This is a genomic window from Paenibacillus elgii NBRC 100335 (genome assembly GCF_004000865.1).
In the GTDB taxonomy this organism is placed as follows: Bacteria; Bacillota; Bacilli; order Paenibacillales; family NBRC-103111; genus Paenibacillus_G; species Paenibacillus_G elgii.
Genome location: NZ_BIMB01000003.1, coordinates 230686 through 271815, shown reverse-complemented (window position 1 = coordinate 271815; position 41130 = coordinate 230686). Strand labels below are relative to the sequence as shown.

The 41130-nt window shown below is 50.6% G+C and carries 32 protein-coding genes and 2 pseudogenes (1 of these 34 only partly in view); 27 read left to right on the top strand and 7 right to left on the bottom strand.

Translation table 11 applies throughout. The features are described from left to right. The 5 genes from PEL01S_RS03895 to PEL01S_RS03875 all read left to right on the top strand — a co-directional run. Positions 1-2669: non-ribosomal peptide synthetase (locus PEL01S_RS03895; RefSeq protein ID WP_127459344.1), on the top strand; the 2669-nt coding region annotated here is incomplete at its 5' end. Between the two features lie 99 nt (positions 2670-2768). Next, complete coding sequence (locus PEL01S_RS03890) at positions 2769-10604, top strand: non-ribosomal peptide synthetase (protein WP_255320069.1); 7836 nt, start codon at positions 2769-2771, stop codon at positions 10602-10604. A 135-nt stretch (positions 10605-10739) separates the two neighbouring features. After that, positions 10740-13481 (top strand): hypothetical protein, encoded by a 2742-nt coding sequence (locus tag PEL01S_RS03885; RefSeq protein WP_127459342.1) that lies wholly within the window; start codon positions 10740-10742, stop codon positions 13479-13481. An 85-nt stretch (positions 13482-13566) separates the two neighbouring features. Next, positions 13567-14085, top strand: a complete 519-nt coding sequence (locus PEL01S_RS03880; protein WP_063177900.1) for a GrpB family protein — start codon at positions 13567-13569, stop codon at positions 14083-14085. A 27-nt stretch (positions 14086-14112) separates the two neighbouring features. After that, a complete protein-coding gene (locus PEL01S_RS03875) occupies positions 14113-14715 on the top strand; it encodes an AbrB/MazE/SpoVT family DNA-binding domain-containing protein (RefSeq protein WP_063177898.1) in 603 nt (200 codons plus the stop codon). 65 nt (positions 14716-14780) lie between these two features. On the opposite strand, the gene PEL01S_RS03870 is transcribed toward PEL01S_RS03875, so the two are convergent. The 5 genes and pseudogenes from PEL01S_RS03870 to PEL01S_RS03850 all read right to left on the bottom strand — a co-directional run bounded on the left by PEL01S_RS03870 (position 14781) and on the right by PEL01S_RS03850 (position 19232). Continuing rightward, positions 14781-15869: a DUF418 domain-containing protein gene (locus PEL01S_RS03870; RefSeq protein WP_127459341.1), complete on the bottom strand. Its 1089-nt coding sequence runs from the start codon at positions 15867-15869 to the stop codon at positions 14781-14783. Further along, positions 15866-16522 carry a GNAT family N-acetyltransferase gene (locus PEL01S_RS03865; protein ID WP_063177896.1) on the bottom strand — a complete coding sequence of 219 codons (657 nt, stop codon included), beginning with the start codon at positions 16520-16522 and terminating at the stop codon, positions 15866-15868. Before PEL01S_RS03865 ends, PEL01S_RS03870 begins: the two co-directional genes overlap by 4 nt. Beyond that, positions 16519-17310, bottom strand: a complete 792-nt coding sequence (locus PEL01S_RS03860; RefSeq protein WP_127459340.1) for a MerR family transcriptional regulator — start codon at positions 17308-17310, stop codon at positions 16519-16521. Before PEL01S_RS03860 ends, PEL01S_RS03865 begins: the two co-directional genes overlap by 4 nt. A 395-nt stretch (positions 17311-17705) precedes the next feature. Beyond that, positions 17706-17888 (bottom strand): annotated as a pseudogene (locus tag PEL01S_RS35825) (IS4 family transposase); the annotation flags it as partial. Between the two features lie 177 nt (positions 17889-18065). After that, a complete protein-coding gene (locus tag PEL01S_RS03850) occupies positions 18066-19232 on the bottom strand; it encodes an FAD-dependent oxidoreductase (RefSeq protein WP_204343404.1) in 1167 nt (388 codons plus the stop codon). 447 nt (positions 19233-19679) lie between these two features. On the opposite strand from PEL01S_RS03850, the pseudogene PEL01S_RS03845 reads away from it, so the two are divergent. The 4 genes and pseudogenes from PEL01S_RS03845 to PEL01S_RS03830 all read left to right on the top strand — a co-directional run. Beyond that, positions 19680-19848, top strand: a pseudogene (locus tag PEL01S_RS03845) (group II intron reverse transcriptase/maturase); the annotation flags it as partial. A 293-nt stretch (positions 19849-20141) separates the two neighbouring features. Continuing rightward, positions 20142-20567: a GNAT family N-acetyltransferase gene (locus tag PEL01S_RS03840; protein ID WP_255320068.1), complete on the top strand. Its 426-nt coding sequence runs from the start codon at positions 20142-20144 to the stop codon at positions 20565-20567. A gap of 200 nt (positions 20568-20767) precedes the next feature. Then, the gene (locus tag PEL01S_RS03835) at positions 20768-21943 is read left to right on the top strand and encodes a DUF4272 domain-containing protein (protein WP_127459338.1); all 1176 of its coding nucleotides are present in this window, start codon (positions 20768-20770) and stop codon (positions 21941-21943) included. 89 nt (positions 21944-22032) lie between these two features. After that, positions 22033-22848 (top strand): N-acetyltransferase, encoded by an 816-nt coding sequence (locus tag PEL01S_RS03830; protein WP_127459337.1) that lies wholly within the window; start codon positions 22033-22035, stop codon positions 22846-22848. Between the two features lie 337 nt (positions 22849-23185). Here PEL01S_RS03830 and PEL01S_RS03825 read toward each other — a convergent pair whose 3' ends face one another. Beyond that, entirely contained in the window at positions 23186-23410 is a 225-nt protein-coding gene (locus PEL01S_RS03825) for a transcriptional regulator (RefSeq protein WP_063177991.1), read from the bottom strand. Between the two features lie 246 nt (positions 23411-23656). Between PEL01S_RS03825 and PEL01S_RS03820 the strand changes: the two genes are divergently transcribed. The 4 genes from PEL01S_RS03820 (at position 23657) to PEL01S_RS03805 (ending at position 26660) form a co-directional block, all read left to right on the top strand. Next, positions 23657-24217 carry a GNAT family N-acetyltransferase gene (locus tag PEL01S_RS03820; RefSeq protein WP_127459336.1) on the top strand — a complete coding sequence of 187 codons (561 nt, stop codon included), beginning with the start codon at positions 23657-23659 and terminating at the stop codon, positions 24215-24217. Positions 24218-24622: 405 nt separating this feature from the next. Then, entirely contained in the window at positions 24623-24853 is a 231-nt protein-coding gene (locus PEL01S_RS03815; protein ID WP_239551074.1) for a site-specific integrase, read from the top strand. Between the two features lie 82 nt (positions 24854-24935). After that, positions 24936-25379 (top strand): MarR family winged helix-turn-helix transcriptional regulator, encoded by a 444-nt coding sequence (locus tag PEL01S_RS03810; RefSeq protein WP_108533575.1) that lies wholly within the window; start codon positions 24936-24938, stop codon positions 25377-25379. A gap of 54 nt (positions 25380-25433) precedes the next feature. Next, entirely contained in the window at positions 25434-26660 is a 1227-nt protein-coding gene (locus PEL01S_RS03805; protein WP_127459335.1) for an epoxide hydrolase family protein, read from the top strand. A 34-nt stretch (positions 26661-26694) separates the two neighbouring features. Here the strand turns inward: PEL01S_RS03805 and PEL01S_RS03800 are convergent, their stop codons facing one another. After that, entirely contained in the window at positions 26695-27603 is a 909-nt protein-coding gene (locus tag PEL01S_RS03800) for a LysR family transcriptional regulator (RefSeq protein ID WP_127459334.1), read from the bottom strand. 176 nt (positions 27604-27779) lie between these two features. Here PEL01S_RS03800 and PEL01S_RS03795 point away from each other — a divergent pair, with 176 nt between their 5' ends. The 14 genes from PEL01S_RS03795 to PEL01S_RS03730 all read left to right on the top strand — a co-directional run. Next, positions 27780-30959 (top strand): bifunctional cytochrome P450/NADPH--P450 reductase, encoded by a 3180-nt coding sequence (locus PEL01S_RS03795; RefSeq protein WP_127459333.1) that lies wholly within the window; start codon positions 27780-27782, stop codon positions 30957-30959. 159 nt (positions 30960-31118) lie between these two features. After that, positions 31119-31841, top strand: a complete 723-nt coding sequence (locus PEL01S_RS03790; RefSeq protein ID WP_010492624.1) for a YebC/PmpR family DNA-binding transcriptional regulator — start codon at positions 31119-31121, stop codon at positions 31839-31841. Between the two features lie 341 nt (positions 31842-32182). After that, a complete protein-coding gene (fabG, locus tag PEL01S_RS03785; RefSeq protein WP_127459332.1) occupies positions 32183-32956 on the top strand; it encodes a 3-oxoacyl-ACP reductase FabG in 774 nt (257 codons plus the stop codon). A gap of 184 nt (positions 32957-33140) precedes the next feature. Further along, positions 33141-33965: a MerR family transcriptional regulator gene (locus tag PEL01S_RS03780; RefSeq protein ID WP_127459331.1), complete on the top strand. Its 825-nt coding sequence runs from the start codon at positions 33141-33143 to the stop codon at positions 33963-33965. Between the two features lie 13 nt (positions 33966-33978). Then, complete coding sequence (locus PEL01S_RS03775; RefSeq protein WP_127459330.1) at positions 33979-35001, top strand: serine hydrolase domain-containing protein; 1023 nt, start codon at positions 33979-33981, stop codon at positions 34999-35001. A gap of 94 nt (positions 35002-35095) precedes the next feature. Further along, positions 35096-35860 carry an SDR family oxidoreductase gene (locus PEL01S_RS03770; protein ID WP_127459329.1) on the top strand — a complete coding sequence of 255 codons (765 nt, stop codon included), beginning with the start codon at positions 35096-35098 and terminating at the stop codon, positions 35858-35860. 205 nt (positions 35861-36065) lie between these two features. After that, on the top strand, positions 36066-36191 hold the full coding sequence (locus PEL01S_RS35095; RefSeq protein ID WP_255320067.1) for a hypothetical protein: 126 nt from the start codon (positions 36066-36068) through the stop codon (positions 36189-36191). Positions 36192-36293: 102 nt separating this feature from the next. Further along, positions 36294-36704 carry a hypothetical protein gene (locus tag PEL01S_RS03765; RefSeq protein ID WP_108533566.1) on the top strand — a complete coding sequence of 137 codons (411 nt, stop codon included), beginning with the start codon at positions 36294-36296 and terminating at the stop codon, positions 36702-36704. 57 nt (positions 36705-36761) lie between these two features. After that, positions 36762-37184 (top strand): tetratricopeptide repeat protein, encoded by a 423-nt coding sequence (locus tag PEL01S_RS03760; protein WP_063177989.1) that lies wholly within the window; start codon positions 36762-36764, stop codon positions 37182-37184. A gap of 237 nt (positions 37185-37421) precedes the next feature. After that, positions 37422-38198, top strand: coding sequence for a class I SAM-dependent methyltransferase (locus PEL01S_RS03755; RefSeq protein ID WP_127459328.1), 777 nt, complete (start codon positions 37422-37424; stop codon positions 38196-38198). A 60-nt stretch (positions 38199-38258) separates the two neighbouring features. Beyond that, on the top strand, positions 38259-38489 hold the full coding sequence (locus PEL01S_RS35090; protein WP_063177865.1) for a hypothetical protein: 231 nt from the start codon (positions 38259-38261) through the stop codon (positions 38487-38489). 1175 nt (positions 38490-39664) lie between these two features. Then, the gene (locus PEL01S_RS03740) at positions 39665-40444 is read left to right on the top strand and encodes a hypothetical protein (RefSeq protein ID WP_127459327.1); all 780 of its coding nucleotides are present in this window, start codon (positions 39665-39667) and stop codon (positions 40442-40444) included. 54 nt (positions 40445-40498) lie between these two features. Continuing rightward, entirely contained in the window at positions 40499-40843 is a 345-nt protein-coding gene (locus PEL01S_RS03735; RefSeq protein ID WP_063177861.1) for a hypothetical protein, read from the top strand. Positions 40844-40923: 80 nt separating this feature from the next. Further along, a protein-coding gene (locus PEL01S_RS03730; RefSeq protein WP_127459352.1) for a non-ribosomal peptide synthetase/type I polyketide synthase crosses the window boundary here: on the top strand, positions 40924-41130 show its start. Its footprint extends 9480 nt past the window's final position; 207 of the gene's 9687 nt are visible here — the first part of the coding sequence; it begins with the start codon at positions 40924-40926; its stop codon lies beyond the right edge, outside the window.

Genomic DNA, 41130 nt, shown 5'->3' with positions numbered 1-41130 from the left:
ATTTGGCTTATATCATGTATACGTCCGGAACGACGGGCAAGCCGAAGGGGGTCATGGTCGAGCACCGTAATGTGGTTCGTCTGGTGAAAAACACGAATTTCGCTGACCTCGATGAAGAGACGCGCATTTTGCAGACGGGCGCGGTGGCGTTTGACGCCTCTACGTTTGAAATCTGGGGAGCGCTGCTGAACGGCGGAGAGCTTTATCTCACGAGCCAGGACGTCATTCTGAGCACGGCGAAGTTGAAACAGGCGATTCAGCAGTACGGCATCACGACCATGTGGCTGACTTCACCGCTTTTCAACCAGCTATCTCAGGAGGACAGCGGGCTGTTCGGGGGCTTGAAGACGCTGCTTGTCGGCGGGGACGCGCTGTCGGTGCCGCATATTAACCGGGTGCTGCGGGATCATCCGGGACTTTGCATCGTGAATGGCTATGGCCCGACGGAAAATACGACGTTCTCTACAACCTTCGCGATTACCGGCGAGCAGACGGATACGGTGCCGATCGGCCGTCCGATCCGGAACTCGACCGCTTACGTGGTAGACAGCGCATTAAAGCTGCAGCCAGTCGGCGCTTGGGGCGAGCTGATCGTCGGCGGAGACGGCGTGGCGCGGGGGTACTTGAATCGGCCGGAGCTGACGGCGGAGAAATTTATCGCCAGCCCGGTGCGGGCGGGGGAGCGCTGCTATCGGACGGGAGATCTGGTCCGCTGGCGTGCCGACGGCACGTTGGAATACAAAGGCCGGATGGACGGGCAGGTAAAAATCCGCGGTTACCGCATCGAGCTCGGCGAGGTGGAGGCCCGTCTTCTGAAGGTCCCATCCGTTGAAGCTGCGCTAGTCACCGTGCACGAGGACGAAGCCGGACAGAAGCTGTTGTGCGCCTACTATACCGCGGAGTGTCCTCTGTCCGCGGGCGAGCTGAGAAGTGCGCTGGCCGCCGTACTGCCCGGCTATATGATTCCGTCGTACTTCGTCCAGCTGGAGCAAATGCCGCTCACCCTGAACGGCAAGGTGGACCGCAACGCTTTACCGGCCCCGGCAGAGGCGGGAGGCCAGTCCGCGGCATTGCTTGAAGCGCCGCGCACGGTGGCGGAAGCCCAACTGCTGCGGATCTGGCAGGACGTGCTCGGCGCTCGAAGCATCGGCATCCATGACAACTTCTTTGAAATTGGAGGCCACTCTTTGCGGGCGACAACTTTGGCCGCCAAAATTCACAAAGAGCTGAATTGGAATATATCGCTGAGGGACATTTTCCAGTCGCCTACGATTGAAGGATTGGCGAAGGTGATCGAAGCGATGGAGCAGCAGGAGTTCGCCGCCATTCCGGTGGCGGAGAAGAAACCGTATTACCCCGTTTCTTCCGCGCAAAAGCGGCTGTATCTTATTCAGCAAATGGAAGGAACGGAACTTATTTTCAATTTGCCGGGAATAATGAGCCTCGAAGGACCGCTGGAGCTGAAGCGTCTGGAAGAAGCCTTTCAAGCGCTGATCGCCCGGCATGAGACGCTTCGTACCGGCTTCGGCCTGGAACGCGGTGAACCGGTTCAGCGGGTATATTCCGAAGTGCCGTTCAGCGTGGAATACCGGCAGGCTAACGAGAAGGAAGCCGATGAGATCGTTCGCAGCTTCGTAAGGCCGTTCGATCTGGCCCAGCCGCCGCTTCTGCGCGTAGGACTGATCGAGCTTGAACCGGAGCGCCACATCTTGCTGCTCGACATGCATCACATGATCTCGGACGGAGCCGCGATGGGCGTATTGGCGGATGAATTTTTCCGTTTATACAAAGGAGAAGAACTCCAGCCGCTTCGCATTCAATACAAGGACTATGCGGTGTGGCAGCAATCCGAAGAGCAAATGCGGCGAAGAAAAGAGCAAGAAGCCTACTGGCTTCACGCATTGAGCGGAGACCTGCCCGTATTGGCGATGCCGACGAAATACGCAAGGCCGGCTGTCCGCAGTCATGAGGGGGAACTGTTCGAATTTGTCATTGACGAGCACACAAGCGAAAGCCTGCGCCAACTGGCGACGGCAGCGGGATCGACGCTCTATATGGTGCTGATGGCCGCTTATACGGTCTTATTGCACAAATACACGGGGCAGGGGGACATCGTTGTAGGTACGCCGATTGCGGGAAGAGTTCACGCGGACCTCGAACCGCTGATCGGAATGTTCGTAAACATGCTTCCCATTCGCAGTTATCCCGCAGGCGGCAAGTCCTTCCGGGACTATTTGGAAGAAGTCAGGGAAACGACCTTGATGGCGTTTGAGAACCAGAGCTATCCATTCGAGGAGATGGTGGAAAAGCTCCAGGTTCCGTACGATCCGAGCCGCAGCCCTTTATTCGATACGATGTTTGTCATGCAGAATACGGAAAAACGCGGCGTTCCGGATGAAGCTTTGCGGATTTTACCTTATGCCCGGCCTCATACGATGGCGAAGTACGATTTAACGCTGGAGGTCGTTTCGGCGGAAGCGGATATACGGTGCCGATTTGAGTACTGCACCAAGCTGTTTGCGAAGCAAATGATCGACAATTTAGCCCATGATTTCATGAAGGTCCTGGCGCACATTGGCGAGCAGCCTCAAATCCGGTTGGGAGATATCGCCCTGCTTGAGAATGAACCGACAGACGAGGATGCGGACGTGTTTGAATTTGTGTTCTGATTGAATCCTTGTCGGGAGTCGCGGTATGGCAATCCGTACCGGGCTCCCGCAAGGACGCCGTTGAACGGATTACAACCGAATGGGGTGGCGAAATTGAACGTGTTATATGAAAAGGAATCCGTTTTTTGGAAAGGACGATTGGATGTCGAAGATAGTCTTACCGTGCTGCCGTACAGCAACTCGTCAAACCATTTTTCCGAAAATCCGCAATCCTGCGATCGTCTGCTTTCCTCCGAAGTGTCTCAAAAAATCGATTCTATGGCGAAGGGTCTGCCAAGAGCCGTATTTATGATTTTGCTGGCCGGGGTAGAGTGTCTGCTTGCCAAATATACGAATTCGGAAACGATCATCATCGGCATGCCTATCGTCGTAAAAGCGAATCAAACGCGGCAGCCGGTCAGCGATATCGTGCTTTTAAAAGATCATATCGGTGCGGAAAGCACGTTTAAATCTTTGTTAAATCAGGTCAAAATGTCCTTGAACGACGCGATCCTGCATCAGGACATCCCGTTTCAGATCCTGGATGAGCATTTGCATTTACAGCACGATTCCGAGGGGCTGCCGGTTATTCATACGTTGATCTCGTTCCAGGAATTGCATGGGGACGAGACGGCTGGCATCGTCGTATCCGATCTCCACTTTCAATTTTTCAGGGAGCAGGATGCCATCGGATTGAAGCTGGTGTATAACGAATGCCGCTACACCCGGGAATTCATCGTTCAGATCGCTAGCCATTTGAACCGGATGTTGGCCGGAGCGTTACTCCAGCCCGACCTTCCTGTGCGGCACATCGACTTTTTATCCGAGTCCGAGAAAATGCGGCTGCTCACCGGATTCAACGATACACAAACGGACTATCCACGGGAAAAAACGATCCACGGGCTGTTCGAAGAGCAGACGGAGCGGACGCCGGAGCAGACGGCGGTGGTGTGCGGAGAAAGCGAGCTCACGTACAAGGAATTGAACGAGCGGGCGAACCGGCTGGCAAGGATGCTGCGTGCCGAAGGGGGGCAGCCGGAGCAATTGGTCGGTCTTATGGTCGATCGTTCCTTGGAAATGATTATCGGGATTCTCGGGATTTTAAAAGCGGGCGGTGCATATGTGCCGATCGATCCGGAGTATCCCGAGGAGCGCATCGGGTACATTTTGGAGGATTCGGGCGCAAAGCTGCTGCTAACGCAAAGCCATTTACGGGAGCGCGTCTCTTTTGCCGGCAAGCTCGTCGATCTGAACGATCCGCAAGCGTATGCCGAAGACGGTTCGAATCCGGGATGGCCCGTGCAGCCGAAGGACCTGGTCTATCTCATTTACACCTCGGGCACGACAGGGCTGCCGAAAGGAACCATGATTACGCAGCAAGGCCTGGTCAACTATATCTGGTGGGCCAAGGACGTGTATGTCGCCGGCGAAAAGCTCGACTTCCCGTTGTACTCGTCGATTTCCTTCGATTTGACGGTAACGTCGGTGTTCACTCCGTTAATTACGGGAAATACAATCCGCATTTACGACGGAGAGGACAAGGTGGCACTCATTCAGCGTATCGTCGAAGAAAATGAAGTGGATATCGTCAAGCTGACGCCGACGCATCTTAGCCTGATCAAAGAGATGAAGCTGCCCAGCGGATCAAGAATCCGGAAATTCATTGTGGGCGGCGAAAATCTCAGCACGAATCTGGCGAAAAGCATCATGGAGCAGTTTAACGGACAGGTGCAAATCTTCAACGAATACGGTCCGACCGAAACGGTCGTCGGCTGCATGATTTACTTGTACGATCCCGTGAGAGACACGCGCGAATCGGTGCCGATTGGCGTGCCTGCGGCCAATGTAAGCATTTATTTGCTCGACGAGCAGCGCAACCCTGTGCCGCCGGGCGTGCCGGGCGAAATGTACATAGCCGGGGACGGCGTGGCCCGAGGCTATTTGAACCGTCCCGAGCTGACGGCGGAGAAATTCGTGGACAATCCGTTCGAACCCGGAGAGCGGATGTACCGGACAGGCGACCTGGCTCGCTGGATGCCGGACGGGAATATCGAATACTTGGGCCGGATCGATCATCAGGTGAAAATCCGCGGTTACCGGATCGAGCTGGGAGAAGTGGAAGCCCAGCTTATGAAGACGGCCTCCGTCAAAGAAGCGGTAGTGATCGCGCGGGAGGACAAGAGCGGACAGAAGCAGCTCTGCGCCTACTTTACGGCAGACACGGAACTCGTACCGAGAGAACTGAGAGAAGCGTTTGCGGCAGAGCTGCCGGGCTACATGATCCCGTCGTATTTCGTGCAGCTGGAGCGGATGCCGCTATCGCCCAACGGCAAGATCGACCGCAAAGCGCTGCCTGCTCCGGAGGGAAGCCGTCAGTCGGAAGCGGCGTATGTGCCTCCCCGGACCCCGATAGAACAAGCCCTCGTCTCCGTTTGGGAGACGGTGCTGGGCACAAAACCGATCGGGACGCTGGATAGTTTTTTCAGCCTTGGCGGCGACTCCATTAAATCGATCCAAGTCTCTTCGAGAATGTACCAGGCCGGTTACCGACTTGAAATTAAAGATATATTTAAATACCCGACCGCGGCCGAATTGAGTCTGCATGTCCAACCGGTCAGCAGAACGGCCGATCAGGGCGAAGTGGAAGGCAGCTCGGGACTTACGCCCATTCAACACTGGTTTTTGGGGCAGGCGACGGCCGATCCGCATCATTATAATCAAGCGGTGATGCTGTTCCGGGAAGAAGGCTTCGATGAAACGGCGCTCCGGAGGACGATACGGGCAATTGTCGAGCATCATGACGCGCTCCGCATGGTCTTCAGGCGGACGGATGGCGGGTATAGCGCTTGGAACCGGGGAGTGGACGAAGGCGAATTGTACAGCCTGCAAGTTTACGATTTCAGGGAACGGACCGATTGCGCCGCCGCGGTCGAAGCCAAAGCGGGAGAGATTCAGGGCAGCATCGATCTGGAGAACGGCCCGTTGATGAAGCTCGGACTATTCCGCTGCCCGGACGGGGATCATCTGCTGATCGCCATTCACCATCTTGTGGTGGACGGGGTCTCTTGGCGGATCCTGTTCGAAGATATCGCGGCAGGCTACGATCAGGCTATGAACGGCCGGGCGGTCCGCCTTCCGTATAAGACGGATTCGTTTCGCACCTGGACGCAGCATTTGGCAGACTATGCGGCCAGCCCGGCCATGGAGAAGGAGCGGGAATATTGGGAGCGCGCCGCGCAAGCCGATTGCAAGCGGCTGCCTTTGGATCAAGAGCAAAGCCGCGCACAGATACGGGACAGCGAATCTATCAAGGTACGGTGGACCCGGGAGGAAACGGAGCTGCTGCAAAAATCGGCCCATCGCGCCTACAACACGGAAATGAACGACCTGCTGCTCACGGCACTTGGCACGGCGCTCCACCGCTGGGCCTCATTGGATCGTGTAGCGGTCAATCTGGAAGGGCACGGAAGGGAAGCGATCGTCCGGGACAACGATATTACCCGTACGGTAGGCTGGTTTACGAGCCAGTACCCCGTCATCCTGGAGATGGGAGAGGGAGAGACGCTGTCCAGCCGGATCAAACGGACAAAAGAAAATCTGCGCCGGATTCCCAACAAAGGGATCGGGTACGGCATCCTCCGTTATTTGTCCGGCTCGGAGAGCCTGGCCTTAAGCGGGGAGCCGGAAATTTCATTTAACTATTTGGGGCAGTTCGATCAGGATATTCAAAACAATGCGATGCGCCTCTCGCCCTATTCCAGCGGTGCGTCCATAAGCGAACACGCCTTAAGATGCTATGTGCTCGAGATCAACGGCATGATCGCGGGCGGGGAACTGGAGCTGACGCTGAGCTACAGCGGCGGGCAGTATCGGAAGGAAACGATGGAACGCTTGGCCGGGCTGCTTCAGCGGAGTCTGCAAGAAGTAATCGCCCACTGCGCCGGAAAGGAGCGGCCCGAGTTAACCCCGAGCGACGTTCTTCTGCGCGGGCTGACGATCGGGGAGCTGGAGCAATTAATGGCACAAACGGCTCATATCGGCGAGCTCGAAAATGTGTACATGCTCACACCGATGCAGAAAGGAATGCTGTTTCACAGCCTCTTGGACCCGCGCTCGGAAGCCTACTTCGAACAAATGTCGTTCACGCTTCGCGGAAGTCTGGATATAGACGCTTTTCGGCAAAGCCTGGATGGTTTGGTGCGGCGTCACGCCGTTTTGCGGACGAATTTTTACAGCGGCTGGAAGGACCAGCCTCTGCAAATCGTTTCCCGCAGGAAAACAAGCGAGCTGCACTATGAAGACCTCCGTACGATGAGCGAGGCCGAGCAAAGCAGCTATGCGGATGACTTAAAAGCCAAGGATAAGCTTAGAGGGTTTAATCTGGAGCAAGACGCGCTGCTGCGGGTAACGATTCTTCGCACCGGGGAGCAATCGTACCGGTTTTTGTGGAGCTTCCATCATATCGTCATGGACGGCTGGTGTTTAGCGCTTGTCTCCAAGGAAGTGTTCCAAGCCTACTTTGCAGCCCTGGCGGGAAAACAGCCCGAGCTTGCCGCCGTTTCACCATACAGCCGCTATATGGAATGGCTCGACGGCCAGGATGCCGAAGAGGCCTCCGGCTATTGGAACCGATATTTGGCTGGTTACGATCAGCCGGCGCTGCTCCCGCAAGCAGGGAGAACGCCGCATCAGGCAGGAGAGTATGCGCCAAGGAAGCTGGACTGCGCCATTGGAAAAAAATTAACGCGCCAGATTCAACAGACCGCCAAGCAGCACCAAGTAACCGTGAATACCTTGATGCAGACGGCGTGGGGTGTTTTGCTGCAAAAGTATAACCGGACAACCGACGTCGTTTTTGGAAGCGTCGTATCGGGGAGACCGGCGGAAATTCCGGGCATTGAAACGATGATCGGATTGTTCATCAACACGATCCCGGTGCGTATCCGCTGTGAAGCGGAAGAGAGCTTTGCCTCCGCGATGAGAAAGGTACAGGATCAAGCTCTGGCTTCCCAAGCCTACGATACGTATCCTCTCTACGAGATTCAAACGCAAGGCGAGCTGAAGCAAGGGCTGATCGGGCACCTTATGGTGTTCGAAAACTATCCTATGGAGCAAAAGATGGAAGAGGCCGGAAGTGGCGAGTCGTCAGGCTTCGATATTTCGGATGTCAGTTGGCACGAACAAACGAATTACGATTTTAATCTAATTGTCGGGCCCGGCGAGGAGATGCTGCTTCGTTTCGAATTCAATGCGAGCGTGTATGACCAGGCGACGGTGGAACGGATCCGGGGGCATCTGATTAACGTATTGGAACAGATTACGGCTCATCCGCAGCTTCGCGTTAGCGAGCTGAATGTGCTGACCCAGGAAGAGCAGACGCAGATTCAAGTCCAGTTCAACGATACGAAGGCGGACTATCCGCGGGAAAAAACGATCCACGCGCTGTTCGAGGAACAGGCGGAGCGGACGCCGGAGCGGATAGCCGTGGTGTTCGAGGGTGAGCAACTGACGTACGGCGAGTTGAACGAGCGGGCGAACCGGCTGGCCCGGACGCTGCGGGCCGAAGGGGTTGAGGCCGATACGCTGGTCGGCATCATGACAGATCGCTCGCTGGAGATGATCGTCGGTATCCTCGCGATCCTGAAAGCCGGCGGCGCGTACGTGCCGATCGATCCGAAGTATCCGGAGGAGCGCATCCGCTACATGCTGGAGGACAGCGGAGCGAAGCTGCTGCTGACGCAAAGCTGGCAGCAGGCCAAAGCGGCGGAGTTCCACGGCGGGGTACTGTGTCTGAACGAAGCGTGGCTGTACGAAGGCCCGGCGGAGCATGGTGCGAATCTGGAGCCGCTATCCACGGCGGATAATCTGGCCTACCTGATCTACACGTCGGGGACGACAGGCCAGCCGAAAGGGGTCATGATTGAGCAACTAAGCGTAGTAAACTTTACGCTGAGCCTGTTCGAACCGATCTATGCGGCGCATCCGGAGTACCGGAACATGGCGCAGCTGGCGCCGTACGTGTTCGACATGTCGGTGAAGCCGATTTACGGGGCGCTGCTGCTGGGCTTGACGCTGCACATCTTGCCGGAAGAGACGCGGATGGACGGGGACAAGCTGCTGAAGTTTTTCCGGGAGCACGCCATCGACATCACGGATGCGACGCCGACGTATTTGGCGATTCTGATGCAGGCAGCCAGCGTTAACGGCGGTGGTGAGGTCGGAGCGAAGCACTATGTGATCGGCGGCGAGGCGCTGACGACGAAGGTCGTGAAGTCGTTCTGGTCGACATTCGGGGAGCAGGTGAAGCTCACGAACGTGTACGGACCGACGGAGTGCACGGTCGACTCGACGATCTATGAGGTGGAGCCGCAGCGGATCGCCGAACTGGCGGACACGGTACCGATCGGGCGGCCGCTGCCGAACCAGAAGATCTGGATACTCGACGCAGAGCAGCGGCTTGTGCCGATCGGCGTTGCGGGCGAGCTGCACATCAGCGGAGCGGGCGTGGCGCGGGGCTACAACCGGAGACCGGAGCTGACGGCGGAGAAGTTCGTGCCCAATCCGTACGAGATGGACGGACGGATGTACAAGACAGGTGATTTGGCCCGCTGGCTGCCGGACGGCACGATCGAATATATGGGCCGGATCGACCATCAGGTGAAGATCCGTGGCTACCGGATCGAGCTGGGAGAAGTGGAAGCCCAGCTTATGAAGATGGCCTCCGTCAAAGAAGCGGTAGTGACCGCCTGGGAGGACGAAAGCGGTCAGAAGCAGCTCTGCGCCTATTTCACGGCGGAAACGGAGCTCTCACCGAGAGAATTAAGGGAACCGCTCGCGGCAGAGCTGCCGGGCTACATGATCCCGTCGTATTTCATCCAGCTTGAGCGGATGCCGCTGACGGCCAACGGCAAGACCGATCGCAAAGCTCTGCCGGCTCCGAAGGAAAGCTTGCGGTTCAATGCGAAATATGTCGCGCCTCGAACCCCGCTCGAACTTGAGTTGGCGCAAATCTGGCAAGACGTGCTCGGACTTGGACGTGTCGGGGCGCACGATAACTTTTTCGAATTAGGCGGGCACTCGATTAAAGTGCTGCAATTGGTGCAAAAGCTGTATACGCAAATGGGGATTGAACTGCCGCTGCAGCGGGTGTTTCAAGTGCCGGTGCTGGAGGAAATGGCCCGCGAGCTGTTAACCTACCGGTTGAAGCAGGACGAAGGCCAAGGGATCGTTCAACTGAACCGCAACGGCAGCCTCACCGTATTTTGTTTTCCTCCGGCGGCGGGATACGGTATGGTGTATTACGAGCTGGCCAAACGGCTGGAGAACCATTGCGTGCTGTACGGGATCGATTTTATGGACAACAGCCCGACCTACGAAGACATGCTGGAGCGGTATGCCGATCAAATTGTCAGCATTCAAGAGCAGCAGCCTTATGTGTTTCTGGGCTATTCTGTGGGCGGATGTCTGGCCTTTGAAGTGGCGAAGGTGATGGAGAAGAGAGGCTACGCCGTATCGGATATCATCATGCTCGATTCCGCGCTTAGAACGCACAGCGCAGACCTCGCTGCAGACATCTTGGAAGAACAGGTAGACGAATTGCTGGAGAACGCGGCCGATCCGTACAAGCAGTTCCTGGCTGTACCGCAGATGAGAGAAACAATAAGAAACAAAATGCTTGCTTATCTGAAATACAGCAATCAGCTTGTTAACACAGGCGTCGTGCAAGCGAATATTCACGGACTTGCCGCCGGCGGGACGGAAGCAGGCAAAGCCTCGACGGGTGAAAAATTAATGTGGAGTCGCGGAACCGCAACCAAGTATACCGAATATGAAGCGATCGGAAATCATCAGGAGGTGCTCGAGCCCGGGTTTATCGACGAGAACTCCGAAGCGATTCTGCAGATTGTAACCGAAATCGTGAAGCGCAGCATGGAGGCTCAAGTCGTTTATTCTTAATTCGCTTGCAATCGTAAAAAAGCAGCTGTCACAGGATTTCCTGCGATAGCTGCTTTTTGTCTTTACTGGGAAAATAAAGGGATTCGTTCAAATGCAGCGAATTATGATCATAACTACGTTCCGGAGGAGAAGACAATGTGGCGGCATACACGTAACCAAGCGGAGGCAAGCGCAGCAGGGGCAGCCCGTTCGGAGGCACGGCATACGCGCTCGCAGCCGGCAGTTCCCGCCTCGATGGCTACTCTGCTGCAGATGCAGAAGCAAGTGGGGAATCAGGCCGTGAACCGGCTGATCCGTCAGTTCAAGTCGGCAGCTGGTGCTGCCGTACAGCGAAAATTTACCGATCCTGTCCTGAACATAAGCGCGGATAATGCTTCGGAATGGAAAACGTACCTGGACGTCAAATTTGCGACGGGAAATCATCAGTTTACCGTACAGGACGAGTTAATTGTCATGAACAACTCCTTGACCATGCATTATTTGAAGCTTGAGGAGTTAGGACATAAGGATGCAACTCTGCAGCTGCTGCAAAAGCTTGTCGACTCCAGCAAGGAGGCGGAAGGCGATCCGGCAAAAGTCGGCCATCAGCACGCGTTGGTCAAATCCGGCGGCGAACGGCTGCGCTTTCAACATCATCTGATAACGGAGGTCGACGACCTGCTTGCGTTAATGAGCAATGGAACCAAAGTCAACACCATGCTGTCTAGCTCGTCCACTCCGCTGGAGGATCGGACGCGCCTGTTCGATATGGTCAACGACAAAGAAAAGATGACCTTAAAAATAAAAGCGCTCGATTATGCAGCCGCCCGTCCGGACGTTACCGATGCCCGGCTGCTCGCCAACCATTACAGCTTCTACATCGCGAACAATCCGGATGGGACGCTGGCTGACCATGTCGTAGAACAGAACTATACAGCGCGCGCAGGCGCTTTACACGGCAAGCAGCAGTCCAAACAGACCGTGCCTGGACTGGACCCGGAGAACAAGGGGGAAACGGAAAAAAAGCTAAAAACAGCGGCAAGCACGCTAACCTTCGAAAGCGAGGCCGCCGCGCTGTCCCATGCGGAGAAGCACCCTTTTACCAATCCGGACATCGATACGTATTTGAAATGGGCCCGGCTTACGATCGAGAAAGGCTATGCCGATAAAATCGAACGGAATCAGTTCAATAGCGGTTATTCCGTCCATTTCACGTTTGATTCGCACGTGACCATTGTCCGCGTAGATCAAGCGGGGGAGGCGTTTATTTCCACGTATATCCCCAAGGAGGATACCCATTTGCCTCCTTTGGATGAAGCGGCGGAAAGTATAGCCGGGCACATGGCTCACCGGTTGAACAACGCGCCGGCGGTTGCGTCAGGCGGAAGGAACGGAAGAGTGCCGATAGCCAGCTCCTCCAAAACCATTGAAGCTCTGTATGATAATGAGGCAGTTGTGAATGACAAAGTGCTTGCAGCTACACCATGGGAATTGAAAGCGGTGAAGAAAACGAGCAGCAAAGCGGAGTTCGAAATTGTAAATATAAATACCTCAGTTGCGGATAAATTTCCGGTTACTTGCGAGATTGCCTCCGCCGATCATACCCAGATCACGCCAAATACTTCAATCAGCATTACCTTTGATGCTGCGCAAATATTCAATAAGGAAGACTTTGTGAGTCGCTTTTGCATTGAATTGGAGGCTGGCTGCCGTCAACTGAAGTTGTTGAACCCCAGCGATTTTTCCCCGGCATTATTCGAGCATATGGCGGTCATGGCTGACCGTGTCAGAGGACTGAAAAACCAGAAGGAGGGTGCCTATAAAAATTGGAACGACACGACAAAGAAGAGGGATCAGGCCCAGCAAAAAGAACAATTTTTGAATGCGCTGGATCAAGCGGTTTCCGGCAACGCCGCCAATTGGAAGCTCTTGCTCGGCGAGGCGAAGCAGTTGTTCGGTTCCGAGCTGCAGATCAGTAATGATAAGCCGGTAAATCTGCCTGCGCTGGTAAGCAAATACCAGAAAGAGGCTGGCACCCAAGGGAAAAAGCTGACGAATCTAAACAAACAGCATTTCGAAAAAAGCAACGAGTACGCCGACGCGGTATACGATTTGCGCAAGGTGCTGCAGAAGCTGACCGTAGATCCGACAAATGTAGAGAGCTACATTACCGAGATGAAATCGTATGTGGATCAGAAGGTAACGGGCCTGCCGCCGCAGCAGGCATCTAAACTTCTCCGCCTGCGGGACGAGCTTAAATCGTCTGCACTTCTGTATAAGTATACTTCCGATCCAAAGGGCTTCCCCAAGATACAGCAAAAGCACAGCGGCGTAGCGGATACGGACATTACGGCCGACCTCATTCAGCACTTGATTTCCGTCCAAGCGCCCGATCCGAAAAGCTTCGTCAACAGCGGAGTAAGCGGCGGACATCTGGAAAGCGCCTTGAAGGAATTTGAGCAGCAAAATCCGACGTATCATTTCGAGCTTTACAAGGAAAAACAAATCAATTCGGATCTGACGCTCAAGGCTTACGAGCAGTATAGATGGATCGATAAGTCCAAGAACGCTCCCGACCCGTCCGATTTGACGGACTTGGCGAATAAGCTGAAATGGGAGAAGTGCCAGGTGAAGAAAACGGTCGCGAACAATCTTATTGCGTATTTGCAGCAGGGAGAGGACGCCTTCCATCGTTGGAAAAAGGGCGGGCATTTTGATCCGAAGGGAGCCTCATCGCAGCGCATAGGCCGAGAAATGTATGAAAACGCGCCCAACAGCATGATTGCGGCCATGTCGGAAGATAAGGTAGAATTCGGCGGCTTCATCCAAAATGATCCCCGAAAAAGCAGATGGGTGCTTACGACCCTGGTTCCGCATATTGAAACGATTTTGAATTGACACCGTCCCCCAATTTTTGTATATTGATGTAATGCCCTCAACGGATTGCAAGGTGAATATACGAAATGCGAAAAGAGGCGAGCCTATGAATATCACTGTTGTGGAACATAATCCTAATTGGAAAGAAGAGTATCTGAAGGAAGAACGCGAAATTAAAGAAATTCTTCAGGATGAATTAGTGAATAGCTTTCACATTGGCAGCACTTCCGTTCCTGGTCTGAAAGCGAAACCCATTATTGATATCCTACTTGTAGTTCATGAAATCAACAAATTGGATAACTATTCCACACCATTTGAACAGCTCGGCTACGAAGTGATGGGCGAGTTCGGTATTTGCGGCAGAAGATACTTCCGTAAAGGGGGAAGCAACCGAACCCACCATATTCACGCTTTTCAATATAACAATTTTCAAGAAATCGAGCGCCACCTATCGTTTAGAGACTATCTTTGCCATCATCCCGAAATTTCGAAGGACTATGGTGCATTAAAAAGTGAATTGGCCAAAAAATATCCAGATGACATAGAGCGTTACGGCGACGGAAAAGACGATTTTGTGAAAAACGTAGAAAAGCAAGCCTTGATTTGGCATTGGACTATGCGCTAATAATAAATCGGAGCGGAAGGTGTTTTTATGGTTGATATGGCGCCAGTTTTATTCACAATCCCTATTTATTTTAGAGAAAGAATGCGTATCGAGCCAGGAACTACACTTGAATATGAGGAGTTCGAGTCGGGTGTAGGCAAGCGTGTTATGATAAATTTCAAACCAAAACAACCTTTTCTATTCGGAAACAACAATCAAGATGTTTATCGGGTTTCAGCAGAGGGACAGATTGCCATTCCAAAGCATGTGCTTGTCTATCTGGGGATTCAAAATAAGGATGAAATAGATATCGAGCTTTATGCTAATGATTTAACTCTGATCCGAGGCCACTTCTTTCGATTTAAAGAAATTATTGTTTCCAAAAGAAATGATTTCTTCATGGATCATAGTTTGGATCTTCTGATCGTCAGGTTCCATCCAGAATCCGATCAAGAGCATGAATCGACTCTATTTGTAGATAATGCAACCTTCCTTGAATTAAGACACCTCTATTACAAAATAAAATCGAAATTCGATCCAAACAGTTCCAATCCATGGGTAGGTGTTCCGGAGGATACGGCAGGCAGTTTAAAAGGGATTTCAATCCATTATTCAACAAAACCTGAAGCACTAATCATCCAGAAAGAATAATCTCCAACGAGTAGTTATCGAGCAACGAGGCTCAGCTGTCGTTCGCTTTTGGCCTTGCGACCGCCTCAGCAAAATTTTCTCATGATCAGCTCAATCGGACCTCGTTTCAACCATTTTCTCCACACCGCCGAAAAAACGATGGCGAGCATGAAATAAACGATTCCATATGCCATGGCGATAGAAAGGTTGCCATTTTCTAAATAACCTACAGTCTCAAGCAGTCCTAACCCGATAACAATGTGTCCGATATAATGGGATAACGATAATTGGCCGGTATGGATCACTGCCTGCATCAGAAGGGAATTCTCGAATTTTTCGACCATATAAACACTGATCGCAATAACGGCCAAAGCTGAACAAATGCCGGATAATACATATAGCATGTTAGGCGGCATCGGTTTCGTCCCAAAAAGATAAAAGGCCGCCTTACCGAATGCAGGAGTGTTCCATTGGACCAAAACGAAAGAAATCGTTTCAAAAACAACCGTTCCCGACAGCGAATAAAGCAGTACCTTCGATCGGTTTTCTTTATTCAGCCAACGCTTTCTGCCGATCCACAAGCCGATGAGGAAGAAGCTTAACCAAGGAAAGACAGGATGGAATCCGTTAAATAACAGATTGCGAGTGAATCCTTCTATCGTCCAAAAGCCCGCATATTGCTTAAAACTCGAGTCCCACCCTTGGGTGTAATCGAATACGACTAACAATAACTGTGATGTTAACAGAATCATCAAGAACAGACCGAGTATTTTATTATCGGATACAGCGATCAAAACCGCAGCGACCAGCATGAACACGGCATAATAATGCAAAATGTCGGCGCTCCAGCCCATTAACAATAAAATCAGGCCAGCTCCAAACAGGAAAGCGGCTCTCCGGTACAAGCCGTTCCGGCTTTGACGAATGAGCTCCTCGTTCATTGAGTTTCGCGCTTTCGAGGTCATTAATGACACCCCGATGCCGGCCAGCACGACAAACAATGCGGATGCTCGTCCCTCAAACAAACCCGCTATCGATTGCAGCCATGCCGGTCCGCCATTCTCCGCCTGCATGGCAAGCTTATAATTCACGATAATCATTCCGAAGATCGCCAATGCTCTGGCAAAATCAAGGGCGGTTATCCGTTCATTCGTTTGACTCATAGATTGACTCATACCGCATCATCTCCCTTTAGCGCTTCCTTTGCAAATCCCATTACCATATAATCCCACTTCATTTCTTTGAATAAGAGGTGCCACATTAAACTTTTCGTTTGTGAATGAGTACGGAATAATAACTGCTCGTATAGCTGCTTCGCCCGCGGGTTTTTACCTGAGACGTACAAACTTAGCCTATCGAGGCTTGGCTTTGTTTGAACAAAATACTGGGCCCATTGCAATAGCAGCTTTCCAACTCCTTTGCCTCGATGCTCTGGATGGACAGCAACGTCGGAAATATAACATTCTCCTGCTTCTGGTTTATGGTCGAACAAATATAAACCGAACCGCATTTTAAGCAGCTTCCATGTTCCGAACCGATTGAAGCTCTCCCACGAAGGAAGGTTTTGCTTTTGCTTCCAATCCGATTCGGGTTTCCATTTGATGGATATGGTTCCGATCACTTCTCCATCCTGCAGGGCGACCATTCGTTGACTTGCCGGGTCGGCAGGAAAATGGTCAAGAAGCTTTTCGAAAAAAAGAGCAAGCTCGCCGTCACTCATACTCGTCAGGTTTTGAAATTTTCGGCCAAACCCTTGGACAAGCAGTCGGCTGACCTGTGAATTATATTTGGCCTGTATAGGTTCAATCGTTATAGGTGCGGCCGTCATGTTCCATGCCTCCTTTCGGATTTTGCAGTCGGTTCGATTAAGGCCTGCAGCTCGTAGTGCAGCTTGTTTTCGCTAAATAGGGATAAATAAGATTTTTCAACGAGAATCAGAGGACCCGTGATGATATGAGATTGCCGGGCGGCATAGTCGTAAAACTGTTCAATCAACGGTTCAAGATCTTCGTCTTCATTCACAAGGCTCTGTATGGAAAGGTAATCGCCGCCGGGTAAAGACAAATCGCCGGGCGCCTGCGTTTCCAGGTATAAGGTAACGGTGCTCGAACCGTCGTATACATAATGAATGTCCGATTCGAACAAGTTCGGAACGCGCTTCGTCTGTTCCGCCAAACGTGCGGCATTCAGCTTCGTGTGCGAATCCAGTTCAATCCAACGTGCCAGATAAGTGTCATCTCGCCGCTTGATTTGGTATGGATTGGGCTGCGAGCTGAAGCTTTGTTGTTCATGCAAAACTTTTTTGATGAACTGCTGAAGCTCTTGGAGCCGCTGCAGCTCCGCATCGATTTCCCGCAGGGAATGCTGAAGAAGCTGGCGATATTGATCCGCAGAATAGGAAGTCATGCAATCTTTTATGGACTGAACAGGCACTCTCAGCTTGCGAAGCAATAGAATATGCGCCAGCTGATAAACTTGATCCATGCTGTACATTCTGTACTGATTATGATCCGTGTAAGCAGGTTGAAGAACACCTTTCTCTTCAAAATAACGAATTTGATGAACAGACACGTTCATAAGCTTAGCTAATTCACTAATCGTAATTTCACTTTTCATAAAGCTCACTCCTAGGATGAGGCTTGGAATATCTTAACGATACACCTTAGGTCAGACCTAAGGTCAAGTGTTTATGTTCGAAGAAAATAAAGTTGTAGACTGGAGTTGCTGATGTTTTAGACTGATCCGTCAAATGCAACAGCGGCAGACAAGGACGCGAAATCAAAGTCCTTTTCTACCGCTGTTGTGGTTAACATTCAATCTATCGTAATCCGTTAACGTAATGGTCTATGATCATTGTGTTACGTTTCTCATTATAAATTGGTCTAATAAAAGATTTTTGTATTGGTTCTATATCATATACCAATAAGCCAATATAATTTATTTATACTGACTCAACTTTCGCAGCATGGAATTGGCAAACAAGCCTTGATGTAACTGGGCAGACGGGTAACCTAGTGTTGGAGTTGACGCTGAATCAGAGCCGATAGCTTCTTTCCTGCCTTCGTCGCGATTTCGCTGACAAGCTCGAGCAATTGTTGCAAGGCGACAGTCCAATCCAGTGTGCCGACTTCGTCACACAGGACATAAAACAGACCGCCGAACGTGCGTGCATCTGTACTTTGTCGATGCTGCCAACGACTTGGGGAGCCGACAGAAGCGCTTCCTGCCGACGCTTGTAGCCGTGTGACCGTTTGTCAAGGAACCCTGTCCTTATCCAAGGAACGGGGTTCCTCTCGTTTCCAGAAGTTGCAAAAATCCGGAAGGTACCACGGACACATCGGGGCCGGCAATGTGGATCAGGGCTGCGCGGGTCAGGTGTGCTCCTCCTCGAGGGCACCGGCGAGGAAATCGATGAATCCGAACGGCGCGCGATCGTCGAGGCAGAGCCCTAGGATCATGTGCGAACCCGCGGCGGCCGACTCGCTGCGCGGGAACAGCGCCTCTTCGTAGGCGGTGAGTGCAGCTTCGATATCGCCTTGGTGTGCGGCGATCGCCTTCGCGAGCTCGGCGCCGTCGAACATCGCCAAGTTCGCCCCCTCGCCGGCCGGCGGCATCAAGTGCGCGGCATCACCGAGGAGTGTCACCCCGGGCACGCGGTTCCAACGGTGGCCGATCGGGAGTGCGTTGATCATGCGAGGGATCGGTGCGGTTTCGCTGTCGGTGATCAGCGCGGTGAGTTCCGGCGCCCACCCGTCAAACTCGGCCGCGACGGCTCGCGTCGCGGCGGTGGCGTCAGTAAAGTCGATACCGGCGATCCACTCGACGGGACGGTTTAACTGGACGTACGTATGGAGGATGTCCTCCGCCTCGCGGTGTGCGCTGATCCCCATTCCCGGGGCGAGCGCGAACATCGCGCCGCTGCCGACCGCCTTGGCCGCCGCGGAGTGCCGCACGTCGGCGTCATAAAGGTAGGTCTCGATGAGTGTCGTGCCGACATACTCGGGCTGCGCGTCAGAGAGCAGCGGACGGATCTTCGACCAGGCTCCGTCCGCACCTACGAGGAGTTCGGTGCTCACGGTGGATCCATCCGCGAACGTCAGCTCATGCCGTCCGTCGCCATGAGGCTCTACATTGATGAGCTTCTTCCCCCACTGGATTGTCTCCGCAGGCAGGGAGTCAATGAGGAGGCGCCGCAGATCGCCCCGAAGCACCTCGGGCCGTCCGGCGTTGCCATCGTCGGGCTTGTCGAAGAGCACCTTCCCGTGCTGGTCAAGCACCCGCGTCGCTTCGCCACCTTTGTGTATCAGGCCGAGGAACTCGTCGAACAGCCCTGCTGCCTGGAGCGCGAGTTGTCCATTGTCCTCGTGAATGTCGAGTTGCCCGCCCTGCGCGCGGGCCTCCGCCGAGGGCTCCGCTTCGTAGATTGTTGCGGGGATGCCGTGAACGTGGAGAACCCGTGCGAGAGTGAGGCCGCCGAGGCCCGCGCCGACGATCGTGACGGGTGTCGTCACTTTTCCTGATATCGTTTTTTTAGTCATGCTATTCATCCTCTTTCTAATTTTTATTTAATCAACAATATAACCCAATCCTGACACGTCACTGTTCAATGATCACGCTAGGGTAAGGAAGAATTTTTATGATTTCTGAATATTGTTGATTACAATGTATAGAATGCAATAGCTTTATGAACTGAATATTAACTATGTATCTCAACTCTCTCGTTTCAATTAGTCGGTGCCTGCCTTGTGAGGCGAACCTCTTTTAGTCTTACGGGATGCGCCACGAAAGGAAGGCAAGAGCTGCAGCATTCTACGTCTAATTCGAACGGAGCTCGCGCCGGGCATTGACGGAACAAGCTTCGCAGATGTGGAACGCGAAGAGGGCATCCCGTTTCTGGAGAACATCCGAACTGAGCTTCCAGCAAACGCGGCTGGGCCGAACAGGCTCTACAGCGACTACACGAACAACTGGAACCGCTAGGCGTGGTAGGGAATTCCAGCACCGCGTTTGGAGAGGTATGCGATTACACGGAGATGAAAATACGAACCTGCTGACGAGAAAGAAACGGAGACGAAAAAGTAGCATCGGAGCGTATTGGGACTATATTGGGACTGGAAAGTCCACCCCTTGAAAAGCGCAGACGGGTATCGATGAAAATGTCCGACGTTTGATAGGTCACATAACCCTAGCGATGAAGCTTACGGGGTGAGCTGCTTGAGGAAAACCTCACGAGCAGTACTTATGGCCACAAAAGCCGGAAAGAAGATTTCAACGCTTATTCAGCGTCAACTCCAGCAATGGATTGCGGGTTTGCCCAACTACATTAAGGCATATTTGCCGATTTCAAGCTGCGAAAGTTGAGATACTAACCTTTGTTGCTCTTATTACAATTGAAAGGATGATCCAAAATCGCAGGAATATCGAATAAACAAATCTCGATTGACATTGTGCCACTGAGAGTAGAAGACCATAACCGCTGGAACATCTTGGTTCGAGGTTATAAAACCTTTTACAAGACTGAACTCCCCGACTCAACATATGATGAGGTGTGGCACCGATTGCTGAACGCCGATGGTATATATGGTTTTGGTGCGCACCTACAAGGAAATTTGGTCGGTATAGCTCACTACCTATTCCATCGCACTATCTGGATGGAAGATGCCTGCTACCTGCAAGATCTATTCGTCGACGAAGCTGCCCGGGGGCATGGGGTAGCTCGCGCGCTCATAGAGCGGGTCGCGAAATCGGCGCGCGAACATAACGCTTCTCGATTCTACTGGCAAACTCGTCAAGACAATACCACAGCTCGTTTGCTCTATGACAAGGTCGCCAATCACAAGGGGTTCATTCGCTATGATTATCCGCTAGAGTAAAATATACCTCTACTTTGCAAGCTCAGATAAGGTTGTTCCTAAATATTACTCCAGTTAGTCATAATGGCGTCCATAAGTCTAGTACATTATTTTCTAAATTACAGTTTAAACTAAAATAATCGTTAGTATCTATTGAACTCGACGCGCTTATAGAGTAAATTCAAACATAGGCAAAAGATGGATTTGGGGAGGAGCACACCTTGAAACACTTCACGATATTCGCATCGAGGAACGATATTGATGATATCGAAACTATGATATCGGACATATTTGCAAAAGGCTACGAAATTAAGAGAGACGACAATGATTATTTTCTGAAGTCCAAAACGCTGTTCAGCAAACATAAAATAACGATAAGAGTCGCGTCCGAGGATACGAATCCCGATTATTTCGCTAACAATATTCCCGGGATGATGGGGTTTTATGATCGCATTCCTTTTGAAGACGAAAACCTCAAAGGGTTAGTCATGACGCAAATATCCGTCTTAAATACGATGCTTGCGATCGAAGCGGAGAAGGACATTACCGACGGGCAGCTGCAATTATTTACGGGGCTGCTGTCGCGAGTCGGAGGAATAGGCTTTTTGCCGAACGGAGTTTTGCTTGATCAAGCGGGAGAGGTTATTGTGTATCCCGACGGCACTTCGGGCCCGTCTAATTTCAGGCCTCACGCCTGCACCAGAAAGGTACTCGGTCCTGAAATCACTTCCGAGGAAGGCGAACAACGAAAAAGCAAGTCCATCGCCTATTTAAGTGAAAGAAAGATTCCGTTTATTCACGGACTGCCGCAGCTTCCGCCCTTGGGGCAATGCCGGTTTAAGTCAAAAGAAGACATCGCAAGAAGAGCGGTCACCGTATTAATCGTCATCCAATACGCTTGCGACGTGGCGCAAGGCGAAGATATTGAGGGATCGAGAGACTTTTTCACCGGCATGCTGCGAAAATTTGGCGTGGAAAAGTACCTCACGGAGAACGAAAGAAAGCTATTGCAGGATGATGAGCCAGCTAGGGAAGAGGCGATCAATATTTCCTGGCAATACGAAGCGTACTGGACGCTGATTTGGGCGCTGGGCCTTGTGGAGACGCTTGATTTTCCCGATCAAGTATGCGACTGTGACTATGCGATTCAAGTCGTTTCCAGCTGCGAAACGTTCGAACAATTCGTTCTCAAAACCGCAATGCGCAGCGAGGAAGAGATGTTGGATGAGGCTGACAAAATTTATCGGCTTCACTGGGCGTGCGTCAACAGTCGAATCCAAGGGGAGGAAGCTCCGGCCGGCATGAACGAAAGCATCGTCTTAGAAAGACGCCGGGGATTGTTCTGGATCATAGGTCACCGCGATGAAGCGTGGGATCATATTTCGATGGATACCTAGAATCAAGAGATGACAAAAGGCGAGCATATCTTAAAAGGCGATAACCGCTGTGTGTATTGGATTAAACCGGAATAGGAAGTGACCCTAAATTGCGGTTACCGGTAATCAACGAACAACTGGCTGAACGGATTCAACAATCCGAAATCGATTTTATAACTTCAAGGATTCGTTCCATCAGTGAGCGAAGCGGCAATCCGGAAGGCGTCGAAATTAAAAAATTCGGAAGCACCACGGCCTTTTATATCCGAACGATGCCCTGGGGGTTATTCAATTCGGTTAAGGGGTTCTCGCAAGAAGACTTGGGCAGGCTGGAGGAAATTATTCATTTCTACCGCGAAAGAGATCGAGCATTTCAATTGGATTTAAATCCTGGAACTGCGAGTCCAATGTTATGTAGGCATTTGGCCGAGAACGGATTGTTCCAGGAGAGCTTTCACTCTGTGCTATATGGTCGGCCCAGGGGGGATTTGCCAGATCTCCCTCGAAATATAAAAATACGCCTAATCGACAATCAAGCCGATTTTGACATTTATGCGGGCATCCATTGTGTCGGGACCGGTATGGATCTCGCACATAAGCACCATTTTGTGAACAACAACATAGGTTTGCTGAACCGTCCCGGTTGGAAATTATTTTTGGCTTATTGGAATGATGTGCCAACGGCTGTGGCTGTCATGCACGTTAGCGGGGGCATCGCCTCCTTCACGTTAGCAGCAACGATTCCCGAATGTAGAAGGAGGGGCTTGCAAACTGCTCTTTTGAATTGGCGGATGCATGAAGCGTACAAAGCCGGTTGTGAACTTGTTGTAGCACAAGCGCGTTTCGGAAGCTCGAGTCAAAATAATATGGAACGAATTGGGATGCGTATGGCTTGGACAAGAGCAGTTTGGGCACCGCTGTCTTAAACCAACTCAATCTCACATCTACAGGTTTGCTGTTTTTTCATTCCAGCAATCCTAATTTTTCGTATATCGTTGCCGAAACGGCCAATAACCTCCATTCCCGCTTGAGGAAAGCGAGACGGGAGGTTTTGTTGTTTTGGAAAAAGCATAGGGGAGGGGGCGGCTGGCCATGACGAATTCGACAGCCGTATGGATGATTATCATGAATAGCTAGATTCACCTGTAAAAAGGGGGAGTACCAGCGTCGCTGTCACCAGGGGCAAAGTAAGTGGATATATATTAGTCACTAACTTCAGGCCTTATTTTGTGGAAAGTTCACTTTCTGTTACCCATCCGCTGACTAACGGTGTTCATCGGAAGGCGTTAATTCGTACAGGCTGCGCACCTCGCACTGAAGCGTATCGGCGATCGAAATCGCGAACTTAAGAGACATCACTCTTTTATTGTCGATAAAGTCATCCAGCCGCTCCCGTCTCACCCGCAGTTCAAGCGCCAGCCGTTCCAGCGGTATTCCTGCTTCCTGAAGCCTTTCTTCTAGCAGGCAACGGCCAAGTTCGTACTTCAATATGCAAATGCCCCTCTCAGAAAAAATCGCCCAACGAATCTTATGATTTCCTTTCCGCTTTAGCTTCATCCCCGCTTGGATCTCGGGAATCGTGAGCGTAAACAGCGTGCCCGCCCCAGGCACTCTTGATGGATATAATTGTTATTAAGTTAAGGAGAGCGATTGCAGAAAAAGGTGATACGACTTTCCCTTACTTAAGAACTGTGGAATAGTTAAAAAATCCGATTAATTAAATTCCGAAAGGGTGTGTGTAATATACTATCAACTAATGTTTTTACTTATAAATCTAAGGATGGAAAAACAGTAATAATTAGAGAAGCTAAAGAACAGGATGCAGAAAGAATGCTAAGTTCTGCTTCAAAAGCTTTAATAAACGCTCCATACATGCTAAGTACGGTTGAGGATGTAAAAAAGATGAGTGTTGATGCTATTCAAAAAACATTAAAAGATTATCATGAAAATCCAAATTATGTACAGTTTATTGCTGAAGTTGATGGTAAGTTAGTCGGTGCAATAGATTTTAAGAACGGAAACAAAGAAAAAATTAGTCATCAAGGAGCTTTTGCGATGACCATACTACCTGAATATCGAAATTATGGTATTGGAAGAGCTCTTCTAGAAACGTTAATCAATTGGGCTAAAAATAATAGTAAAATTGAAAAAGTTTGTCTTGAGGTAATGGAAGATAATTTAGGTGCAATCCACTTATATAAGAATCTAGGCTTTTTTGAAGAGGGTAGAAAAGCAAAGGGTGTAAAATTGGATGACGGCTATCAAGATTTAATATTAATGGCTTTATTCGTTTGAAATTGAACATAATTCAACAATAGGGTGCTTATATGTGGTATGATTTTTGACCATAGCCGACTTTTGGCTTTTCGCCGCGAAACAGCAGCTTCTTAGGAGGCTGCATGTTCGCGGTGTTTTTATGCCCAAGAATAACAAAACAACGATAACGGCGCTTCGCGTATTGCCAAACTGCTGGCTCGCCGCTCGGAATTTTCTCGCTCTGACTATTCGGGACACGCAGTAGGGTATGTCAAAACCATATTGGAGCAAGTCGTAGCAACGAATGTTGATTACGTATTTATCGTGTCGTCCCTAATTGACTTAGCCCCGGATTTCAGCGCACCGTTAGCTGAGGTTCAGAAAACCGCTCCTAATGTGCCGGTATACGCAGTTTCCAGTCACACCGGGAGTGGTTTAGACGGGTTGAGTGAATATCTGCAACCAGGAAAAATCGTGGTATTCCTCGGCATGTCCGGCGTGGGAAAATATTTGTTTAAATCATCTTGGAAGAAGAGGTACACGGACCGGGGAATAAGAAAGATATTGTCCAAATATTCGGATGAAGCTGGCCTTGTTCAAAACTTGTCGCCACATAAGTTGCATCATTTCCTGCTGACTCGGCCCAAAAAGCAGGGCATCGATGATGCTCGGTGACAGCTACGCTGGTACCACCCCAAGAACGAAAAAAATGGATTTACATTAGACATTTATATAAATTTCTGATATATTTTTATCCATGGAACCTAAAACGAACTTTACTGAATTGAACGTGAGCGACTTCGCTATGGCGTTCGAAGAATTGACAAGGATATTCATCCGGATGCCGTCCATTGAAAAGCTGAGCTTCACCACGCTATCCGTATTACACACGCTATCTCTTAGAAGCCCTATGAGGCTGAGCGAGTTGATTGCGACGGAACAGGTAACGCAATCCGCTATTACGCAGCTGGTGACTCGGCTCGAACGCGATGGGCTGGTTGAGCGCCGTCCCGATCCGAGCGATGGTCGTGCGGTGCTCGTCCATATTACACCCCAAGGGGCCAGCGTCATTGATTCACGCCGGACTGAACGCATTATGCAGATCGCCAGGCTTATTGAAGGGCTCTCTCCAGGGGAAAGAGCTGCTATCGCATCCGCGCTGCCCGCATTGACGCGCCTTGCCGAGCTTGGAAACGCTTAGCTCAGTCGGCGGCAGCTCCGCGCTCCCATTTTAATCGACCAAGGAGGAGTACTCATGACACAATCTCTATCCGCGCTTGAACCGACTCCTATCTACGTGCCGGACGATCTGCTCGCAGATCTGAGAACCCGGCTGAAAGCCACCAGATGGCCCCTCGATGCCGGTAACGACGACTGGTATTACGGCGTCAGCCGGCGCTACCTTGAGGAATTGGTCGACTACTGGATCAACGAATTCGACTGGCGCAAATCCGAGGCCGCGATCAACGTCTACGAGCACTACAAAGTAAACGTCAACAGCGTTCCTGTCCACTTTATGCGCAAACCCGGCGTAGGACCGAACCCGATTCCGCTGATTTTGACCCATGGCTGGCCGTGGACGTTTTGGCATTGGTCCAAGGTGATCGATCCGCTTGCCGACCCCGGCGCATTCGGGGGAGATCCCGCGGAGGCTTTCGACGTGATCGTGCCATCGCTTCCCGGCTTCGGTTTCTCAACGCCACTGCCGAACAATCCGGATATGAACTTCTGGAAGGTCGCGGATCTATGGCACGCGCTCATGACGGAGGTTCTCGGTTATGAGAAGTACGCCGCCGGGGGATGCGATATAGGCGCCCTTGTAACGGGCCAGCTCGGACATAAATATAGCAGCGAGCTCTACGCAATCCACATCGGGTCTGCGCTAAAGCTGAGCTTTTTCAACGGCGAGCGCGCCTGGGATTTCTCCGGAGGGCAGCCGATTCCTGATCATATCCCTGAAAGCATACGGAACGAGATCCTGAAGTTTGATCGTCGTTTCGCGTCGCACCTCGCCGTACACGTGCTCGATCCGAGTACGCTCGCTTATGGGCTGTGCGATTCCCCGGTAGGCATGCTTGCATGGATTCTGGAGCGATGGGCCAAATGGAGCGACAATGGCGGAAACGTCGAGCGTGTCTTTTCGAAGGACGATTTGCTTACTCACGCGACGATCTTCTGGGCGAACAACGCCATCGAAACTTCCATTCGCTTCTACGCGAACGCCAACCGTTACCCGTGGACACCGTCTCACGACCGATGGCCGGTTGTAGAGGCGCCTACCGGCATTACGTTCGTAAGCTATGAGAATCCGCCGGGCATTACGACCGAAAATCGGGTTCGGCACTTTCTGGACAGCGACCGCGCGTCCTGGTACAACCATGTCAATATCTCCGTTCACGACCGGGGCGGCCACTTCATCCCCTGGGAAATTCCGGACCAGTGGGTTGACGACTTGCGCTGCACCTTTCGGGGACGCAGATAAGCGAGTATCCCGCATCCTAAATGGACATCCGTTTTCAAAAGACGGGATGTCCATTTTTTTCATCCCAAGCGCGCTGAATCGCGAAGCTGTAGAAGGTTTGCGCGGCTGCGGGCAGATAACGGCCCATGATTCTCGATATGCCGGTCGTCATGGTGCAGTGGGGCTCGGTTAGGGTCAGAACATGAAGCCGATCCTTTAATAGTTCGGAGAACTTTTCCCAAAGAGGCTTCGGGATAAACGAGATGCCTAGACCGAGACTCACCATTTCTCCGATGACAACCGAATCATTTCCCTCGAACGAAATTTTGGGAGCAAAGCCGGCTTGCTGACAAAGCTTTTCCAGCCAATTCGACGAATCGTAGCTCGTGTTGCTGCTAATAAATCGTTCGTCGGCGACCTCCGTCAGCTGTATTTCTTGACGATGCACAAAGCGCTCCTCTCTCGGCACCAGCAATAACAATTCTTCCGAAAATAATGGGTCCCATTGGACATCGGGGCCTTCTATCGGCTCGGAAGAAATGCACATGTCGATCTCGCCTTTTTCCAGCAATTGATACATATTGATGTCGCTTCGCAAATACTGACGTATCCGGATATCCGGGTATTGACGCAGAAAGGCCGATACCAGACTCGGAAATAAACTGACGTTTGTGGTAGCGATGGAAACGGAAAGATGTTCGATCTGGGCCATGTCATTGATTTTCTTCTTGGCTTGATCCAGCTCCAGAAACGACCGCTCCAGGTGGGCAAGAAAAATTTCGCCATATCGATTCAGCCGAATATGACGTCCCTTTCTTTCAAAAAGGGGAACGCCGATATCTTCTTCTAATCGGGAGATCGTTCTGCTCAGCGCCGGTTGGGTAATGTTTAATTCCTCGGCTGCCTGTGTCATGTGCTCCAATCGGGCTACGGTTTGAAAATAACGAAGCTGCTGCAGTTCCATTGCTTTACTCCATTCATTGTTTCAATGTAATGAATTGATGTTCAATTATATATTGGATATTATGGATTGCCGCGGTTAAAATAAACCCATACTTTCGAATAAGTTTTCGAAGGTTGGGGTAATTTTTGTTACCGATGTTGGGGAATATTAACTCTATAAAAGAGGGAGGTTTCTTTATGGAAAATTTGATGCCGATCCCCCAGCCCAAAACCTATGGCGTTCTAGGGAATATTCCGTTAATCGATAAGGATTCGCCTACGTTATCTTTCTGTAAGCTTGCTGACGAATACGGTCCAATTTTCCGTTTCGAGGCATTGGGAAGATCCGTTTATATTATCTCCGGACCCGACTTGGTGGCCGATGTATGCGATGAATCGCGTTTTGACAAAGCGATAGGGCATCTGCTGAAAGTACGCGATTTTGCCGGAGACGGACTATTCACAAGTCTGACGGAAGAGCCGAATTGGAAAAAGGCGCATGCGATTCTGATGCCTTCCTTTAGCCTTCAAGCTATGAAGGGCTACCATGATATGATGGTGGATATCGCTGTGCAGCTTGTCCAGAAATGGGCGCGCCTCAATCCGGATGAGAGCATCGACGTTCCGGACGATATGACACGGCTCACCTTGGACACTATTGGCTTGTGCGGCTTTAACTATCGTTTCAACAGCTACTACAGGGAAACGCCAAATCCATTTATTGTCAGTATGGTTCGTTCTCTGGATGAAGCGATGCATTACGGCAACAGGCTGCCGATTCAAAACATGCTGATGGTCAAAACCAAACGCCAGTACGAGCAAGATATTCAATTGATGTTCTCCTTGGTCGATAAAATCATCGCCGAGCGCAAAGCAAAAGGGGATCAGGGAGAAACCGATTTGCTTGCCCGAATGCTGACGGCCAAAGATCCCGAGACCGGTCAACAACTGGACGATCAAAATATTCGATACCAAATTATCACGTTCCTGATCGCAGGCCATGAAACCACAAGCGGACTGTTGTCATTTACGATTTACTTTTTATTAAAGCATCCGGAAGTATTAAAAAAGGCTTACGCCGAAGTGGATGAAGTGCTGACAGGCGCAACGCCAACGTACGAACAAGTTCTGAAACTGAACTATATCCGAATGATTTTAAACGAGTCTTTGCGTCTATGGCCGACCGCTCCCCAATTTAGCCTGTTCGCCAAGGAAGACACCGTCATCGGAGGAAAGTATCCGATTAAGAAAGGCGAAGCCGTTTCCATTGTACTGCCCAAGCTTCATCGGGATAAAGGGGTATGGGGGGACGATGCGGAGCAATTCCGGCCGGAACGGTTCGAAGACCCTGGCGAAATACCGAACCATGCCTATAAACCGTTCGGGAACGGGCAGCGAGCCTGTATCGGCATGCAGTTTACGCTTCACGAAGCGACTTTGGTGCTCGGGATGGTCCTCCAGCAATTTCAATTGCTCGATCCTTTGAACTACCAGTTGAAAGTCAAACAGACGCTGACGCTGAAGCCGGACGACTTCAAGATCCGCGTTCAATTGCGGGATAAGAAACTAACCGCTGTGTATCCCGACAAACCGGGAGAAGATGCCCAGGCTCCGAGCCCTGCAAAACAAGCGCAGCTAGCTTCCGTCATCGGAGTGAACAACAGGCCGCTGCTCGTGCTTTATGGCTCTAATATGGGAACCGCAGAACGTATAGCCAAAGAACTTGCGGACCTCGCCCGTCTGCACGGCATTCGGAGTGAAGCAGCGGCACTGAACGACCGGCTGGGCCATTTGCCGAAGGAAGGTGCTTTAATCATCATCACCTCTTCCTATAACGGCAAACCGCCAGGCAATGCGCGACAGTTTGTTCAATGGCTGGAGCAGGTGGAAGCGGGCGAGCTTAGCGGCGTGCATTATTCCGTATTTGGCTGCGGGGACCACAACTGGGCCTCGACGTATCAAGAGGTGCCGAGGTTCATTGACGAACAGCTCGCCGCCAAAGGAGCGACAAGGTTCTCCCTTCGCGGAGAAGCTGATGCGAGCGGCGACTTCGAAAAGCAGTTTGAAGCATGGAAAAGTCAAATGTGGACCGATGCGATGAAGACGTTCGATCTGAAACTGAACGAAAATGCGGAAAAAGAACGGAGTACCCTGAACATTCAGTTTGTCAGCGGCTTTGCCGAGACGCCTCTCGCTCAATCGTACGATGCGGTTCACGCGACAGTGGCGGAAAACCGCGAGCTTCAGCAGCCTGACAGCGGACGCAGCACGCGGCATATCGAGATCGAATTGCCGGAGGAGGTTACGTATCAAGAGGGCGATCACCTTGGCGTCTTTCCAAGTAACAGAAAAGAGAACGTCGGCCGTATTTTGCGGCGGTTCGGTTTGAGTGAGAAAGATCAAGTGATTTTAACGGCGAGCGGGGTCAGCGCATCCCATCTGCCTTTAGACCGGCCCGTATCGCTCTCGGATCTGCTTAGCCATAATGTGGAGCTGCAGGAGGCGGCAACGCGAGCCCAAATCCGTGAGGTCGCCGGTTTTACGGTTTGTCCTCCACATAAGCGCGAATTGGAAGCTTTGTTAGAAGAGGGGACCTACGAAGAACAGATATTGAAGAAACGGATCACGATGCTGGATCTTGTTGAAAAATACGAAGCCTGCGAAATTCCGTTCGCGAAGTTTTTGGAACTGCTGCCTCCGCTCAAACCCAGATATTATTCGATATCCAGTTCCCCTCGAATGAACGCGGGCCGGGCCAGCATTACGGTAGGCGTCGTCCGCAGTCAGGCTTGGAGCGGACAAGGGGAATATGTCGGGGTAGCCTCGAACTATTTGGCGGAGCGTCAGTCGGGAGCCGACATCGTCATGTTCGTACGCACGCCGGAATCCGGCTTCCAGCTCCCGGAAGATCCGCAGACTCCCGTGATTATGGTAGGGCCGGGGACGGGGGTAGCGCCATTCCGCGGATTCCTGCAAGCTCGGGCGCAGATGAAGCGGGAAGGACAATCGCTGGGCGAGGCCCATCTTTATTTCGGCTGCAGGAACGAAGCGGATTATATTTACCGCGAAGAGCTGGAACAATACGAAAAAGACGGCGTGGTTACGCTTCATACGGCTTTTTCTCGCAAAGAAGGCGTATCGAAAACGTACGTACAGCATTTGATGGCGAACAACGCAGCAGAGTTAATCCGTATTCTTGACGCTGGCGGGCGGCTTTATGTGTGTGGAGACGGCAGCAAAATGGCGCCAGATGTCGAAAACGAGCTGAAGAAAGCTTATCAGGCCGTCCATGGAGTTGAGCAGCAAGAAGCGGAAAAATGGTTGGAGCGTCTTCAGTCGAACGGCAGCTATGCCAAAGATGTCTGGGCGGGAATCTAACTGTTATGAAAAAAGTCGCATCTTGCGGCTTTTTTCATTTTTAAACAATCCTTGGCCGCTTTTTTTTAAACGAAGGTACGCTAGACTTGTCCAACTACCGCTTTATTAAATATAATAGGGGAAGGATAAAAAAATAAGTAAGAGAAAGCGGGTACCAGTATGGGACGTAAGTGGAATAATATTAAAGAGAAAAAAGCATCGAAGGACGCCAGCACGAGCCGGGTCTATGCGAAGTTCGGAGTTGAGATTTATGTCGCGGCGAAGAAGGGCGAACCTGATCCGGAATCCAATCAAGCTTTAAAATTCGTGCTCGAACGAGCCAAAACATATAACGTACCGAAAGCCATCATCGACCGCGCGATTGAGAAGGCGAAAGGAAACTCGGAAGAGAGCTATACGGAGCTTCGGTATGAGGGATTCGGTCCGAGCGGTGCCATGGTCATCGTCGATACGCTCACCAATAACGTAAACCGCACTGCCGCGGACGTGCGTTCGGCTTTCAATAAAAGCGGAGGAAGCATGGGAGTCAGCGGTTCTGTAACTTATATGTTCAGTCCGACGGCCGTCTTTGGAGTCGAGGAGAAGACATCCGACGAAGTTTTGGAGCTATTGATGGAGGCAGATGTAGACGTTCGGGATATTGCTGAGGAAGAGGATTCGGTTATCGTCTATGCCGAGCCGGATCAGTTTCATGCCGTCCAATCCGCGTTCAAGCAAAAGGGCATTACGGAATTTATCGTGGCCGAACAGACGATGCTGGCGCAAAATTATGTGACTCTTTCCGGAGACGCTCTGGTGCAGTTCGAGAAATTGGTCGATGCTCTTGAGGATCTGGAGGATGTTCAGCAGGTTTATCACAATGTGGAGCTGCCGGAAGAATAAGCTCTGTATACAGTTCGTAACAAAAGCATTGGCTCAGTCTCCGGATTTGGGTCGATGCTTTTGTTTTCTCTAAATAAAAATGGCCCATCACAAATTTGCTTGAAGCTTAAGGCAGCCGGCGATGCTCGCATCACGTCTGGAAATATTTAGCGCAACCGTTCATCGGCAAACATAAGTTGAACTTTGGACGAGCGCTTGATTCCCGGAATTGTTTACTTGCTCGTCCGGTCAGAGTGATTTCCTCTATTGCCTACGCATTTGGATTTGTAGTACGATCATGTTGGAACCAAGTAATGGAAAAAATAGCAGCCTATACTTCAAGAGAACGGGAGTGTTATTGCATGCTGACGCCACTGAAGGATAAGACGGTCATCGTGACCGGAGCCAGCAAAGGAATCGGCAAAGGAATTGCCAAAACCTTCGCCGCAAAGGGAGCGAAGGTTGCCGTCGTCGCACGCAGCCTGATGAAAGCGGAGGAAACGGCGGTGGAAATCCGGGAGAACGGAGGCGCTGCTCATGCTTTTGAAGGCAATGTCGCCGATTTGGAATCCATGAAGCGCGTGGCCGACGAGACGGCCGGTGTTTTCGGAGGGATCGACGTGTTGTGCGCCAATGCGGGGATTTTTCCGAATGCGCCGATTGAGGAGATGACCGGCGAGCAGTGGGACGAGGTGATGAACACGAATGCGCGTGGGACGCTGTATTCTCTCCAAGCCTGCCTGCCATTTCTAAAGAAAGCGGAATACGGCCGGATCATCGTTACCTCTTCCATTACGGGGCCGGTCACCGGCTATGCCGGATGGTCGCACTACGGCGCAAGCAAAGCTGCTCAGCTTGGATTCATGCGCAGTGCGGCGCTTGAACTGGCGCGTTACAACATTACGATTAACGCCGTTATGCCCGGTAACATTATGACGGAAGGGCTGGAAGGCCTCGGAGACCAATATTTGCAGGCGATGACGGCGTCCATTCCGCTCAAGCGGCTCGGAAGTGTCGAAGATATCGCTTACGCCGCTGTCTTTTTGGCTTCGAAGGAGGCCGGCTTTATTACAGGCCAAACGATCGTCGTCGATGGCGGGCAGATCCTTCCGGAAAGTCTGGAAGCGATGAGCTGAACCTGAAGGGCGGCGCGTGCCCTTGTCTTTTGAAGAATGAACTCATTGATGTCACGGCCGTTTACCGGTATTTTATCGGGAAGCGGTCGTTTTATTTTTTTGCGGTTGACTTTGCCCTTAGGATAAGCTGTACAGTGAAAAGGAACAAAGTCCGTATCAAAATAGGAAGAATGGAGGTGACCTCTTGCTATCGATTGGTGAATTCTCGAAGATCTGCGAAGTATCCACCAAGACGCTTCGGTATTATGAGGAAATCGGATTAATTCGTCCCGATGAGATTAATCCTGAAACCGGTTATCGGTATTATTCCATCGGGCAGCTACAAAAGATGCTTTTTATCAACCGCCTGAAATCTTATCATTTTTCTCTGGAAGAAATCAGAGCCATTCTGGAATGGGAAGAGGATCAATCCGAGGAGAAGCTTTGTTCTGCCCTTCATCGCAAGAGAAGGGAGATAGAGGAAAGGCTGCATACTTTAGAATATACCCTGAACCAAATGAGGAATGACATTTTAAATCTAGAGAAGGGCATCCCCATGATGTCATACCTTGACAAGATCGAAGTACAGCTTGTGGAAACCCAGCCCATGAATATCCTTTATATGCGTCAGATGTTGAGTCACGACGACTATGCGGCAGGATATGGGAAATATTTTGGCAGGCTCTATGAAAAGATTGCTGCGGAAAAACTCACCTTGCTCGGTACTCCAATGACGATATATCACAGCCCTGAATACAATCCTGCTGGCAATGATACCGAGTTTGCCATCCCGATTAAGGAGCCTGTCAAAGGAACGAGGGATTTGCCCGGAGGCCTCTGTGCGAAGTCTGTGTTAAAGGGCTCCTATCCGGAATTGACATCGGTTTATGCCAAGCTGAGGCAATGGGTGGAAAACGAAGGGTATGCGCTGGTGAAATCCCCCTATGAAGTGTATGTAACCGACCCCAATCAAGCCGCCGGTCCTGAGGAGATGGTGACCGAGGTGTATTTTCCCGTGAAGAAAAAATAGAGAGGTGCCTATTATGCAAAGAAACGACTGGCCAACGACACAATGGCAAGCCTTAGACCCGGCAGCCTTGGGTATGGACTCGGAAAAGCTTTCAGCGCTTGAACCCATAATAAAATCCGAGTACAGCAATATCAACGGTATGGTTGTTGTGAGGAACGGATACATCGCTTATGAAAGCTATTACAACGGCTATGGCCCGGACGATCCGCACCATGTGGCATCTGTAACGAAAAGCATACTATCCGCTCTTATCGGTATTGCCATCGATGCTGGATATATTAAGAGCGTAGACCAGAAGGTGCTGGATTTTTTTCCCGAATATGTTTCCGAGGCTGCGGATCGGCAGAAACGTGAAATTACCATACGCCATCTTCTCACGATGACGGCTCCCTATCCATTTGAGGACTGGAACGAACCGCTGGACAAGATGTGCATGCAGGCCGACTGGGTAAAATATACGCTGGATATGCTGGGCCAGCAAGGAAGTATTGGAGCTTTTAAATATTCCACCGCTGGGGCGCACCTGCTTTCAGCCATCCTCACTCGCAGCACGGGAGCAAGTGCCCGCGCGTTTGCCAACGAACGGTTATTTAAACCGATTGGCATGAAAGAAATCCATGATTATGAAATGAAATCATTCGGGTTTGAGGATTTATTCGGGAAAAATGTGAAAGGGTGGGTTAACGACCCGAACGGCAACTCTACAGGAGGATGGGGACTCACGCTTACTCCACGTAACATGGCGCGTTTCGGTTTTCTATACTTGAACCGCGGCCGTTGGGACCATCATCAGATTGTTTCCGAGGCATGGATTGACGAATCAACCACGATGAACCCCCATAACTACGGTTATTTATGGTGGCTACGCGAAGAGGACGGAGCTTCTGCATACTTGGCGCTAGGCGATGGCGGCCATGTCATCTGCTGCATTCCGGAAAAAGACCTGATCGTAGCCATCGCATCGGAGTTCCTCATTCATCCCCGTGATCGATGGACACTGATTAAAGAATGGATTATCCCGGCTGTCATAGCGTAAAAAGCTCCTCTCCTTGGAACCGAATAGAAGAGCAACATTACAAATGTGGTGTTGTGATATAACTATACTTGAATTCGGACAAGGAGATGAAGACATGAAAAAGTTGGAAGGCAAAGTCGCTTTAGTCACCGGGGCAAGCCGAGGAATTGGTCGCAGTATCGCATGGCGTCTGGCGCAGGAGGGAGCTTTTGTCGCCGTGCATTATGGACAAAGACGAAGTGAAGCGGAGGCCGTCGTTCGGCAGATCGAACAAGATGGAGGGCGCGCTTGCGCGATTGGTGCGGACCTGAACACGTTCGATGGCGTACATGATTTATTCGCGGCTCTCGATGATGCCCTTAAGAAACATACGGGCGGCAGCGAATTTGATATCCTTGTTAACAATGCCGGAATCGGTCAAATTGTCAGTCTGGATGAGACAACGGAGCAATCTTTTGACGAGGTGATGAAAATCAATGTCAAAGCGCCTCTTTTCGTTACCCAGCAAGCTTTGCCGCGTCTGAAAGACGGAGGAAGCATTATTAATATTTCGTCCTTTGTGACGCGCGTAGCCTCCCCAAGCGTGTTCACCTACAGCATGTCAAAAGGAGCCATCGACACCTTTACCCGCCTTCTGGCCAAACAGCTTGGAAGCCGTAATATTACAGTTAACGCCATTCAGCCTGGTATCATTAACACAGAGATGAATGCCGGGACGTTACAGAATCCTGAAGGGCAACAATATGCGGCGGGTCTTTCAACCTTCAACCGATGGGGAGAACCCGAGGATGTGGCGGATGTTGCCGCCTTTCTCGCTTCGTCGGACAGCCGCTGGGTAACTGGTCAATTGCTCGATGTAAGCGGCGGATCTCACCTTTAAAACGCCAGTGAATTATGGAAAAAATCACCAATCTCCTCAGTGGATATGGTGATTTTTTTAATATTACCTTTTGCCCTCATAGATACTAAAGTATGGATTAGAGGAGCATTTTCGGGAAAAATAAGTAAATTGTCGTATTTAGTTTGTATAGGACTTATAGTAGGATAAATGAATTGAGAATTAAACCATAGAATACTGGGGCGGCTTGGACTGGTCCATCTTGTTCGCCGAGGGGAGTCTGGATATCTGTGAGCCTTACGGCGTGCTGGTGAATTTCCACGATGCACACATTGTCGGATTCGATGATCTTTCCGGCGCCGAAGAGGTCTGATTCCAGAGCGTCCGTATGTCGGGAATATCCGATACGATTGACGAGAAAGTATAAATCCAAAGGAGTTGAAGACATGATCGTATTGTCTAGGAGAACCGGAACATGTTCGTAATCCATGCCTACCTTAAGAAGTCGTCAAATCCATACTCTTATGAACGTCTTGCCTCAGAGTTAGGCACCTATTTTGATTTTGAAACAAAGAATGGTCTGAAAATAGGAACATCAACGAATCCGTTCACGAAACAAAAATATGCGATTCTTAATTGGCCAGGATGGAATTTTACGGCACACTTTGAAACGGGCGGCAATGTAGAAGCAGATGCAAATTATGTTGCAAGCGTCGTCGAAGATTGCCCGCCTGAAATCAAAGATTGTACAGAGCGCATTCGCTTTGTATTCTCGTCTGATGAGAGCCGGGATTTCACGAATCATATCATTTGGGCTATAGACTATTTATTGGAGATACCAGACGCAATCATTTTTGATGAAAGTCAAAAAACGATCATTCATTAAGAGGCAACGAGCAAATACATAGATCCAATCGAATAGGATAGGAGAGGAGAGATGGCGGTGCAACTTTCAGATTCCGCTTATTCCGAAATTACCGCCCTGTCTAAACAAGGCGATGATTTGGTGGAGGCGGGCGATCTTGAGGCGGGCAAGCATAAGTATATTGCGGCCCTCCGCTTATTGCCGGAAAACCATCGGGAGTGGGAGGCCGCGACGTGGCTGTACGTGGCTATTGGGGATGTTCATTTTCGAATGAACAATTATGACAAGGCATTCAAGTGCTTTTTTAATGCGGTACAGTGTCCGAAAGGGTTGGGTAATCCCTATATTCATCTTCGGCTCGGGCAGTTGTATTATGAACAGGAAAACCTGGAGAAGGCGACGGACGAGCTAACCCGGGCTTACATGGGGGCCGGTCTTGAGATTTTTATGGAAGACGACCCAAAATATCTTGAGTTTTTGGAGACAAAAATAAAGATTTAAAAGAACATTATCTCATTCATTGCCGCGTAAATTGCGGCTTTTTTTGTTTTTATGGGTTACGGTTCTTAACATGACACATGACAAAGCGGGCAGGAACGTGTCAGCGAACAGCTTCTTGACAGTTCTCCATATTATAGCTATTATAGACACATTAAATCTATAATTGAATGGGAAAGATGAAATCGAAAGCGACCAAGCGGGGCTGATCGATAAACATTTAAAAAGGAGAATAGACCTATGCGTAACGAACCATCTAATCGACACGGGAGCTCGGAGGTACATGATGATAAGCAAACTTTTGTCGACAAGCCGGGAGTGGGGATCTTGACCTTACTGCAGCCCCGGCCCGGGGAGCGAATCCTGGACGTGGGCTGCGGGAATGGGAACTTGACGGCTGAGATCGCAGCCGCCGGAGCAATCCCTATAGGCATCGACCTGTCGGACGAGATGGTTAGGCAGGCCAGACAGAAGTACCCTGAACTGAATTTTCAGGTGGAAAACGCTTGTCATTACCAGACAGATGTCCGCTTTGACGCCGTGTTCTCCAATGCAGCTTTGCACTGGATCAAAGATGCTTCCGGCGTTGCGAACTCTATCTGGCTGGCCCTTCGGGATGGTGGCCGATTTGTTGCCGAATTCGCCGGCAGCGGCAATGTCGCCGTGCTGACCGCCGCTATCGAACAGGCGCTGGAGATGCATGGCTACGCGTGGGCGGGGCGGAATCCGTGGTATTTTCCAACCATTGGCGAATACACCAGCCTGCTAGAGCAGATCGGCTTCCGCGTCACGTTGGCTCAGCATTTCGACAGCCCAACTCCGCTCAAGGGAGAGACAGGGATCCGGAACTGGCTGGACAAGTTCGCCGATTATTTCTTCCCGGACGTCACCCCGGCAGACAAAGCGTCGATCTACCGTGCTATCGAGGAAAAGGTTAGGCCATACATTAACCAGGAGGGCCAATGGATGGCCGACACCCGCCGATTGCGCATCGTAGCCATCAAGCCGCCTGCTTGAGAAGATAAATAGCCTTGGGATTTTCTTGTCGCCTGTGCCAAGGAAAAGGAGACCTGTATTTTGCTGAAATTGAATACCAACCACTTCCAAGCCCTCAACGAATACGTATATAACATACAATTGGCTATCCATGCCACGGCTGCAGCAACCTATATTATTAAGAACGACGTCGTTGTAAACGAGTGGTATTCAGGAAGACATGATTTTTCCGAAGATTCACGGCCGGTGAATCCAAAAAGTCAATTCAATGTCGGCTCAAGCCAAGTAATTCTTATCAAATACTTGGCATAACGGGATGCGCATGCTTAGTTATTCCGAAGTATGATGCAGTCGTCGTACGAATGTATAACCAGTTAACCAATACCGGCGATTATGATTATTTAAAAGATATCAGACGGTTCGGAAATTTAGCCAATGACCTGCTGAAGTCATATTCAGTCAATGAACCGGTCCTTTAAAGGGGCCTGTGATTTGTGGCTCATAAGATGGACATACTGACAAAAGCGACCATCTTATGGGTCGTTTTTGTTTTGATGCGAAAAAAATTATTCATATTGACAACAGCAGGAGAAGAACTAGGACGTCCGCCGTGGTTAATGAGAGCTTATTTGATTCACCAGGACATAACTCCTATTTCGAAAGTGGCGTTTAATCGATCGAACGATACGTCAATCCACAGTAATTCGACAGACGGTTGTCTAAAAAAATCAACCTCGCCCATCCACCTTTCGGTTGATCCGTTTTCTCGAATAGATGGGGTATGATGGAACCCAAGTGAATAAAAGTAAAAATTGCAAGTGAAGCCGCGGCCGAAAAGGAATTGCGCTTGTTTTTCACACGGAATCGAAGCTAAAGAATGGCGAATCGACGGGACATAATTCGCATAAATCAGCAACTATTTTATAAGATTCGACAAAATAAATCTCTATAAATTCCCAACGATGCATGATATTCTCTAAAAACGACGACTGCTCGTCATTATGCGCATAAAGTAGCTTTGTCCCGGTACATAGGAGAACCGATCAGTATGCCAGATACGGATTGTCCGAGGCTTCGGCAAGACATCGGGCCGGCAGCAAGCAAATCCGATGTCGGAAGCGCTTCCAAAAACGCTTTGAACTGGCCGGATCGCCGAGTCTGTGGTTATTCGTCACTGGAAATAAATCGTCGTGTTCCTGAAACAACCAAGGGGTACTCCATGAGGCAACTACTTTCCGTTCACCCGCAATGCGATCTGGGCCGTAGGGCCTTGTTTCAATCGAAATATGCTGCCAATTATTTATACGCTCCAAACCCGATAAACCTGTTGACATCAGCCGGATTTTCCTACATGCGGGAGCGTTGAAGTTGAATAGATTGCATGATCGGCTTTTCTTCAAAAGCCCCTTCCATCCGTACACCTTGCATTTACATAATTGGTCTACTTAATCCATTTATTTACGAAACCAATGAGAGGAGTCATGGTCATGGCGCAAATTATTCCAAGTTTAGAGTTAAAATGGGGGTTCCCGTATATGTCTCCTAACGGGACAGAGCCTTCTCCTTATGTGTATCAAATCAACCTGGATCATGAAGTGGGGCCGGGTATTTTATTCCACGATTGTCTGGTGAAAATCGCCAACGCTCACAAGGAGCATCAAAAGGGGAGCATCTATTCCTGCTACGGAAGCTGGATCGGCGCAGGCGTCGTATGGCTCATGTACCCGATGAATGAAGCCGACGAACGCGAAAAGGCTCTTTCCGACGAGCAAGTTTTGTGCGAAGTGCTAGGGGAAGAGGAGGGCAAGCAAACGATCGAGGCGTTCCGCTCTACGTTAATTTCGGACGAGCGCAAGCTTCTGAAATATTTGCCGTTGGCCAGCAATCCGTCTTCCCAGAAAGAAGAAACGCCGATGGAATATATCTATTACGCTGTCGTGCAGCTGAATGAGAAATCGGGCACCGCCGAGTACCAAGAGCTGGTATCGAAGGCGATCCAAGCTCACAATCAGCACGGTCAAGGGTTAAAATGGGTTGCCTATGCCGAGGAGGGAACAGATTCCCGTAAGGTCCATCTGTTTGTACCGATGAGAAAATTCGGTGATATGGATCCTTGGCAGGGACTGGGAGAGATTTTGAATGTATTCGGGAGCGAAGAAGCCAAGACGATTCGCAACTCGCTCTTGGCCGGTGTGGAAGACTACAAATCGTATTTGATGACTTTCGTACCCAGCTGCGACAATTCCGGCTGCGAATTCGTCGAGTAGCTCATTTTCCGAAAGCAAGACCAATTTGATCCCTTATAAAGGAGCTGTCCACTCATGGAACAATTTTTATATCACTTGGATTTCTATATTATCCCGAGCAAAACATCGCAGTTTGAAGAAAATTTCACCAAAATTTTGGTGGCACACCATAATCATGCCAAAGGCTTAGGGCACCGACTGACGCTTTACCGCACCTTCGTGGGCGGAGATGACGTGCTGTCGCTGACCATTCCGATGGAGTCGCTCGGCGACATGGATCTGTGGATGCATACCCCCGAAATTGTAATCGAGTATTTCGGCCAGGAGGAAGGCATCCGTATTTTGAACGATTATTCGTCGGCGATGAAAGTATGGAAGAGCCGGATTACGAAACGCTTCGAATTCAATCTAGCGATTTAACCCGATTGCTGCCACCGGTGAATCTATTCAGCGGTGGCAATCCCTTATTCTTCAGGATACTTATCTTCGAGGTGACGACAGTGCTCAAGGAATCTTCGTTTCTGGACATTCTTCGCCGACGTGTCGCCGACATGCCGGATCAAGCGATTCATACGTTCCTGCAGGACGGAGAGCTGCCCGGCGATTCGCTTACGTATGCTCAGCTGGATCTTCGGGCGAGAGCGATAGCAAGCGCTCTGCAAACCGAGGTTGCGCCCGGGCAGCGGGCGATTCTTTTGTTTCATCCG

Excerpts from the sequence above, each read along its gene's own strand:
- PEL01S_RS03865 (WP_063177896.1), bottom strand. The coding sequence starts at position 16,522 with ATGACGGCCGCACCTATAACGATTGAACCTATACAGGCCAAATATAAT.
- PEL01S_RS03885 (WP_127459342.1), top strand. The coding sequence starts at position 10,740 with ATGTGGCGGCATACACGTAACCAAGCGGAGGCAAGCGCAGCAGGGGCA.
- PEL01S_RS03805 (WP_127459335.1), top strand. The coding sequence starts at position 25,434 with ATGACACAATCTCTATCCGCGCTTGAACCGACTCCTATCTACGTGCCG.
- PEL01S_RS03790 (WP_010492624.1), top strand. The coding sequence starts at position 31,119 with ATGGGACGTAAGTGGAATAATATTAAAGAGAAAAAAGCATCGAAGGAC.
- PEL01S_RS03770 (WP_127459329.1), top strand. The coding sequence starts at position 35,096 with ATGAAAAAGTTGGAAGGCAAAGTCGCTTTAGTCACCGGGGCAAGCCGA.
- PEL01S_RS03795 (WP_127459333.1), top strand. The coding sequence starts at position 27,780 with ATGGAAAATTTGATGCCGATCCCCCAGCCCAAAACCTATGGCGTTCTA.
- PEL01S_RS03810 (WP_108533575.1), top strand. The coding sequence starts at position 24,936 with ATGGAACCTAAAACGAACTTTACTGAATTGAACGTGAGCGACTTCGCT.
- PEL01S_RS03755 (WP_127459328.1), top strand. The coding sequence starts at position 37,422 with ATGCGTAACGAACCATCTAATCGACACGGGAGCTCGGAGGTACATGAT.
- PEL01S_RS03875 (WP_063177898.1), top strand. The coding sequence starts at position 14,113 with ATGGTTGATATGGCGCCAGTTTTATTCACAATCCCTATTTATTTTAGA.
- PEL01S_RS03775 (WP_127459330.1), top strand. The coding sequence starts at position 33,979 with ATGCAAAGAAACGACTGGCCAACGACACAATGGCAAGCCTTAGACCCG.
- PEL01S_RS03735 (WP_063177861.1), top strand. The coding sequence starts at position 40,499 with ATGGAACAATTTTTATATCACTTGGATTTCTATATTATCCCGAGCAAA.
- PEL01S_RS03880 (WP_063177900.1), top strand. The coding sequence starts at position 13,567 with ATGAATATCACTGTTGTGGAACATAATCCTAATTGGAAAGAAGAGTAT.
- PEL01S_RS03765 (WP_108533566.1), top strand. The coding sequence starts at position 36,294 with ATGTTCGTAATCCATGCCTACCTTAAGAAGTCGTCAAATCCATACTCT.
- fabG (WP_127459332.1), top strand. The coding sequence starts at position 32,183 with ATGCTGACGCCACTGAAGGATAAGACGGTCATCGTGACCGGAGCCAGC.
- PEL01S_RS03850 (WP_204343404.1), bottom strand. The coding sequence starts at position 19,232 with ATGACTAAAAAAACGATATCAGGAAAAGTGACGACACCCGTCACGATC.
- PEL01S_RS03870 (WP_127459341.1), bottom strand. The coding sequence starts at position 15,869 with ATGAGTCAATCTATGAGTCAAACGAATGAACGGATAACCGCCCTTGAT.
- PEL01S_RS03800 (WP_127459334.1), bottom strand. The coding sequence starts at position 27,603 with ATGGAACTGCAGCAGCTTCGTTATTTTCAAACCGTAGCCCGATTGGAG.
- PEL01S_RS03860 (WP_127459340.1), bottom strand. The coding sequence starts at position 17,310 with ATGAAAAGTGAAATTACGATTAGTGAATTAGCTAAGCTTATGAACGTG.
- PEL01S_RS03740 (WP_127459327.1), top strand. The coding sequence starts at position 39,665 with ATGGCGCAAATTATTCCAAGTTTAGAGTTAAAATGGGGGTTCCCGTAT.